This window comes from Bradyrhizobium sp. Kon37 (genome assembly GCF_055807535.1).
In genome coordinates this window covers 330,217-386,838 of the sequence record NZ_JBVVOY010000004.1, presented here as the reverse complement: position 1 = coordinate 386,838, position 56,622 = coordinate 330,217, and the positions used below count along the sequence as shown (strand labels likewise).

The 56,622-nt window shown below is 64.3% G+C and carries 50 protein-coding genes (2 of these 50 cut by a window edge); 24 read left to right on the top strand and 26 right to left on the bottom strand.

Going from position 1 to position 56,622, the window contains the following annotated elements; translation table 11 throughout:
* The 4 genes from AC0L3J_RS12635 to AC0L3J_RS12620 all read right to left on the bottom strand — a co-directional run.
* A protein-coding gene (locus tag AC0L3J_RS12635) for an ABC transporter substrate-binding protein (RefSeq protein WP_473347315.1) crosses the window boundary here: on the bottom strand, window positions 1-274 show its 5' portion. Its footprint begins 950 nt before the window's first position; only the first 274 of its 1,224 coding nucleotides appear in the window; its start codon is at window positions 272-274; its stop codon lies beyond the left edge, outside the window.
* Between the two features lie 279 nt (window positions 275-553).
* Window positions 554-1,483 (bottom strand): alpha/beta hydrolase, encoded by a 930-nt coding sequence (locus tag AC0L3J_RS12630; RefSeq protein ID WP_473347196.1) that lies wholly within the window; start codon window positions 1,481-1,483, stop codon window positions 554-556.
* 133 nt (window positions 1,484-1,616) lie between these two features.
* Entirely contained in the window at window positions 1,617-2,111 is a 495-nt protein-coding gene (locus AC0L3J_RS12625; RefSeq protein ID WP_473347195.1) for a hypothetical protein, read from the bottom strand.
* A 230-nt stretch (window positions 2,112-2,341) separates the two neighbouring features.
* On the bottom strand, window positions 2,342-2,911 hold the full coding sequence (locus AC0L3J_RS12620) for an alpha-ketoglutarate-dependent dioxygenase AlkB (protein ID WP_473347194.1): 570 nt from the start codon (window positions 2,909-2,911) through the stop codon (window positions 2,342-2,344).
* A gap of 79 nt (window positions 2,912-2,990) precedes the next feature.
* Between AC0L3J_RS12620 and AC0L3J_RS12615 the strand changes: the two genes are divergently transcribed.
* Window positions 2,991-3,131, top strand: coding sequence for a hypothetical protein (locus tag AC0L3J_RS12615; RefSeq protein ID WP_007597071.1), 141 nt, complete (start codon window positions 2,991-2,993; stop codon window positions 3,129-3,131).
* On the opposite strand, the gene AC0L3J_RS12610 is transcribed toward AC0L3J_RS12615, so the two are convergent.
* Genes AC0L3J_RS12610 through AC0L3J_RS12600 form a run of 3 tightly spaced genes read right to left on the bottom strand, consistent with a single transcriptional unit; the run spans window position 3,128 to window position 6,925 of the window.
* On the bottom strand, window positions 3,128-4,714 hold the full coding sequence (locus AC0L3J_RS12610) for an ATP-binding protein (protein WP_473347193.1): 1,587 nt from the start codon (window positions 4,712-4,714) through the stop codon (window positions 3,128-3,130). The two genes, AC0L3J_RS12615 and AC0L3J_RS12610, sit on opposite strands and share 4 nt — an antisense overlap.
* Window positions 4,711-5,415 (bottom strand): response regulator transcription factor, encoded by a 705-nt coding sequence (locus AC0L3J_RS12605; RefSeq protein ID WP_473347192.1) that lies wholly within the window; start codon window positions 5,413-5,415, stop codon window positions 4,711-4,713. Before AC0L3J_RS12605 ends, AC0L3J_RS12610 begins: the two co-directional genes overlap by 4 nt.
* 19 nt (window positions 5,416-5,434) lie before the next feature.
* On the bottom strand, window positions 5,435-6,925 hold the full coding sequence (locus tag AC0L3J_RS12600) for a DUF4153 domain-containing protein (protein ID WP_473347314.1): 1,491 nt from the start codon (window positions 6,923-6,925) through the stop codon (window positions 5,435-5,437).
* A 187-nt stretch (window positions 6,926-7,112) separates the two neighbouring features.
* Between AC0L3J_RS12600 and AC0L3J_RS12595 the strand changes: the two genes are divergently transcribed.
* The gene (locus AC0L3J_RS12595) at window positions 7,113-8,456 is read left to right on the top strand and encodes a glycoside hydrolase family 3 N-terminal domain-containing protein (RefSeq protein WP_473347191.1); all 1,344 of its coding nucleotides are present in this window, start codon (window positions 7,113-7,115) and stop codon (window positions 8,454-8,456) included.
* Here the strand turns inward: AC0L3J_RS12595 and AC0L3J_RS12590 are convergent.
* Together AC0L3J_RS12590 and AC0L3J_RS12585 are read right to left on the bottom strand one after the other, a co-directional pair.
* Window positions 8,453-10,075 (bottom strand): ABC transporter substrate-binding protein, encoded by a 1,623-nt coding sequence (locus AC0L3J_RS12590; protein WP_473347190.1) that lies wholly within the window; start codon window positions 10,073-10,075, stop codon window positions 8,453-8,455. The genes AC0L3J_RS12595 and AC0L3J_RS12590 overlap by 4 nt on opposite strands.
* A gap of 91 nt (window positions 10,076-10,166) precedes the next feature.
* Window positions 10,167-11,048: a LysR family transcriptional regulator gene (locus AC0L3J_RS12585; RefSeq protein WP_473347189.1), complete on the bottom strand. Its 882-nt coding sequence runs from the start codon at window positions 11,046-11,048 to the stop codon at window positions 10,167-10,169.
* A gap of 97 nt (window positions 11,049-11,145) precedes the next feature.
* Between AC0L3J_RS12585 and AC0L3J_RS12580 the strand changes: the two genes are divergently transcribed.
* Window positions 11,146-11,823, top strand: a complete 678-nt coding sequence (locus tag AC0L3J_RS12580) for a peroxiredoxin-like family protein (protein WP_473347188.1) — start codon at window positions 11,146-11,148, stop codon at window positions 11,821-11,823.
* A 3-nt stretch (window positions 11,824-11,826) separates the two neighbouring features.
* On the opposite strand, the gene hydA is transcribed toward AC0L3J_RS12580, so the two are convergent.
* Both hydA and AC0L3J_RS12570 read right to left on the bottom strand, forming a co-directional pair.
* Entirely contained in the window at window positions 11,827-13,281 is a 1,455-nt protein-coding gene (gene hydA / locus AC0L3J_RS12575; RefSeq protein ID WP_473347187.1) for a dihydropyrimidinase, read from the bottom strand.
* Between the two features lie 113 nt (window positions 13,282-13,394).
* Window positions 13,395-14,003 carry a TetR/AcrR family transcriptional regulator gene (locus AC0L3J_RS12570; RefSeq protein WP_473347186.1) on the bottom strand — a complete coding sequence of 203 codons (609 nt, stop codon included), beginning with the start codon at window positions 14,001-14,003 and terminating at the stop codon, window positions 13,395-13,397.
* Window positions 14,004-14,105: 102 nt separating this feature from the next.
* On the opposite strand from AC0L3J_RS12570, the gene AC0L3J_RS12565 reads away from it, so the two are divergent.
* From AC0L3J_RS12565 to AC0L3J_RS12540, 6 genes are all read left to right on the top strand, one after another.
* Entirely contained in the window at window positions 14,106-14,801 is a 696-nt protein-coding gene (locus AC0L3J_RS12565; RefSeq protein ID WP_473347185.1) for a PspA/IM30 family protein, read from the top strand.
* A 40-nt stretch (window positions 14,802-14,841) separates the two neighbouring features.
* A complete protein-coding gene (locus AC0L3J_RS12560; RefSeq protein WP_473347184.1) occupies window positions 14,842-15,117 on the top strand; it encodes a YiaA/YiaB family inner membrane protein in 276 nt (91 codons plus the stop codon).
* A gap of 227 nt (window positions 15,118-15,344) precedes the next feature.
* A complete protein-coding gene (locus AC0L3J_RS12555; RefSeq protein WP_473347183.1) occupies window positions 15,345-16,409 on the top strand; it encodes an amidohydrolase family protein in 1,065 nt (354 codons plus the stop codon).
* A 14-nt stretch (window positions 16,410-16,423) separates the two neighbouring features.
* A complete protein-coding gene (locus AC0L3J_RS12550) occupies window positions 16,424-17,536 on the top strand; it encodes an amidohydrolase family protein (protein WP_473347182.1) in 1,113 nt (370 codons plus the stop codon).
* A gap of 16 nt (window positions 17,537-17,552) precedes the next feature.
* Window positions 17,553-17,966: a Rieske (2Fe-2S) protein gene (locus tag AC0L3J_RS12545; protein WP_473347181.1), complete on the top strand. Its 414-nt coding sequence runs from the start codon at window positions 17,553-17,555 to the stop codon at window positions 17,964-17,966.
* Window positions 17,967-18,037: 71 nt separating this feature from the next.
* Window positions 18,038-18,244 carry a hypothetical protein gene (locus AC0L3J_RS12540; protein WP_007615092.1) on the top strand — a complete coding sequence of 69 codons (207 nt, stop codon included), beginning with the start codon at window positions 18,038-18,040 and terminating at the stop codon, window positions 18,242-18,244.
* 38 nt (window positions 18,245-18,282) lie between these two features.
* On the opposite strand, the gene AC0L3J_RS12535 is transcribed toward AC0L3J_RS12540, so the two are convergent.
* Window positions 18,283-19,128 carry an SDR family NAD(P)-dependent oxidoreductase gene (locus tag AC0L3J_RS12535; protein ID WP_473287894.1) on the bottom strand — a complete coding sequence of 282 codons (846 nt, stop codon included), beginning with the start codon at window positions 19,126-19,128 and terminating at the stop codon, window positions 18,283-18,285.
* A gap of 195 nt (window positions 19,129-19,323) precedes the next feature.
* Between AC0L3J_RS12535 and AC0L3J_RS12530 the strand changes: the two genes are divergently transcribed.
* From AC0L3J_RS12530 to AC0L3J_RS12510, 5 genes are all read left to right on the top strand, one after another.
* Entirely contained in the window at window positions 19,324-20,820 is a 1,497-nt protein-coding gene (locus tag AC0L3J_RS12530; protein ID WP_456767647.1) for an aldehyde dehydrogenase family protein, read from the top strand.
* Between the two features lie 204 nt (window positions 20,821-21,024).
* On the top strand, window positions 21,025-21,888 hold the full coding sequence (locus AC0L3J_RS12525; RefSeq protein ID WP_473347180.1) for an outer membrane protein: 864 nt from the start codon (window positions 21,025-21,027) through the stop codon (window positions 21,886-21,888).
* 156 nt (window positions 21,889-22,044) lie between these two features.
* Window positions 22,045-23,172: an alkene reductase gene (locus AC0L3J_RS12520; protein ID WP_473347179.1), complete on the top strand. Its 1,128-nt coding sequence runs from the start codon at window positions 22,045-22,047 to the stop codon at window positions 23,170-23,172.
* A 153-nt stretch (window positions 23,173-23,325) separates the two neighbouring features.
* Window positions 23,326-23,829: a GFA family protein gene (locus AC0L3J_RS12515; protein ID WP_063994009.1), complete on the top strand. Its 504-nt coding sequence runs from the start codon at window positions 23,326-23,328 to the stop codon at window positions 23,827-23,829.
* 106 nt (window positions 23,830-23,935) lie between these two features.
* Window positions 23,936-25,597 (top strand): thiamine pyrophosphate-binding protein, encoded by a 1,662-nt coding sequence (locus tag AC0L3J_RS12510; protein ID WP_473347178.1) that lies wholly within the window; start codon window positions 23,936-23,938, stop codon window positions 25,595-25,597.
* A 154-nt stretch (window positions 25,598-25,751) separates the two neighbouring features.
* Here the strand turns inward: AC0L3J_RS12510 and AC0L3J_RS12505 are convergent, their stop codons facing one another.
* The gene (locus AC0L3J_RS12505) at window positions 25,752-27,131 is read right to left on the bottom strand and encodes an LLM class flavin-dependent oxidoreductase (RefSeq protein ID WP_473347177.1); all 1,380 of its coding nucleotides are present in this window, start codon (window positions 27,129-27,131) and stop codon (window positions 25,752-25,754) included.
* A 241-nt stretch (window positions 27,132-27,372) separates the two neighbouring features.
* Here AC0L3J_RS12505 and AC0L3J_RS12500 point away from each other — a divergent pair, with 241 nt between their 5' ends.
* From AC0L3J_RS12500 to AC0L3J_RS12475, 6 genes are all read left to right on the top strand, one after another.
* Entirely contained in the window at window positions 27,373-28,782 is a 1,410-nt protein-coding gene (locus AC0L3J_RS12500) for a M20 family metallopeptidase (protein WP_473347176.1), read from the top strand.
* 99 nt (window positions 28,783-28,881) lie between these two features.
* Window positions 28,882-29,793 (top strand): amino acid ABC transporter substrate-binding protein, encoded by a 912-nt coding sequence (locus AC0L3J_RS12495; RefSeq protein ID WP_027565488.1) that lies wholly within the window; start codon window positions 28,882-28,884, stop codon window positions 29,791-29,793.
* Window positions 29,794-29,908: 115 nt separating this feature from the next.
* Entirely contained in the window at window positions 29,909-30,640 is a 732-nt protein-coding gene (locus tag AC0L3J_RS12490) for an amino acid ABC transporter permease (RefSeq protein WP_473347175.1), read from the top strand.
* Window positions 30,641-30,644: 4 nt separating this feature from the next.
* Window positions 30,645-31,337: an amino acid ABC transporter permease gene (locus AC0L3J_RS12485; RefSeq protein WP_007597029.1), complete on the top strand. Its 693-nt coding sequence runs from the start codon at window positions 30,645-30,647 to the stop codon at window positions 31,335-31,337.
* Window positions 31,338-31,345: 8 nt separating this feature from the next.
* Window positions 31,346-32,077 (top strand): amino acid ABC transporter ATP-binding protein, encoded by a 732-nt coding sequence (locus AC0L3J_RS12480; protein ID WP_007597027.1) that lies wholly within the window; start codon window positions 31,346-31,348, stop codon window positions 32,075-32,077.
* 203 nt (window positions 32,078-32,280) lie between these two features.
* Entirely contained in the window at window positions 32,281-33,141 is an 861-nt protein-coding gene (locus AC0L3J_RS12475) for a D-amino-acid transaminase (RefSeq protein ID WP_473347174.1), read from the top strand.
* Between the two features lie 126 nt (window positions 33,142-33,267).
* Here the strand turns inward: AC0L3J_RS12475 and AC0L3J_RS12470 are convergent, their stop codons facing one another.
* The 3 genes from AC0L3J_RS12470 to AC0L3J_RS12460 form a co-directional block, all read right to left on the bottom strand.
* Window positions 33,268-33,729: a carboxymuconolactone decarboxylase family protein gene (locus AC0L3J_RS12470; protein ID WP_007615070.1), complete on the bottom strand. Its 462-nt coding sequence runs from the start codon at window positions 33,727-33,729 to the stop codon at window positions 33,268-33,270.
* A gap of 29 nt (window positions 33,730-33,758) precedes the next feature.
* Entirely contained in the window at window positions 33,759-35,378 is a 1,620-nt protein-coding gene (locus tag AC0L3J_RS12465; RefSeq protein ID WP_473347173.1) for an MDR family MFS transporter, read from the bottom strand.
* Between the two features lie 117 nt (window positions 35,379-35,495).
* Entirely contained in the window at window positions 35,496-36,677 is a 1,182-nt protein-coding gene (locus AC0L3J_RS12460) for an HlyD family secretion protein (RefSeq protein ID WP_473347172.1), read from the bottom strand.
* A gap of 275 nt (window positions 36,678-36,952) precedes the next feature.
* On the opposite strand from AC0L3J_RS12460, the gene AC0L3J_RS12455 reads away from it, so the two are divergent.
* Complete coding sequence (locus AC0L3J_RS12455) at window positions 36,953-37,864, top strand: LysR family transcriptional regulator (protein ID WP_473347171.1); 912 nt, start codon at window positions 36,953-36,955, stop codon at window positions 37,862-37,864.
* Here AC0L3J_RS12455 and iaaH read toward each other — a convergent pair.
* Window positions 37,859-39,283, bottom strand: coding sequence for an indoleacetamide hydrolase (gene iaaH, locus AC0L3J_RS12450; RefSeq protein ID WP_473347170.1), 1,425 nt, complete (start codon window positions 39,281-39,283; stop codon window positions 37,859-37,861). The two genes, AC0L3J_RS12455 and iaaH, sit on opposite strands and share 6 nt — an antisense overlap.
* A 75-nt stretch (window positions 39,284-39,358) precedes the next feature.
* Window positions 39,359-42,808 (bottom strand): indolepyruvate ferredoxin oxidoreductase family protein, encoded by a 3,450-nt coding sequence (locus tag AC0L3J_RS12445; protein ID WP_473347169.1) that lies wholly within the window; start codon window positions 42,806-42,808, stop codon window positions 39,359-39,361.
* Window positions 42,809-42,960: 152 nt separating this feature from the next.
* Between AC0L3J_RS12445 and AC0L3J_RS12440 the strand changes: the two genes are divergently transcribed.
* On the top strand, window positions 42,961-43,416 hold the full coding sequence (locus tag AC0L3J_RS12440) for an Lrp/AsnC family transcriptional regulator (RefSeq protein ID WP_275171054.1): 456 nt from the start codon (window positions 42,961-42,963) through the stop codon (window positions 43,414-43,416).
* Window positions 43,417-43,543: 127 nt separating this feature from the next.
* Here AC0L3J_RS12440 and AC0L3J_RS12435 read toward each other — a convergent pair whose 3' ends face one another.
* The 4 genes from AC0L3J_RS12435 to AC0L3J_RS12420 form a co-directional block, all read right to left on the bottom strand.
* Complete coding sequence (locus tag AC0L3J_RS12435) at window positions 43,544-44,329, bottom strand: fumarylacetoacetate hydrolase family protein (protein WP_473347168.1); 786 nt, start codon at window positions 44,327-44,329, stop codon at window positions 43,544-43,546.
* A 15-nt stretch (window positions 44,330-44,344) separates the two neighbouring features.
* Window positions 44,345-45,712, bottom strand: a complete 1,368-nt coding sequence (locus AC0L3J_RS12430) for an LLM class flavin-dependent oxidoreductase (protein WP_473347167.1) — start codon at window positions 45,710-45,712, stop codon at window positions 44,345-44,347.
* A gap of 36 nt (window positions 45,713-45,748) precedes the next feature.
* Window positions 45,749-46,801, bottom strand: a complete 1,053-nt coding sequence (locus tag AC0L3J_RS12425) for an Ldh family oxidoreductase (RefSeq protein WP_473347166.1) — start codon at window positions 46,799-46,801, stop codon at window positions 45,749-45,751.
* Between the two features lie 71 nt (window positions 46,802-46,872).
* The gene (locus AC0L3J_RS12420) at window positions 46,873-47,049 is read right to left on the bottom strand and encodes a hypothetical protein (RefSeq protein WP_158091731.1); all 177 of its coding nucleotides are present in this window, start codon (window positions 47,047-47,049) and stop codon (window positions 46,873-46,875) included.
* Between the two features lie 46 nt (window positions 47,050-47,095).
* Here AC0L3J_RS12420 and AC0L3J_RS12415 point away from each other — a divergent pair, with 46 nt between their 5' ends.
* On the top strand, window positions 47,096-51,211 hold the full coding sequence (locus AC0L3J_RS12415; protein WP_473347165.1) for a sensor domain-containing phosphodiesterase: 4,116 nt from the start codon (window positions 47,096-47,098) through the stop codon (window positions 51,209-51,211).
* On the opposite strand, the gene AC0L3J_RS12410 is transcribed toward AC0L3J_RS12415, so the two are convergent.
* The 4 genes from AC0L3J_RS12410 to AC0L3J_RS12395 form a co-directional block, all read right to left on the bottom strand.
* Window positions 51,185-51,526 (bottom strand): hypothetical protein, encoded by a 342-nt coding sequence (locus tag AC0L3J_RS12410; protein WP_473347164.1) that lies wholly within the window; start codon window positions 51,524-51,526, stop codon window positions 51,185-51,187. The two genes, AC0L3J_RS12415 and AC0L3J_RS12410, sit on opposite strands and share 27 nt — an antisense overlap.
* 284 nt (window positions 51,527-51,810) lie before the next feature.
* Complete coding sequence (locus tag AC0L3J_RS12405) at window positions 51,811-52,617, bottom strand: WecB/TagA/CpsF family glycosyltransferase (RefSeq protein ID WP_473347163.1); 807 nt, start codon at window positions 52,615-52,617, stop codon at window positions 51,811-51,813.
* Entirely contained in the window at window positions 52,610-54,982 is a 2,373-nt protein-coding gene (locus tag AC0L3J_RS12400) for an exopolysaccharide transport family protein (RefSeq protein ID WP_473347162.1), read from the bottom strand. The genes AC0L3J_RS12405 and AC0L3J_RS12400 overlap by 8 nt, the downstream gene beginning before the upstream one ends.
* 291 nt (window positions 54,983-55,273) lie before the next feature.
* The gene (locus AC0L3J_RS12395) at window positions 55,274-56,074 is read right to left on the bottom strand and encodes a class I SAM-dependent methyltransferase (protein WP_473347161.1); all 801 of its coding nucleotides are present in this window, start codon (window positions 56,072-56,074) and stop codon (window positions 55,274-55,276) included.
* Window positions 56,075-56,470: 396 nt separating this feature from the next.
* Between AC0L3J_RS12395 and AC0L3J_RS12390 the strand changes: the two genes are divergently transcribed.
* Window positions 56,471-56,622: the start of a glycosyltransferase family 2 protein gene (locus AC0L3J_RS12390; protein WP_473347160.1), read on the top strand. It continues 877 nt past the right edge of the window; only the first 152 of its 1,029 coding nucleotides appear in the window; it begins with the start codon at window positions 56,471-56,473; its stop codon lies beyond the right edge, outside the window.

The following is a 56,622-nucleotide window of genomic DNA, read 5'->3' as shown; positions in this document are numbered from 1 at the left end:
GCTCCAGCGCGGTGGTCGGGTCGGAATTGTCGTCGCGGGTGATGAAGCGGATCTTGCGGCCGTTGATACCGCCGCGCGCGTTGACCATGTCGAAATAGGCCGCTTCCGCCTGACCGATGGCGCCGAACTCCGAGAGCGGTCCCGAATACGGCATGACATTGCCGATGCGGATTTCGTTGTCGGCGGTGGGTTGATCGGCGCGTTGCTCGGACATCGCACCGAGCGACGCGAACGCGATCATCGAAACGAACAGCATTCTGCCGGTGACGCCCATGCTCAACACCTTGTCGTTGGCCCCCAACGAGGTCGGCTCACTCCGCAGCAAGGCGAGTTGATCTACGTCAAGCGTTTGTCAAAGCTGTGGCCGGATGGCGCGCTTCGACGCGGCGCCTGTTGACTCCGGATGAATGCGGCAGGCGTGCTGACGCGCCGACAATCGAGAGAGTCTCCGTGTGGCACCCCTCTCCCTAACCCTCCCCTCTTGTGGGGGAGGGCGGGGGAGAGGGGTGGCCCAGCAAATGGTGTGCGTCGTTAGCGTATCGCTGGCAAACCGCTACGGCAGGCCGCGCGCCTCGAGCTGATGCACCAGCAGCAGCGTCGGCTCGGCGAGGCTGTCGCCGGAGCCGTCGAGGCCGAAGGCGCTCGCGATGCCGTCGCGGCTGCGCAGCAGCGCGCTACGCGGACAATGGCCGGCGCCGCAGAGCGTCTTCTTCAGGGTTTCGCCCTGCGCCGTGATGCCGGCGGAATCATCCGCGGCCCAGGCCAGCACGATCGGGACGTCGACATTGAGGATGCCAGGGAAGACCGAGCGCTTGTTGTACTGGCTGGCGTCGCTGCCGAGATAGGCCTTCTCGCTATCGCTCGCGTCCTTGCCGGCGCGGTAGACCCCGGACACCAGCACGACCGCCGCGACATCGGCGCGGTCGGTCTGGAGTTCGGGATGGGCCAGCAGGGTGGCGACATGAAAGGCGCCGGCGCCATAGCCGACCGCGACGATCTCGCGGGCATCGCCGTTGAACAGGTCGATATTGCCGTGGACCCAGGACAGCGCCGCCGCTACGTCGGTCGCACCCGCCGGCCACGTCGCCGAGGGCGCCAACCGGTAGTTGATGCGCACGCCGATCATGTCGTTGCGTGCGGCAAAGCACATCGCCTGGTCCTGAATCTGGCGCGCCAGCTCCGGCGCGGCGCGGTCGCCAGTGAAGGTGTCGCCGGTCACGAACAGCAGCACCGGCCGCGGCGTATCCGCCTTGGTCGTGGCGGTGGCGACATCAAGCACATTGGCTTCGCTCTCGCCGTAGCGCAGACCGCGCGAGAAGGTGACCTGCTCGCACAGCCGCGCGGTGCCGCCCGCGGTGGTGTCGTTGTCGGTGAGGCCGACCCGGACGAGATCGGACGGCGCGGCTGCCCGCATCGGTAGGGGACCGTGTGCCGAGGCTGCCGTCACGCCCAGAATCAGAAAAAATGCGAGAAAATTCTTCATGTCGGTGTTGGCCCTGCGTGCCCGATATGGGCTCGCGCGTTTGGCCCGTCTTTTCAATTCGCCTTATTAGTTAGTTGGCCATGAGGCGATTTCACGGCACCCATGGTTCTCTCGGCGCGTCCCCACGCGTGGGTCAATTTCCCGGCTGGAACGTGCACTCCGCCCCGCTGCCGTCCTTCCGGCGGATGGCGTTGGGGTCGATCGTGCAGCTCAGCTTGGTCAGGCTCTCGAAATTCGATCCCGCGGCGCCGTCGGGCGGAATGCCGGCCAGGGCTTCGGTGGCGAAGATCTCGCCGGCCGTGGAGCCATTCACCGTCCTGGTCTTCTTGCCGAAGGTGACCTCGCAGTTCCGCACGGTGATATCGACATTGCCGGCGCGACAGACGATTCGATCGGCGGTCACCACGATCGGCTTCTTGTAGGGAATGTCGCTGTTGGCGGCGAACAGCATCGCCATCGCCTTCTTCTCGGCGCCGGACAGCACCGACGACAGCGGAGCGATCACCCCCGCGAGCGCCAGCGCCGTCGAGCCCGAGACTTTTGCGGGCGTCGCGTCGGAGGCGGCGGCGACGCCGGAGGCGGTTGCGACGATGAGGGTGGAGGCGAGGATCAATCGACCGGGCTTCATCTTGCCTCCAGGGACCTGCCATCGCGGCTTCCCATCCGCGCGGCGCGTGGAACCAGTTTAGCATGTAAACGCGAATTGGAAGGCAAGTTCGCCGGGCCTTGCGCCTTTGCGCGGCGCGGCTGTTTTGCCCCGAGGTGTCAAACGGTTACGCCGCTGGGCCGAGCCTCGCGCCGACACGGCCGTTCTACTGTGCATGGGGTTGTTTTCGCGTTTTTTGTTTGGCCGGGCGGTCAGGCCTGCTTCATCGTCCGGAAGGTGATGGAATAGCGGCGCGCCTCGACCGGCGGGATGCTGTGCTCCCATTGCGACCGCGCCTCGCCGTCCATCATGTAAAGCGAGCGCGGCCGGGCTTCGAGGGTGTGGCGCTCCCATTTGTCGCCGCTACGGCGGCGGAAGCGGAATTTGCAGGACGAGCCGAGCGACAGGCCGAGGATTTTGTCGAAGTGCGGCTTGTCGCGGTGCCAGCCGATGCCGACGCCGGCGTCGTATTCGGTGCAGAGCACCTGCCGCACGCTGCCGCCGGCGAGACCCGCCCATGCCTCGACCTGCCGCGCGACGGGGACGACCCAGTCCGGGATCGGCTCGGCCTCGGCCAGCCGCTGCGCTGTGTAGTCATAGCGATAGCCAAAGGACGCCACCCGGCGGTTGCCCTCGAAGGCGCCGAACTGGAAGCGCTGGAGCGGCAATGCTGCGATGCGGCCGATGAGCGCCTGCTCGGCGGCGGTCTCGACGAAGTCATCCGTGTAGCGAAGGCCGGCTGGCCCTGCTTGCGGATCAGCGAACAAACCAAGCTGCGTCATCCCTCGCATTTCCGTGATGGAACCTAATGGTGGCCGATGCGACTTACATATGACGCGGAAAGTAACGTGCGAGGCTGTCATGGCAGAGAAGCATACCGCCGATCCGGCAGAGATCATGCGGGCGACCGGTCATCCTGAGCTGGAATACGCCGCCGGCTGGACCATCGCCGGTCTGGTCACCATCGGCACCATCGTCGCCGCCTGGGTGTTCGCGATCTAGCCCATTGGAAACTGGAGCTCGAACGCCGCGCCCTGATCGGTAGGCTTGAGCCTGATCGAGCCACCATGGCTCGCCATCACCGCGCGCGCGATCGCGAGCCCCATCCCGGTGCCGCCGTGGTCGCGGCGGGTGGTGAAGAACGCGTCGAAGATCCTGTCGCGGTTCGGCGCCGAGATCGGCTCGCCGTCATTGGTTACCGTCAGTCGCAGGGTTGTGCGCTCGTCGACCGCCTCAAGCCTGATTGTCCCAGCCTTGTGTCGCATCGCATTATCGGCGAGATGCGACAGTACGATCAGCGCCTTCTCAGCCGACATGCCGATCATCAGGTCGAGGCTGCCGCTGGCCTCGATTGAGCTCACGGGAAACCGGCTCCTGAGGTCGGCAATCACGGGCGCCAATTCCGTGCGCTCGTTTTGCGGCAGGCTTTCGGCACGCGCGAGTTCGCGCAGCCGCTGCGCCATCGCTTCCAGCCGCTTTGTGTCGGACAGGATGTTGGCGATGAACGTCTCCTGCTCGGCCGGCGTCAGGCTGCCCGCTTTGCCCTGAACCGAATCCTGCAACAGCTCGGCGGCGCCCTTGATCGAGGTCAGCGGCGATTTCAGCTCGTGGGTGAGGTGGGCCGAGAAGGTCGCGATATAGTCCGAGCGCCTTGCGAGCTGTTCGGCCATGCCGAGGAAGCTGTGCGAGAGCTGCGCAAACTCGCGCGTGCCGTAATGCCGGAGCGGCCTGAACGCCTCGCGGTCGCCGCGGCCTATTCTGGTGGCGCGATCGATCAGCTCGCGCATCGGCAGCGTGATGGTGCGCGAGAATACGAGGCCGATCGCGATCGTGCCGAGAACCACGGCGAGCCCCGCCAGCACGAACTTGGCCCGCTCCTGATAGAGATGGTCGAAGATGTTGCTCGGCGTCCGCGTGGTGTAGATCACCCCCGCGACGTGGTTGTTGACGATGACAGGCATTGCCGAAAACACGTGGACGCCGAGGCCGCGGCTGAAGGAATAGATCGACGGCGGCGGCTTGTCGGGCACGCGGTTGCGCAGGGTGGCGCGGTATTGCCCATGCAGCGCCTCCGCGACCTCCTCGATATGGGCGAGCGACTGCCCGACCTCCTGCCGCCCGGCGATCACCACGCCTTGGGGATCGAGGATGCGAAAGCCCGCCAGCGTCACCTTCTGGGTCTCGCGGATGATCGGCGTCAGCTTTGCGCCGATCTCGACATAGGCGGGTTGCGCCGGCCGGGCCGCCGCCAGCGCCTCGGGTCGCCGCCGCAGCAGGTCATTGGCGGTGAGGTCGAGCGCGGGGCGGATCGGGGTGACCTGGTCGCCGGGGTCAGGCAGCACATTCGGCGGCACCTCGCCGCCGAGCGTCAGGCCGCTGTCGAGGCGCGCCGTGACCTCCTGCGCGTAGATCGTCGCGAGCACGCGGCTCTGCGCGATCAGCTCGGCCTGGGTCTGGCGGATCAGCTGGTTGTCGTAGAGACGGAAGAAGAACAGGCCGACCAGCGGCAGCACGCCGACGGTCGCCAGCACTGTGAAGATCACCAGGGTGAGCGACGGCCGCCATTTGTCTGGCGCCGCGCTCATGCGTCCTTCTCGCAGCGGCCGAGCTTGAAGCCCACGCCGTGGATGGTCTCGATGACATTGTCGCAGGCCAGCGCCGCGAGCTTGGCGCGGATGTTGCGGATGTGGCTGTCGATGGTGCGGTCGGAGACCTGGATGTTGAGCTGGTAGGCGGCCCGCATCAGCTGCTCGCGATTGAACACCGAGGTCGGCCGGGTCAGGAACGCGCGCAAGATGCCGAACTCGATCGCGGTCAGCTTCAGCGGCGTGCCGGCGAACGACGCGATATGCTGCTCGGGATCGACCAGGAGGCCGCCTTGCGCGAGTGCCGACGGACCCGCCTTGGCCTCGCCATTGCGCGGGCCGAGCCGGCGCAGGATGACGTTGACCCGCGCCACCAGCTCGCGCGGGCTGAACGGCTTCGTCACGTAGTCGTCGCCGCCGATCTCGAGGCCGAGGATGCGGTCGATCTCCTCGTCCCGGGCCGACAGGAACAGGATCGGCACGTCGGAGGCTTTGCGCACCTCGCGGCAGACGTCGAGGCCGTCGAATTCGGGCATGCCGATGTCGAGCACGATCAGGTCAGGCCTGTCGGCGGCAAAGCGGGTCAGCGCCTCCTTGCCGTCGCGCGCCTCGATCACGTCCATGCCGGCTTTCTTCAAAGCGACGCGGATGACCTCGCGGATATGGCCTTCGTCGTCGACGATGAGAATGCGATGCGCCAAGAATCTCTCCGCTGCCCCGTCAGCCCGCCGGCTGAGCTTTCGCCAGGGCGTCCAGCCTGCGCTGGAGCCGCCAATTCCGGAAGCCCCAGCTCCGCCAGGCCAGATCCTGACGCTGGACTTCTACAAGCCGATCGCGCCGCGACACAAGGCAGTTGTCGCCCGGGCGATGAGCGATGACTTTGTCGAGGGCAGGCAGCGCCTGCGGCCCGAGTGTGAGGAGATAGTTGGCGTCGATGCTCAAGCCCTTACCCGACATTTCGTTGCTGTGGCTCAGATTATAGTCGGCGATGAACGCATCGAAGTTCACCAGCGAGCAGCCGTACAGAGCGATCGTTAACGCGATCAGATTGGCGCCGACGAGCCATTGGTTGGACCTGTCGAGCACGATACGGGCGACGATCAGGATCAGCCCTAGCGCCACCAGTCCCATCCAGATGAAGGCCGCGATGCGCCAGTAGGTCAGCATGTAGATGTCGACGTAAAGTTCGAGGCGAAGGATGGAGGAGGCGACGAGCAGGACGTTCTGTCCCACCCAGAGATACACCAGCGGCCGGATGATCTTCGATTTCTCCGCCGGACCGCCCGGGCGCATCGCCACCAGCACGAAGGCGGCGGCGAGTAGTGCGGTCGCGATCAGCGGGTAGGCGCCGCGATGGGCATAGGCCGCATAGGTCAAATTGGTCGGCAGCGCGACATGCCCCCAGAGATAGATGCCATCGAGGATCGATTGCGCCGCGAACAGCAGGTTGAACAGGATCAGCGAGCGCAGGATGGTGGAGGAGCCTAGGAACTCAGCTGAGACTTGCGACGGCAGCGGCGGCGGCACGGGGATATCGGCGATGGTCGTGGTGACAATCTTTCTGCGCCGCCAGCGCACATGGATGAACGGCCAGACCAGCGACAGCATCATGGTCCAGAACAGCACGCGCGGGATGCTGACATAGTCGAGGATGAGCTTTGGATTGAGCAGGAACACCCACTGCTCGATCAGCGGATTGGCTGCGGCGAACAGTGCGATGAAGACGGTGCTCAGCACAGCAGGCATCAACCAGAGTGCGATGCCCCGGGTGAACCCCGACATGTTGAAGATCTGCAGCGCGTCGAGGAAGAACCTGAAGGGCCCGAGCAGGAAGAGGTTGCGCAGCGCGCGGGCACGTTCAGTGAGCCCGGTCGTTTCCGGATTGGTCGCGAGCAGAAGCGCAATCGCCAGCGACGCGAGGAGGATCAGGAAGGACAGCGTGTTGACCTCCTCGACGGCCGGGACGAGGCCGGCGACGAGAATGCTCCCGCCGATCATGGCGCGCCGCGAATCCAGGGTCGCATGATTGAAGAGCACCGATGCCAAAGCCGTCGCGATCGCAAAGAGCGTCAGCGACAGCCCGATCCGCGGACCATAGAACAGCCAGTCGGCGAGCGCGGCGAGAATCAGCGCGAGGCCGACCTTGGCCGGAATCGAGGAATGCCTGATCGGCTGGATTTCCGCCGCGATTGTCGTAGCCAGGCTCGTCATGTCCAGAAGACCTTTCGTGATGGGTGGCATCACGAAGTCTGAACGTCGTTTGTGCAGAAGGCGGGATCGTCGTCTGCACGGTTTCAGGAGTCTTTTGCAGATTATGTGCAGGCGCGCTTTTGGTCCTTACGCGGCGCAAATCGCTTTGATAGGTGCGATGTGTTCATCACATTGGGCGTGACGCATCATGCAGCTCCTCAACCGCACCGGTCTCATCCTCCTCTGGCTGGCCGCCCCTCTCGTCGCATTTGCGGCCGCGAACAAGAACGATCCCTATCTGCTCGTGCTGCGCGGCGTTGGAAACATCGCACTTGTCGTCACAAGCATCGTGATCGTCATCGTGCTGCTGCGCCGCGGGCGCTGGCATAGCATCGCCGGCAAGCTGCTCGTCATGCTCTGGTGCGTTCCGCCGCTCCTGATGTCAGCGGCGCACCTGAAATTCGAACTGCGCAAGCACGATGTTCTTGCCGCCAGTGCGGCCGAGGCGCGTCAGCTCGGGTCTCACTTCATGGTCGGCTATACCTCCTTCCCGGAGGTCGCGCGCCTCGCCGAGCAAGGCTTGGTCGGCGGCATCTACGTCACCCGGCACAACATCCGGGGCCGGACCGTGGAGGCGCTGCGTGCCGAGATCGCGGCGCTCCAGGACAAGCGGCGAGCCGCCGGCCTGCCGCCGCTGGTCGTGGCCGCGGACCAGGAGGGCGGCATCGTCGGTCACCTTGCGCCGCCGCTGACGAAGCTGCCGGCGCTGGCGACGCTTGCCGGGCTTGCCCCCGATGACCAGCAGGCCAAAGCGGCAGAGTTCGGCCGCATCCACGGACGTGAACTCGCCGGGCTCGGTGTCAACCTCAATCTCGCGCCGGTGCTCGATCTCAAGCCGCCGGGCCGGCGCAATCGCCTCGACTTCCACACCCTGATCGGTCAGCGCGCGATTGCAACCGATCCCGCCGTCGTCGGCGCGATCGCGAGCGCCTATGTGCGCGGGCTGGAAGAATCCGGCGTCGGCGCCACGCTCAAGCATTTTCCCGGCATCGGGCGCGTGCCCACCGACACGCATCATTTCAGCGCCAATCTGGATGCGCCGGTGAAGGAGTTGGAGGCAACCGACTGGCTCCCGTTCCGCGAGGTGCTCTCGCATTCGCGCAGCGCGCTCATGGTCGGCCATGTCACGCTCACGGCCGTCGATCCTGATCGCGCCGCCTCGCATTCAAAGCGCGTCGTCGAGGGGATCATTCGCGACAAATGGGGCTACCAGGGCGTCGTCATGACCGACGATCTCGTGATGGGCGCCATCTACCAGCACGACGTCTGCCGGGCCGTGGTCGAGGCCATCAACGCGGGCGTGGATCTGCTGCTGGTCGCCTATGACGGCGCGCAATTCTACCGGATTTTCGCTTGCGCCCTGGATGGATCGCGGCACGGCAAGCTCGACACAGCGATGCTGCGCGCGAGCGAGGCGCGGCTGGAGCGGAGCTTTCCGACCGAGCAGGCGCGAGTCGCCTCACGCACTGTGACCGTCGCCCGCCAAAATTAGCCCTTCGCGAACTGCCGGTAGTCGGGCTCGCGATGAAACCAGAACTCGTAACCGGTGATGGCCTTCTGCATGGCGACATCGTGGATCGGCTGGTTGAGCGGGATGACGGGAACATCGCGCATGCAGAGCGCGATGAAATCCTTAACGGCCTTGTCGTACTCGGCGGCATCCGTGGTGAACCGTGCCTTGTCGATCAGCGCGTCCATTTCCTTGTTCTGGTAGGAGGAGATGTTGAAGATCGAGTTGTTGCCGTGGAAATTCCAGTAGAAGTAATATTCGGGATAATCGAGCCAGCCGCTGAAACGATTGAGCGCGAGCGGCAGCTCCTTCTTGTTCAGCGTGGTGCGCCAGTTCGCGCCGGGGATCTTCTCGATCGCCGCCTTGATTCCGATCTTGGCGAGGCTCTCCTGGATCAGGATCGCAGTCGGCTCGCCGACCGTGGCGGTGCCGGTATCGAGTGACAGCGTCGTCTCCAGCCCTGACTCGAAGCCCGCCTCCTTCATCAACGCCTTGGCCTTGTCGAGATCGGTGACGTAGGGAAACGGTTGCGGCCACACTGGCTTTGAGACGTCCGCCGCTCCGCCATACATGGGCACGGCGCGTCCGAAGAACGCGCTGTTCTGGATTTGCTCATAAGGCATCGCCCAGGCGACGGCTTGGCGCAGCTTCACATTGTCGAACGGCGGCTTTGCCGCGTTGAGCGCGACCGACCAGAGCGCATTCGGGATCGGCACGCCCGAGACCTTGATCTTGCCCTCCCGAATGATCTGCTCGAAGTCACGCGGCGCAAAGCCGCTGGAAATATCCGCATCGCCTCGTTCCAGCATGGCGCGACGAGTGCCGGCGGAGGGGACGTCGCGCGCGATCACGCGCTTGAGCTTCGGGAGAGGTCCGCTCTTCCAATCGTCGAAGCGCGCCAGCACCGTCTCGTTGCCCGGCTTCCAGCTTTCGATCCTGTAAGCGCCGCCGCCGGCCTCGTTGGTCCTGAGCCACGCCAGCGCCCACGGGTCTTCCGCCGTCGCGTTCTTTTTCGCGAGCTCCGAGTTGATGATGAAGGGCACGACCACCGCGACGTTGAACAGCAGCATTTTGTCCTTGCGCACATAGTCGATGCGGAAGGTGTGGTCGTCGATCGCGACGAACTGCTCGGGCTTTTCCAGAGACCCCGCCGACATCTGGAAGGTCGGAAAGCCGCCGACCTTCACCGCGCGGTCGAACGACCATTTGACGTCTTTCGCCGTGACCGGCGTACCGTCGTGGAATTTGGCGTCCTTCCGTAGCTTGAAAGTGCAGGACATGCCGTCGGCCGCAACCTCCCAGCTCTCGGCGAGTTCAGGCGCGAGCTTCTCGCGGTCATAAGACAGCGTGCCATCGGGGAGCGTCTTGGAGGCGTAGCTCAGCAGGCGATCGTAGCAATTCCAGGACAGCCCGTTCACGGTCTGGTTAGAGCCGACGCCCTGCATGTCGAGCGAATTCGGGCCCAGCTCCTGCACCACCAGCAGCGTCTCGGCCCGACCCTGCGCCTGGGCAAAGCGCGGAGCGAGGGCGGTCATTCCGGCGAGGCCTAGGCCGCCGAGCATCACGTTACGGCGGTTCATATCGAAAGATGATGCGCTCATCGCGGCCTCACTCCTCGGTGATTTGCACCGTAAAGAGGCAAGGCGCATGCCATCGGCGCGCTTCAAGGTGTCGCAAGCGGTACCCGGCGGCCTATCTCAGCACCTCGGCCAGGAAGTCGACCAGCGCGCGGACCTTGGTCGAGGGCCGCCGACCGGCCGGAAACACGGCGTACAGCTCGACCGGCGCGAGCTTGTAGCTCTTCAGCAGCGGCACCAGCGCACCGGACGCGATCTCGGGGCCGGCCATCACCGGCGACATCATCGCGATGCCGAGCCCGGCCAGCACGCTTGCAAACATTCCGGCGCCCGAGTCGGTGCTGATGCGGCCGCGCACATCGACCGACGTCTCCGCGCCATTGCGGGTGAACGACCAGGTGGTGCGGCCGAACAGGCCGGGACCGAAGATGCAGTCATGCGAGGCGAGATCGGTGGGCGTCTTCGGAGTGCCGCGTTCGGCAAGATAGGACGGCGCGGCGACGAGGAAACGCGGCAGCGTCGCAAGCTTGCGTGCACCAAAACCGGAGTCGTTGAGCGGGCCGAGGCGGATGGCGACGTCGGTGCCTTCCACGACGAGGTCTTGCCTCTCATCGGCGACCGACAGCTCGACGCGCAGCAAGGGGTGGGCACGAAGGAATTTCGGCAGGCGCGGGATGATGTTCCTTGTGCCGTACACGACTGGCATCGTGACCCGCAATGTCCCGCGCAGGGAGTCCACGCCGCGCGCGGCATCCTCGGCGTCCTCGATATCGGCCAACACTTCACGGGCGCGCGTGAGGAACAGCGCACCGGCGTCCGTCACCGTGATGCGGCGCGTGGTCCGCAACAACAGCTTGACGCCGAGCCGCGCCTCCAGCTCGCCGATGATGCGCGACACCGAGGGCTGCGACAGACCGAGTTCGCGGGCTGCTTTCGAAAAGCTGCCGCTCTCCGCCGCCCGGACGAAGACAGTCAGCTCCTGCAACCTGTCACTCATTTGTCTTTCAAATAAATGTTGTCCGTACCGGCCATATACCCCTTAATTTTCGAATGAGCCAGATGTTGCGGGCCAACAGCAATCGATGGAGATCTCCATGGCCCTGCAAGACAAACTCGATGCGTTCAAAGCCGACTTCGAAAGCGGCGGGTTTCCGGTCAAGCCCCCCAGGGAGGCGCTCGACACCATGCATCGCGCCACCGCCGAACTGATCGCAAGCGGCCAGGCGCAGCGTGCCAGGAAGGCCGGCGATGTCGCGCCGGAGTTCACGCTCACCGACCCCGACGGCAAGCCGGTGTCCTCGCGCGACCTGCTCGCGAAGGGACCGTTGGTCGTGTCGTTCTATCGCGGCGTCTGGTGCCCGTACTGCAATCTCGAGCTCCAGGCGCTCCAGGAGGCGCTGCCCGAGATTGCCGCGCGCGGAGCCAGCCTCGTTGCGATCTCGCCCCAGACCGCGCCGAACAGCCGCAAGTCGGAGCGTGACAACAACCTATCGTTCCCGATCCTGAGCGACGTCAGGAGCGAGGTCGCCGATGCCTTCGGCATCCGCTTCGCGCTCTCGGGCGAGCTGGTTGCGCTCTACAAGACGTTCAAGAACGACCTGCCAACGTTCAACGACGATCCATCGTGGGTCCTGCCGATGCCCGCGCGCTACGTCATCGGCCGCGACGGCATCATCGCCTATGCGGAGGTGAACCCGGACTACACGCATCGTCCCGATCCGTCCGAGCTGCTGCCGGTGCTGGACCGGCTGCGGACCGCCAAGGCGGCCTGAGCGCTACGGCGTCACCGCTCCGCGGCTCACGGCGCGCGGGGCGGTCAGCTCTTTCCAGGTGGAATTGGCGACATGCACGGGCGAGAACGCCGGGCGCTCGACATAATGGCCGTCGCCGGCGTCGGCGCGCAGATCGCCATCCTTCCAGACGATTCGGCCGCGCGACAGCGTCGCCGCCGCTCCGCCGGTGCAGGAAAAGCCCTCGAACACGTTGTAATCGATCCGGCTCATCTGCCGCTTCGCGCTGATGGTCCTGCTTGCGTTGGGATCCCAAACCACAATATCCGCGTCCGAGCCGACGGCGACCGCGCCTTTGCGCGGATAGATGTTGAGGATGCGGGCGATATTCGCCGAGGTCACTGCGACGAATTCTTCCTTCGTCAGCCGTCCCGTGGCGACACCCGCGGTCCATAGCAGCGCGAGGCGATCTTCGAGGCCGCCGGTGCCGTTCGGGATCTTTCTGAAATCGCCGAGCCCGGATCGCTTCTGCTCGGTGGTGAAGGCGCAGTGATCGGTCGCGACCACCTGCAGCGAGCCGGCTTGCAGACCGGCCCAAAGACTATCCTGATGCGACCTGTCGCGGAACGGCGGTGACATCACGCGCTGCGCGGAATGATCCCAATCCTTGTTCTGATATTCGCCGGCGTCCAGCAGCAAATGCTGGATCAACGGCTCGCCATAGACGCGCTTGCCCGCCGCACGTGCGCGCGCGATCGCCTCATGCGCTTCGCGGCAGCTCGTGTGCACGATGTAGACCGGCGTCCCCGTCATGTCGGCGATCATGATGGCGCGGTTGGTGGCTTCGCCCTCGACCTCCGGCGGCCGTGAATAAGCGTGCCCCTCGGGGCCGGTGACACCGCGCGCGATCAGTGCCTCCTGCATCAGGGCGACCACGTCGCCGTTCTCCGCATGCACGACCGGCATGGCGCCGAGATGGGCGCAGCGAGCGAACGAGTTGTAGAGCTCGTCGTCGTTCACCATCAGCGCGCCTTTGTAGGCCATGAAGTGCTTGAAGGTGTTGATGCCGTAGGTTTTGACCACGGTCTCCATCTCGTCATGGATCTGCTTCGACCAGGATGTTACGGCCATGTGGAAGCCGTAGTCGGAGGCCGCTTTCTCGGATTTGTGCCGCCACTCCTGATAGGCCGCGAGCATCGACTGGCCTGGATCGGGCAGACAGAAATCCACCACCATGGTGGTGCCGCCGGCCAGCGCCGCCTTGGTCCCCGATTCGAAATCATCGGCGGTGACCGTGCCCATGAACGGCATTTCGAGATGGGTGTGCGGATCGATGCCGCCCGGGATGACGTAAGCGCCGCCGGCATCGATGATCTCGCACCCCGTCGGCGCATCGAGCGATTGCCCGACCGCGACGACGGTCGCGCCGTCGATCAGCACGTCCGCGCGGCGCGAATGATCATGATTGACGACGGTGCCGCCGCGGATGAGGAGGGGCATTGGATGCTCCGGAGAGAGGCGTGAACCTCGCGAAGCTAGGCGCGCTGCATGCGCCGCGACAGGTGAAATTTTAGTCAGGCGTGGCCGACAGTTGAGCCGTGCTCTCTCGGCCTCTACGCCGCCCGCGCGATCAGTCCGTCAATCATCGCGCGTACCAGGCCCGCGATTTCCTTCCGGAGCGCCGGCAGCGGTACCGCGACCAGCTTCTGCTCCAGTCCCAGCGCCACCATGCCATGCACCGCCGAGAACAGGCTGCGCGCGGTGATCCCGAGCTCCTCCCGACTGCGTTGTGGAAACAGCGCGGCCAGCGGCTCGTAGACGTGGCGAAACAGCTGCAGCTGGTCGTCGATGGACCAGTCGGGGAGGGGCTTGTCGGGGTCCATGCGGTGCTGGAACAGCGCGCGCCACAGTTCGAGATTTTCCGCGGCGAAATCGCAATAGGCGAGGGCGATGCGGACCAGAGTCTCCGGTGGCGACGGCCCGCCCGCGCTTTCCGCCACGCTCAGGGCTTGGTCAAGCCGACGCAAAGTGCGCGAGCCCACACGCAAGATCAGCTCGTCCACATCGGCGACGAGATTGTAGACCGCGCCGTTGGCGCAGCCGATCTCGCAGGCGAGATCGCGGGTTTTCAGGCCCGCCAACCCCCTGTTGGCGATCATTCGTTCCGCCGCCAGGATCAAATCGGATCGAAGTTTCTCCCGACGTTGCAATGCCTTAGTCATCCGCGATCAAATTTCTGAGCGTTGCTCAAATATTTCTTGAACGAAGTTCAAGTTTCTTGCTACAAACCAACCGTGAGCAACGCTCATAACAGGGAGCCAACAATGTTCAAGACCGTAGTGACACTTTTCCGCGGCAGCGTGGCCGCCGCCGGCGAGGAGCTGGAAGACCGGACGGCCCTTCTGATCCTCGATCAACAGATGCGCGACGCGGCCGCCGCCGTCGAGCGCGGCAAACGGACCCTGGCGCTGGCGATCGCACAGGACCAGCAGGAAGGTCGCAAGCTCGAGGCGACCGTCGCCCGCATCGCCGATCTCGAGACGCGCGCGGTTGCTGCGCTCGATGGCGGCCGTGAGGATCTCGCCAAGGACGCCGCCGAGGCCATCGCGGGCCTGGAGGCCGATCGCGATGCGGCGCTGACGGCACGCGCATTGTTCGCAACCGAGATCATCAGGCTGAAGCGGCACGTCGCGAGCGCGCAGGCCCGCATCACCGAGCTCGACCGTGGCCGCCGCGTGGCCCGTGCCTCGGAAGCGGTGCGCTCGCTTCGCCGCAGCGGCATCGAGGCGGCGCGCCCCTACGAATCCACGCTGCCGGAGGCGGAGAGCACTTTGAGGCGTCTTCGTGAGCGGCAGATGGAAGCCCAGGCCGCCGACGACGTGCTGGTCGAGCTCGATGCGGCCACCGGTCCGCTCGCCACCGCCGAAAAACTCGCCGAGCAGGGTTTTGGCCCCCGGCTCAAGACGACCGCGGACGACGTGCTGGCGCGGTTGAAGTCCAAGCGCACGCCGACTGTCTGATCCCAATCCCCATCATCATTCGAACCAACAGGAGACCATCATGAACCAGAACGGCCAGCTCCACAGCGGCGCCTGGGTGACCTTCACTTACGTGTCTTTCGCAGCCTCCGCCTTCCTCGTCGCCATCGGCATCTTCTTCCTGCCGATCGATTTCTGGATGAAGGGCTATCTCACGATGGGCGTCGTGATGCTGATCCAGGCCTGCGTCACCCTGACCAAGACCATCCGCGACAATCACGAAAGCAGCCGGATGGTGAACCGCATCGAGGATGCCAAGGCGGAACGTCTGCTGATGGAAGTCTCCAAGGCTGCTTGACGGGCATAGACAATCCGCAAGGAAGCAGCGGAGCCATGCGCTCCGCGGCTTCGGCGCCGGAACGCATTTCGCCATACCTCATATCGCGCCTGCGAAATGCAACAGAGCCATGACGATCGCGCGGGCGTGCGCTCTTGCGCAACCGCACGGGCAGGGGCAGTCTTCACAGGCGGCGCACAAGAACGCCGCCAATAAGATGTGCTTGCAAGATCTCGGCGAGGAACCTCATGGCAGCGACGCGGATCGACTGCGACATCCACCCGGCAGTTGGTGGCACGCGCACGACGCTGCTGCCCTATCTCAGCGATCACTGGAAAGAGCAGGTGGTGAGCCGCGCCATCGACGGACTAGATCTCACCTCCTATCCACCGAGCATGCCGCTGGCGGGCCGTACCGACTGGCGTCCGGCGAACGGCGCAAAGCCTGGTTCCGATCTTGCGATGGTACAGAAGGGCGCATTCGAGCAGTTGGGTGCCAGCCACGCGATTCTCAACGTGCTCTACGGCGCTCAGGCCGTGTTCGATCCCTACATGGCGGCCGACTTCTGCAAAGCGATCAACGACTGGATCGCGACTGAGTGGCTGTCGCGCGATCCGCGCTTGCGTGCCTCGATCGTGGTGCCGATGCAGGACCCAGATCTGGCGGTCGAGGAGATCGAGCGCCGCGCCGGCGATCACCGCTTCGTCTCGATCCTCGTGCTGGCACAGGGCGAGACGCTCTTGGGACGGCGGCATTTCTGGCCGGTCTATCGGCTCGCGGAGAAATACAAGCTGCCGCTCGCGATCCACGCCGGCACGCAATATCGGCAGGCGCCGAGCTCGGCCGGCTGGCCGTCGCACCGCTACGAATATTACTTCGTCGAGGCGCAGGCGTTTCAGGCGCAGATCTTGAGCCTGATCTATGAGGGCGTGTTCGGCAAGTTTCCGGACCTCAAGGTCGTGCTGATGGAATCCGGCGTGAGCTGGCTGCCGGCCTTCATGTGGCGCGCCAACAAGACCTGGCGCGGGGTGCGCGTCGAGGTGCCCTGGGTCGAGCGCGAGCCGGCTGCGATCATTCGCGAGAATTTCCGCGTCACCATGCAGCCGTTCGATGCGCCGGGCGACGCCAGAAGCGTCGAGGAGATCATCGACCAGATCGGTTCTGAGAAGATGTTCCTGTTCGCGTCCGACTATCCGCACTGGCAGTTCGACGGCGACGATCCGATCCCGCCGAACCTGCCGAACAGCATCATCTCGAAGATGTGCGTCGACAACCCGCTGGAGACGTTTCCGCGGCTGTCGCTCGCCAATTGACTTTGGAGGTTCGCATGAGTGAGGTCATCGACCGCCCGCTGCGGGAAGATGAGAAGCCCGCCGCTTCGCGGCTGCGCATCGTCGATTGCGACGTCCATCCAAGCCTGCATTCGTCCGACGATCTCAACGAGTTCCTGCCAAAGCGGTGGCAGCAGCATCTGAAGGAATACGGCAGCCATTTGCGCACGCCCTATCTGTTCACCACGCCCTACCCGCGCTCCTCGCCGCTAATCGCGCGGCGCGATGCCTGGCCGCCGACCGGCGGTCCGCCCGGCTCGGATCTCGCCTTCATGCAGAAGCAGCATCTCGATCCGCTCGACGTCGAGTTCGGGATCTTGCAGGTGCTCGATCTCTTCATCTTCTCGCAGCAGAACCTTGAATTCGGCGCCGCGATCCAGCGCGCCATCAACGACTGGCAACTGGCGTTCTGGTCGCATCGCGACCCGCGCCTGAAGGCTTCGATCCTGGTCGGTCAGGACGGCGTCGATCTCGCCATTGCGGAGATCGAACGCTGCGCGAAAATCGGCGAATACGTCCAGATCAACGTCTCGCCGCGCGCCAACGAGCCGCTCGGCCGCCGCCGCTATTGGCCAATCTACGAGCGTGCCCAAGAACTAGGTCTGCCGCTCGGCATCCATGTCGGCGGCTATGGCGGGCATGCGCCGACCGGTGGCGGCTGGCCGTCCTATTATGTCGAGGAGCACCAGTCCAACGCGCACACGATTGCGGCGCAGCTTGCCAGCCTCGTGATCGAGGGCGTGCCGGAGCGCTTTCCAAAATTGAAGTTCGTCTTCATCGAGGGCGGCTTCGGCTGGATCCCATCCGCGGTGTGGCGGATGGACCAGCATTTCGAGCGCTTCCGCAGCGAGGTGCCGCATCTCAAGCGCAAGCCGTCGGAATATGTCCGCGAGCATTTCTGGTTCACGACGCAACCGATCGACGAGCCTGACGAAGCCCGGCACCTGCGCTCGCTGATCGAATGGGTCGGCATCGATCGTCTCTTGTTCTCGTCGGACTATCCGCACTGGGATTTCGACGATCCGCGCTTCGCCTTCAAGACTCCGCTGACGGAAGCCGAGCGGACCAAGATCTTCAGTACCAATGCCCGCGCGGTCTACAGGTTCTGAGAGGGGTCTGAGCGGTATGGCCCGTCACATCGTCGCGTCCACTTCGGAGATCCCACCCGGTGGCAACAAGGTCGTCGATGTCGACGGCCGCGACATTGTCGTGTTCCACGTCAATGGCGAGTTCTTCGCTTTGCTGAACCGTTGCCCGCACGAAGGCGCGCCGCTGGAGAAAGCGGCCTGTGTCGCGCGACTGACCTCGCCCGAGCCCGGCATCTATCGGCGCTCGCGCGTCGGCGAGATGCTGCGCTGTCCCTGGCATGGCTGGGAATTCGACATGCGCAACGGCCAATCCTGGTTCGACCCGAAGCGCGTCAAGATTAGGTCATATCCGGTCGCGGTGGAGCGCGGCGAGGAACTCCAGAAAGGCCCGTATGTTGCCGAGACCTTTCCGGTGCATGTCGAGGACAGCTATGTGATTGTGGAGGTCTGAGCAGCCGTTTCGGATTGTGATTTCGCCGCAGGTGGGATAAGCCTCGCCCGCATTTATGGCGGAGACGAGCTTTGTCGAAACAATCCCTGCGTGAGGAGGCCGAGCGCCTGATCCGCGAATCGATGGAAAAGAAAACCGTCGTCGTCAAGCAGGGTGATACCCGCATCGAGGCCGTCTGCGGTAAATGCGGCGCCCCGAACCGTGTGCAGGCGCCAAAGGGCCAGACCCGCATCAAGTTCGCCTGCAAGAATTGTGGGCATCAGCAAGAGACGCTGTAGGTTTCTTCACCCTATCCACAAGGGGAGAAGGAAAGCGCCTAATCCCCCTTCACAAACTTCGCGAATGCATCCGCATGGTCCGGATGCCAGCGTGACAGCGGCGGGCGGTTTTCCACGATGTCGCCGGCGGCCCACAGCATGCGCTTTTCGTCGAGCGCGCGCGGGACGTCGTTGTCGGGGCACAGGATGTAGAAATCGCCGGCCTCCAGCCGCGCCAGCATGAAATCCGCGGTCTGCTCGGCGGTCCAGGCGCCGGCCGGCTTCTCCGTCCGGCCCTTCGCGGTAAGGTTCGTGAAGACGAAACCGGGGATCAGCAGATGCGCGGTGATGCGGCAACCCGCAGTGTTGCGCAGCTCGTGCTGGAGCGCTTCCGTGAAAGCTTTCACGCCGGCCTTGGAGACGTTGTAGGCGGGATCGCCGGGCGGGGTGGTGATGCCCTGCTTCGAGCCGGTGTTGATGATGAGCCCCGCCCTGCCGCGCGCCATCATGTTGGGCGCGAAGATGCGCGAGCCATTGATGATGCCCCACATGTTGACGCCGATAATGCGCTGCCAGTTGTCGGGTTCGCCGAACAGCGTGCTGCCGGGCTGGATGCCCGCGTTGTTCATGAGGATGTCGGTGCCACCGAAGCGCTCGCGCACGGCGCGCTCCAGTTCCGTCACGCTCTCGGCCTTGCTGACGTCAATCGCGAAGGTCATCACGTGTGTGGCGGACGTCAGGGATGAGAGTCTTGTTGCGGCATCCGCCAGTCCCGCCTGATCCACATCGGCGATACACACCTTCATGCCGTCGCGCGCGAACGCTGCGGCGGCGGCGAATCCGATGCCGGACGCACCGCCGGTGATCACGGCAACATTGTCTTTGACGATGGCGGGGTGGGGCATGGATCGTCTCCGGGGAGGGGCTCGGTCGTGCCATAACATGGCACTCGCGCGACCCTGCACAAGTCGGCATGGGAGGTCTTCGTTCCGCGCCGACTTTACGCCTCTCCTTTACGCCTGTCCGGCATCGCAGTATTCTATCGACCAACGATCCCGCCCAGATCGAAACCAATCAATCATTTGACAGGGAGTTCAGCCATGGCTGTGTCGCAGGCTATTCCGATCACGCGCCATCCATTCGCCAACGGGTCCTACAAGCAGATGCTGATCGACGGGAAGTGGGTCGATGCGGCCTCCGGCAAGCGCTTCGAGACCCACAACCCCGCAACCGGCGAACTGCTCGCAACCGTGGCCGAGGGCGACAAGGAAGACATCGACCGTGCGGTCGCTGCCGCCCGCCGCGCCTTCGAAGGTCCCTGGAGCAAGGTCAAGCCGTTCGAGCGGCAGAACCTTCTCCTGAAGCTTGCCGACCTCGTCGAGAAGAATTTCGACGAATTGTCGCAGCTCGACACGCTCGACATGGGCGCGCCGCTCAGCCGTACCCGCGCCTACCGCCTGCGCGCCGTCGGAATGCTGCGCTATTATGCCGGCCAGACCACCGCGATCCATGGCGAGACCATCGAGAACTCGCTGCCCGGCGAAATCTTTTCCTACACGCTGAAGGAGCCGATCGGCGTCGTCGGCGCCATCATTCCCTGGAATGGTCCGCTGACTGCGACGATCTGGAAGATCGGTCCGGCGATCGCGACCGGCTGCACCGTCGTGCTCAAGCCCGCCGAGGAGGCGCCACTGACCTCGCTGCGCATCGCCGAGCTCGCGATGGAGGCGGGCGTTCCGGCCGGCGTCATCAATGTCGTGCCTGGCTTTGGCGAGACTGCGGGCGCGGCGCTTGCCGCGCATCACGACGTCGACAAGGTTGCCTTCACCGGCTCGCATGTCACGGGCCAGTCGATCATCCGAGCCTCGGCCGGCAACCTCAAGCGTGTCTCGCTCGAGCTCGGCGGCAAGTCGCCGGACATCGTGTTCGCGGACGCCGATCTCGATGCCGCCGTGCCGGGCGCTGCGATGGCGGTGTTTGCCAATTCGGGGCAAATCTGCAGCGCCGGCACCCGGCTGTTCGTCGAGCAGTCGATCTACGAGGAGTTCGTCGGCCGCGTTGCCGAGTTCGGCAAGAAGCTGCAGGTCGGCAACGGCCTCGATCCCAACACCCAGATCGGACCGCTGGTGTCGGAGCAGCAGCTCGAGCGCGTCACGAGCTATCTCGATATCGGCCAGAAGGAAGGCGCCAAGGCGCTCGCCGGCGGTGGCCGCGTCACCGAAGGCGCGCTTGCAAAAGGCTTCTTCGTCTCGCCGACGGTGTTCGCGGGCGTCCAGGACAATATGCGCATCGCGCAAGAGGAGATCTTTGGACCCGTCATCTCCGCGATCGCATTCAAGGACATGGACGAGCTGGTCAAGCGCGCCAACGCCACCACGTTCGGCCTCGGTTCAGGGCTGTGGACGCGGGACGTCAGCAAGGCGCATGCGGTTGCGAAGCGCCTGCGTGCCGGCTCGGTGTGGGTGAACTGCTACCAGGCGATGGACCCGGCCGTGCCCTTCGGCGGCTACAAGATGAGCGGCTACGGCCGCGAATCCGGCAAGCAGCACGTCGAGGAATATCTCAACGTGAAGGCCGTCTGGATCAAGACGGCCTGACGCGCCATCGCGTCCGGACTTCAGCGATAGGTCTTGCGTGCGGCGACGCGAGTCCGCTTGCGACGACCAAGGGTTGTTGCCCGGACGCTACATGCGATTTTGAAAGCGCGCGTCGTCCGCGCTTTTGCAAGACTTGCTATCCCATTCCGAATGTCGGCCGGTTAGTTCTGGTCACCGTCAATCTTCGGAATTGGAATATCAATAATGCTTCGCTTTGCTCCGATCGTGTTTGTGGCTTTGGGTGTCGCCTCGGCGCAGCCCGCACTCGCGGCCGATATGACCGCACGTGCGCCAGCGTACAAGGCGTCGCCACTGCCCGTTGCCTACAACTGGTCAGGCTTCTACGCCGGCGTGAATGTCGGGTATGGGTGGGGCGATGGTGCGAACAATCTCGCGCCCCATGATCCGGTCTTCACTGCGGGCGTGCTCGACGTCGCACTGGCGGGCGGCCTTGTCCCGGCTTCGCTGGCAACAAACGCGCGTGGTGTGCTGGGCGGCTTGCAGGCAGGCTACAATGTGCAGACGGGCTCGTTGGTGTGGGGCGTCGAAGCCGATATCGCGGCGGCCGACATCAAGGGTAGCTCAACGGTGACCCGAACCTTGCCGGTCTTCCCGACGATCATGACCATGCAAGATCAGAAGGTCGACTGGCTGGGGACCGTGCGCGGCCGGATCGGTGCCACCGTCGTGCCCGACTTGATGCTGTACGCGACCGGCGGTCTTGCCTATGGGCATGTCAAGGCGTCGACGTCGATCGTGGATCCCACGGGTGGGAGCGGCACGCCCTGCCTCAATGTGATCTGTAGCGCAGGCGCGGTGGAAAGCTGGCGCGTGGGCTGGACGGTCGGCGGCGGCGGCGAGTACCGCTTTGCGTCGAACTGGAGCGTCAAGCTCGAATATCTCTACTACGATCTCGGCAGCGAGAAATACACCATCTTCAATCCGCTGTTCCCGTTCACGCCCGGCCCGGCGCGCGGCTTTGACTCGACCGCCAATTTCACGGGCCACATCGCGCGTGTCGGCTTGAACTACAAGTTCGGCCCAGGCGCGGTCGTTGCGAAATACTGACCTGCCGTTCTGAGCAAGCAACGAGCCCCGGGACCACCCCGGGGCTCTTTGATTCCGCCACCTCTTTTGGCTGGCCAGCCATCCCCGCATGCAGCTTCCGAGCTGCGAGCCTTTCTCTTATGGTCCACGCCTCTCATCGACCATTTTGGGGCCAGCATGAAATTCGAGGCGTTGTTTCAACCGTTGCAGGTCGGTCCGTACAAGCTCGCGCACCGCGTTGCGATGGCGCCGTTGACGCGCATGCGGGCCGAGCGCGAGAGCTTTTCGCCGCGGCCGCTCAACGCCGAATATTACGGTCAGCGCGCCACACAAGGCGGCCTGCTCATCGCCGAGGCCTCGCCTGTGCTCTCGCATGGTCGCGGTAATCCGGCGACGCCCGGCATCTATTCGGAGACGCAGATCGCGGGCTGGCGCAAGGTTGTCGACGCCGTGCACGCCAAGGGCGGCATCATCTTTCTCCAGCTCTGGCATGTGGGCCGCGTCTCGCATTCCTCCTTCCACGGCGGGGAGCTGCCGGTCTCGGCCTCGGCGATCCCGATCAAGGCCGAAGGCATGAAGGCGATGACCGCCGACGGCAAGATCTCCGACTACGAGACGCCGCGCGCGCTGGAGACGGACGAAGTCAAGGGCATCGTCGAGGCCTTCAGACAGGGCGCGAAGAACGCGCTGGCCGCCGGCTTCGACGGCGTCGAGATCCACGGCGCCAACGGCTATCTGCTCGAGCAATTCCTGCAATCACGCAGCAACCAGCGCACTGATCAATATGGCGGCTCGATCGAGAACCGCGCGCGGCTTCTGCTCGAAGTGACCGAGGCCGCGATCGACGTCTGGGGCGCGGGCAGGGTCGGCGTGCGGCTGTCGCCCCACGGCATCGCCAATGATTCCGGCGAGCCCGATCCGATGCCGCTCTACACGCATGTGGTCAAGGCGCTCGACGAGCTCGGCCTTGCTTATTTGCATTTCATCGAACCGCGCTCCAGCGGCTCGGGGCGCGCCGAAGTCAACTGGCAGAACGTGCCGTCGGCAATGCTGCTGTTCCGCCCGCTCTACAGCGGCGTGCTGATGACGGCAGGCGGGTTTACGGGCGAGACGGCGAACGCCGCGATCGCAGAGGGACACGCCGACCTCATCGCCTTCGGCCGCATCTTCATCTCCAACCCCGATCTGCCGCGCCGCCTGCAGCACGACTACCCTCTCACGCCCTATAACCGTGCGACGTTCTACGGCGGCGAGGAGAAGGGCTATACGGACTATCCGGTGCATGACCAGCCGACGCCGGTCTGACACTGCCGTAGCCCGGATGAGCGAAGCGATATCCGGTGCTTCACCCAAGCTCTGGTCTTCCCGGATGTCGCTTCGCTCATCCGGGCTACGCCGTTATTGTGTTGCCGCGACGGACACCACGAATTCCGTCATTGCGAGCGTTGGGGAAACATCATGGCCAAAGCCGCAGCCGCCGCAGGAGTTGCCACCGGCCAATGCCTCTGCGGCAAGGTCACCTTCGAGATCGACGTCCCCGCACGCTGGGCCTGGCACGATCACTCCGCTGCCAGCCGTCGCGCCCACGGCGCCGCCTATGCAACCTATGTCGGAAGCTGGAAGAAGCGGTTTCGCATCACCGCAGGCAAGACGGCGCTGACCCGGTACGAGGACAAGGCAACGAAGACCGCGCGCAGCTTCTGCGCGCATTGCGGCACGCCGATCGCATATGAGCGCCCGCGCGGGCCGCACATGGTCAACATTCCCCGTGCGCTGTTTAGGGAACGCACCGGCCGCCAGCCGCTCTATCACATCGCGATCGAGGAGCTGCAGGAATGGACCTATACCGGTGAGCCGCTGGTACCGTTGAAAGGTTTTCCCGGTGTAGTCTGGCAGCGCTCGAAAAAGAAGAAGCGGGCGGGCGGCGAGGATCCGTTCGAGCTGGGGCGCGAGGAAATGTAACGCCTCGCGCACGCAACGCAGCCATGACCGCGCTTCCTTGCGCGCCTCCCGCGATTTCGGCCATCATGCTTCCTGCCTTGCGGCAACGTCCGCCTCTGGAGGAAACATGAAGAACAAGATCACCGGCCGCTCCGCCTTTCTCGCGCTGCTCAAGGACGAGGGCGTCACGCATCTGTTCGGCAATCCCGGCACCACCGAGCTGCCGATCATGCATGCGCTGAAGGACCATCCTGATCTCACCTATGTGATGGCGATGCAGGAGAGCCTGGTGGTGGCGATCGCGGATGGCTATAGCCGCGCCTCCGGAAAGCTCGTCGCCTGCAACGTCCATGTCGCGCCCGGCCTCGGCAACGCGATGGGCTCGCTCTACAACGCCCAGTTCACGGGCACGCCGATGATCGTGACCGCGGGCCAGCAGGAGCAGGGCCACGGGCTGATGGAGCCGGTGCTCTACGGCCCGCTGGTGCGCATGGCCGAGCCGCTGGTGAAATGGGCTGTCGAGGTGACGCGGCTCGAGGATCTGCCGCGCATCGTGCGCCGCGCCGCAAAAGTCGCGACCACGCCGCCGACCGGGCCGGTGTTCATTTCGTTGCCCGGCGACATCCTCAACAGCGAGGCCGGGATCGATCTCGGCCGCTCCACCCGCATCGACGCCCGCACAAGGCCATCGGATGAGGCACTCAAGGCGTTCTCCGCGCGGCTGCTGAGGGCCGAGCGTCCCGTGATCGTCACCATGGACGAGGTGGTGAAGAGCGACGCGCTGAAGGAGGCCGCCGAACTCGCCGAGCTTTTGGGCGCGGCCGCATACCAATCGTCGACGCCCTATGGCTCGCACTTCCTCTCCGAGAGCCCGAGCTTCGTCGGCACGTTGGCTCGTGTCCAGAAAGTCGCGCGCGACACGCTTGCGCCATACGACCTCTTGATCGCACTCGGCGGCGATCCGTTGCGGATGTCGGTCTACAGCGAGGTCGATGCGCTGCCGGAGGGCCTTGGCATCGTGCAGATCGGCCTCGGCGATTGGGAGATCGCCAAGAACTACGGCGCCGAGATCGCGCTGAAGGCGGATCTGAAGGAAACGCTGCGCGCGTTGATCCCGGTGTTGAAGGAGATGGGCGGCGCGGCCCTGGCGCATCGCGCGAGGCAACGTCTCGCCGAGCTCGCGCCGAAGAACTGGACCGCAAGGCGTACCGCGCTGGTCGAGCAGATCGGCAAGGCCGCGGACCGCAGCCCCATCGATCCAGACTGGCTGGTACTGCAAATGGTCGAGGCCATGCCCGCCAATGCCATCCTCGTCGACGAAGGCCTTACCTCGAGCCGCCAGATCACGGCGCTGCGTGCGCACCGCGATCGCTTCGGCTATCACGGCCTTGCCTCCGGCGGCATCGGCTGGGGCCTGCCGGCTTCCGTCGGCGCCAGCATCGCCAATCCCGATCGCCCCGTGGTCTGCTTCTCCGGCGACGGCAGCGCGATGTATTCGATCCAGTCGCTGTGGACGGCGGCGCATCACAAGCTGCCGCTCAATGTGGTCATTGCCAACAATGGCGGCTACCGCATCATCAAGCAGCGTCTGCTCGCCTTCCATGGCGACGACAATTACGTCGGCATGGATTTCGTCGATCCCCCGGTGGATTTCGCGGGCGTGGCGAAGGCGCTGGGATGCGAGGCTATCAAGGTCAGCGATCCCCGCGAGTTGAAGGCGACGCTGGCGTCGGCATTTGGCCGGCCCGGAACCAAGCTGATTGAGGTGATGGTGGACGGGAAGGTGTAGCCCTGCTGTCGTCCCGGCGAAGGCCGGGACCCATACCGCGTGATCTATCGGTCGCGCGTGCTACTAGTCCCCAACGACCAGTCTTCGCCAAATTGCTCCCTGGGGTTATGGGTCCCGGCCTGCGCCGGGACGACACCGAGGGGATGGTCGCAATTTACCCCTTCCTCCCCACCCTGAATCCCGCCGCCGGATGCGGCGCACCCAGCCTTGCACGCCCGTCACCGAACAGCTTCTCCCGCAGCGTGCCCTTTGCATATTCCGCCTTGTACCGCCCACGCCGCGTCAGCTCCGGCACCAGCATGTCGGCGATGTCCTCGAAATCGCCGGGTGAGATCGCGAAGGCGACGTTGAGGCCGTCGACATCGGTCGCCTCGAACCACGCCTCGATCTTGTCCGCGACCATCTCCGGCGTGCCGACCACGACAGGACCGGCGCCGCCGACGCCGACATGCTCGATGACGTCGCGCACGGTCCAGACGCGATCGGGATCGGCGCGGGTGACGTTATCGAGTGCGCTGCGACCGGCATCGTTCTGAACATGGCGCACCTGCTGATCGAGCTCGTAGCCGGAGAAGTCTATTCCGGTCCATCCCGACATCAGCGCCAGCGCGCCCTCCGGGCTGATGTGGCGGCGATAGTCGGCATATTTTTCGTTCGCCTCGGCCTCCGTCCGTCCGAGGATGATCGTCATCATCGAGAACATCAGGATTTCTGCCGGATTGCGGCCGAACGCGGCGGCCTCCTGACGGATCGCCGACACCCGCGGCGCGATCACCTTGGCCGACGGCCCCGACATGAACACGCATTCGGCATGCCGTGCCGCGAACTGCCGGCCGCGCGGCGAGGTGCCGGCCTGGTACAGCACGGGCGTCCGCTGCGGCGACGGCTCGCTCAGATGGATGGTGTTGTTGATGCGGTAGTTGGCGCCCTCGTGGTTGACGCGATGGACTTTTGTGGGATCGGTGAAGATGCCGCGCGTGCGGTCGCGCAGCACGGCGTCGTCCTCCCAGCTCCCTTCCCAGAGTTTGTAGACGACCTCCATATATTCGTCCGCGATCTCGTAGCGGTCGTCATGCCCGATCTGCTTGTCCTTGCCGGCGCCGCGCGCGGCGCTGTCGAGATAGCCGGTGACGACGTTCCAGCCGATTCGTCCCTCGGTGAGGTGATCGAGCGTCGACATCCGCCGCGCGAACGGATAGGGCGGCTCGAAGGAGAGATTGCTGGTGACGCCGAAGCCGAGATTCTGCGTCACCGCGGCCATTGCCGACAGCAGCAGCAGCGGATCGTTCGACGGCGACTGGGCTGCATTGCGCAAGGCTGCGTCAGGGCTGTTGCCGTAGACGTCATAGACGCCGAGCACGTCGGCCAGGAACAGTCCATCGAAACGGCCGCGCTCCAGCGTTTTGGCAAGATCGATCCAGTAGGGCAGGCGGTTATATTCGGCAGTGCGGTCGCGCGGATGGGTCCACAAGCCCGGTGATTGGTGCGCGACGCAATTCATCGCAAATGCATTGAGCCTGATCTGCTTGGCCATGATGGTCCCCCGGCGCCCTGTACCGGGCGCTCTTCGAATGATAGAGCTGCGCCCGAACTTGGCGAAGTTCTTGCATATAGCGCGACGTTGGCAAGGCCAAAATCAGCGGCGCTGCCGCGCTTGGCAAGCCAATCTCAAGAGAGCAAGAACGAAATCCCAAGACTATCGAAGTCCCCGCCACTTTCGGAGGCCTGCCCGCATCGGGTATGCTCCTTCGTCTCGCAACCTAAAAAAGAAAATAATGACCAGAGCCGATGCCATCGCCCGCGCCCGTGACGATTTCAAATCCGGCGCGTTCCTCGCCGAACTCGACCGCCGTGTCGCCTACCGGACCGAGAGCCAGAATCCGAACCGGAGCGTCGAGCTGCGCGCCTATCTGGAACAGGAGATGGTGCCCGCTTTCGCCGCGCTCGATTTCGAAAGCCGGATGGTCGAATCTCCCAGCGGCAAGGCGCCGTTCCTGTTCGCCGAACACCACGAGAGCGAGACTGCGCCGACCGTGCTGATCTACGGACATGGCGACGTCGTCGACGGCATGGAAGGCGAGTGGCGCGACGGCCGCGATCCCTGGCGCACCACGGTTTCGGGCACGCGTCTTTACGGTCGCGGCACGGCCGACAACAAGGGCCAGCACAGCATCAACATGGCCGCACTCCGCGCTGTGCGTGAGGCCCGCGGCGGCAAGCTCGGCTTCAACGCCAAGTTCATCGTCGAGATGGGCGAGGAGATCGGTTCGCCGGATCTCGGCAAGGTCTGCGATCTCAATCGCGATGCGCTCAAGGCCGATCTGTTCATGGCCTCCGACGGGCCGCGCCTGTCCGCCGACCGTCCCACCCTGTTCCTCGGCTGCCGCGGCGGCATCCGCATTCATCTCGATGTGACCCTTCGTGACGGCGGCCATCACTCCGGCAATTGGGGCGGCGTGCTCGCCAACCCCGCGACCATTCTGGTCAACGCGATCTCGACGCTGGTCGACGGCCACGGTCGCCTTGAGCTGGATGCGCTGAAGCCGCCGCGCCTCACCAACCAGATCCGCAGTTATCTTGCCGACGTGCAGGTGGTGCCGACCGAGGACGAGCCGGCGTTGGCCGAGGACTGGGGCGAGGAGGGTCTTTCGGCGGCCGAGCGGCTCTATGCCTGGAACACGCTCGAAGTGCTGGCGATGTCGTCGGGCAATATCGAGAAGCCGGCCAACGCCATTCCCGGCCACGCCAATGCCGTGCTGCAACTGCGTTTCGTGGTCGGCACCAGGATCGATGGGCTGATCGAGGCGATCCGCGCGCATCTGGCGCAGAAGGGCTTTCCGATGGTCGAGGTGCGGGCGGCGCAGAGCTTTGCCGCCTCGCGCACGGATTTCGACAGCCCCTGGATCACATGGGCAGCGGATTCGGTGCGCCAGACCACCGGCAAGGTCCCGGCGGTGCTGCCCAATTTCGGCGGCTCGTTGCCCAACGACGTGTTCTCCGAGATCCTGGGCCTGCCGACGATCTGGGTGCCGCACTCCTATCCCGGCTGCTCCCAGCATGCGCCCAATGAGCACATCCTGCTGCCATTGACCGAAGAGGCCTTGACGGTGATGGCCGGCCTGTTCTGGGATCTCGGGGAATTGCCAGGACCGCTCACAAGCCCGCTAACGCGCCCGCCGGCCTGAGCCGTTAACCGGAGCCGCGATCCAGCCAAAAGTCACATTCTATTCCAATCCAATTTGTGCTTGCATCCCGCCGGCATCATCCTGAAAGGGGACCCAAAAGTGAAACATTTCCGTAGCATCGGCCTCGCGCTCGCCGCGACCTTCGCTGTCAGCCAGGCCGGGGCCGAGGAGCTGACCGGCACGCTGAAGAACATCAAGGACACCGGCGCCATTACGCTCGGCTTCCGCGACTCCTCGATCCCGTTCTCCTATCTCGACGACAACCAGAAGCCCATCGGGTTCGCGATGGACATCTGCTACAAGATCGTCGACGCCGTGAAGAAGGAGCTCAAGCTCGACAAGCTCGAGGTCAAGCTCAACCCGGTGACCTCGGCGACGCGTATTCCGCTGATGGCGAACGGCACCATCGACCTCGAATGCGGCTCGACCACCAACAATGCCGAGCGCCAGAAGCAGGTCGCCTTCACCAACACCCATTACCTGACTGCCAGCCGCTACGTCTTCAAGAAGTCGAGCGGCCTGAAGTCGATCGACGATCTCAAGGGCAAGACGGTGGTCTCGACCGCCGGCACCACCAACATCAAGCAGCTCACCGAAGCCAATGTTGCGAAAAGCCTCGGCGCCAACATCATCCCGGCCAAGGACCACGCCGAATCCTTCCTGATGGTCGAGACCGACCGCGCCGTCGCCTTCGTGATGGACGACATCCTGCTCGCGAGCCTCGTTGCCGGCTCGAAGTCGCCCGACGACTACGTCATCTCCAAGGACGCGTTCTCCAAGCCTGAGCCCTACGGCATCATGCTGCGCAAGGACGACGCGGCGTTCAAGAAGGTGGTCGATGCGGCGACCGCAGCGCTCTATACTTCCGGGGAAGGCCAGAAGATCTACGAGAAGTGGTTCACCCAGAAGATCCCGCCGAAGGGTCTGAACCTCAACACCCCGATCTCGGCCGAGCTGAAGAACGAGTTCGCCAAGCCAACCGACTCGCCGAACCCGGACGATTATAAGTAAGCTATAACCGCGATCTTTCGATCCGGATCGTGTCCGGCCATCTTGACTCCAAGGTGGCCGGACATTTGCATAGGCGCCGGGACATCCATGACTGGCGCGTTCGCGCGGGGGACACGTGAACTACCACTGGAACTGGGGAATTTTCTTCGAGCCCAACCCGATGGGGACCGGCACCTATCTCGACATGCTGTTGTCGGGCCTGGTGCTGACCCTCAAGACGGGTGCGTTCGCCTGGATCATCGCGCTGATCATGGGCGCGATCGTCGGCGTGATGCGCACGCTGCCATCGAAGGGGGCGTATTGGTTCGGCTTTGCCTATGTCGAATTCTTCCGCAACATGCCGCTGCTGGTGCAGCTCTTCCTGTGGTTCTTCGTGCTGCCGGAACTGTTGCCGAAATCTGCCGGCCTCTGGCTGAAGCAGCTGCCGAATGCGCCGTTCTGGACGGCGGCGATCGGCATCGGGTTCTTCATGTCGGCGCGCGTCGCCGTGCAGTTGCAGGCGGGCATCGGATCGCTCCCACGCGGGCAGAAGATGGCGGCGACCGCGCTCGGCCTGACGACCTTGCAGGCTTATCGCTACATCTTGCTGCCGATGGCGTTCCGCATCATCCTGCCGCCGCTGACGTCCGAGTTTCTCAACACCATCAAGAACACGGCTGTGGCCATCACCATCGGTTTGCTTGAGCTGACCGGACAGGCGCGCTCCATGCAGGAATTCTCGTTCCAGGTGTTCGAGGCCTTCACCGCCGCGACCCTTCTCTATCTCCTCGTCAACGCCGTCGTCGTGACCGCAATGCGCTTCCTCGAGCGCTACGTCGCGATCCCCGGCTACATCACGGGGAAATAGCACCATGTTCAGCAATTTCGATTTCGAGGTCATCCGTCGCGCACTGCCCTATCTGTTTTACGAGGGCATGACGTTCACGCTGATGCTCACGGGGCTTGCGGCGCTCGGCGGCCTGATCTTCGGCACGGCCATCGCGCTGATGCGGCTGTCAGGCTTCAAGATCCTGGGCCGCATCGCCGGGGTCTATGTCGACTTCATGCGATCGCTGCCGCTCGTGCTGGTGATCTTCTGGTTCTACTTCCTGGTGCCCTATATCGGGCAGTGGGTGACCGGCGCGTCGCGCCCGATCAGCGTCGGCGCGTTCGCGTCCTCGCTCATCACCTTCATCATGTTCGAGGCCGCGTACTTCTCAGAGATCATGCGCGCCGGCATCCAGTCGATCTCGCGCGGCCAGCCGGCCGCTGCCAACGCGCTTGGCCTGACCTACGCGCAAACCATGCGCTACGTCGTGCTGCCGCAGGCCTTCCGTAACATGCTGCCGGTCCTGATCACGCAGACCATCGTGCTGTTCCAGGACACCTCACTGGTCTACGTGCTGTCGATCACCGATTTCCTCGGTGCGGCCAGCAAGGTCGCGCAGCGCGACGGCCGTCTGGTCGAAATGTATCTGTTCGCAGCAATCGTCTACTTCACCATTTCCTGTGTTGCGTCCTTCGGCGTTCGCCGCCTGCAGGCGCGCATCGCCATCATTCGATAGAGTCTGTCATGATCGAGATCAGCCACGTCGACAAATGGTACAGCCCGAGCTTCCAGGTGCTGACCGACTGCACCACGAGCGTCACCAAGGGCGAGGTGGTCGTGGTCTGCGGCCCGTCGGGATCAGGCAAGTCGACGCTGATCAAATGCGTCAACGCGCTGGAGCCGTTCCAGAAAGGTGACATCAGTGTCGATGGCACCAAGGTCAACGATCCCAAGACCAATCTGCCCAAGCTGCGTTCGCGAGTCGGCATGGTGTTTCAGCACTTCGAGCTGTTTCCGCATCTGAAAATCATCGATAATCTCTGCCTCGCACAGCAGAAGGTGCTCGACCGGTCGCGCGACAAGGCGATGGCGAAAGGCATGCAGCTGCTGGAGCGCGTCGGCCTGAAGGAGCAGGCGCAAAAGTATCCCGCGAACCTGTCCGGTGGCCAGCAGCAGCGGGTGGCGATCGCTCGCGCGCTCGCAATGGATCCCATTGTCATGCTGTTCGACGAGCCGACCTCGGCGCTCGACCCCGAAATGGTGAGCGAGGTGCTCGACGTCATGGTAGACCTTGCCCATGAGGGCATGACCATGATGGTCGTCACCCACGAGATGGGCTTTGCCCGCAAGGTTGCCAACCGCGTGATCTTCATGGACCGCGGCGAGATCGTTGAGGACGCCCCGAAGGACGATTTTTTCGGCAAGCCCCGCAGCGACCGCGCGCAGAAGTTCTTGTCGAAGATCCTGTCGCATTAACCCTGTCGTCATTCCGGGACGCGCCTATTGGCGCGGGCCCGGAATCCATATCCCCGACCGGTGGCTATGGATTCTCAGATGCGCAATTGCGCATCAAAGCTCGTCGCTTCGCGCCGTCCCGGAAATGACGAATAGAGGGGTGATCGGCCGCGGCAACTGGCGTATAACCGCACCAAATCTCTCTTCCCGCCAGGAGACCTGCCTTGGATCCGATCGCCTATGTCAACGGCTCATTCGTCCCGCTCTCGGACGCCAAAATTTCGGTGCTCGATCGCGGCTTCCTGTTTGCCGACGGCATCTATGAGGTCTCGGCCGTGCTCGACGGCAAGCTGGTCGACAACGCCTCGCATCTGGCGCGGCTGGAGCGCTCGGTCGGCGAGATCCAGCTGAAGCTGCCCGAGACGGTCGAGCGCATCACTGAACTCCAGAAGGAGCTGATCGCGCGCAACAAGGTCGCGAACGGCCTCGTCTATGTCCAGGTCACCCGCGGTGCCGACAAGGGCCGCGACTTCGCCTTCCCCAAGGGCGACGTCAAGTCGAGCCTGGTGATGTTCACGTCGGAGAAGGACATCATCAACGCCGCCTCGGCCAAGACCGGCATCAACGTGATCACCGTGCCCGACATCCGCTGGGAGCGGCGCGACATCAAGAGCGTGGCACTGCTCGCGCAAGTGCTGGCAAAGCAGGCCGCGGCCGAAGCCGGTGCGGGCGAGGCCTGGATGCTGCAAGACGGCTACGTCACCGAAGGCGGCTCGTCCTCGGCGTTCATCCTGACCCAGGACGACGTCATCGTGACCCGCAAGAACTCCAACGCGATCCTGCCGGGCTGCACCCGCAAGGCGGTGGTGGCGCTGGCGGAAGAGCGTCAGCTCCGCCTCGAGGAGCGTTCCTTCACGGTCGCCGAGGCGCTCGCCGCCAAGGAAGCCTTTGCCACCTCAGCCTCGCTGTTCGTCCAGCCGGTGGTTGCGATCGACGGCAAGAAGGTCGGCGACGGCAAGCCCGGCCCGCTTGCCGCGCGGCTGCGCGAGATCTACGTGGAGTTCGCCAAGGCGACGGCGGTTTAAGCGGCGCACTCGGTGTCATCGCCGCGAAGGCGGGCGATCCAGTACGCCGCGCGGGCGATGATTGAACCGAGAAGCTGTGGCGTACTGGATGCCCCGCCTGCGCGGGGCATGACAGTTGAGATCACCTCACGCTACCGATGCCTTCACCTTCACCGGGTGAACCGCACGGAACGCGATCGCGATTCTGTTCCAGGCATTGATGGCGCCGATCAGCATGGTCAGGTTCACCGTCTCCGCATCAGAGAATTGCGCGCGGACCTGCTCGTAGACGTCATCCGGTGCGTGCGTCTCGGAGATCAGCGTCACTGATTCGGTCCAGGCCAGCGCCGCGCGCTCGCGGTCCGTGTAGAGCGGGGATTCGCGCCAGGCATTGAGCAGATAGATGCGCTGCTCGGTCTCGCCACGCTTGCGGGCGTCCTCGGTGTGCATGTTGATGCAGAAGGCACAGCCGTTGATCTGCGACGCGCGGATCTTGACGAGCTCGATCAGCGATTTCTCCAGGCCGGTCGACTGGATCTGCTCTTCCAGTGCCATCAGTGCCTTCATCGTATCGGGTGCGGCCTGGTAGAAATTCATGCGGGGTTTCATGGTCGTTCTCCTTGCTTGCTGGGTTGATCTCAGTGGGCGCCGCCGGCCGAGGCGTGGCCGGCCTTCTTCAGGAAGAGGGTGGCGATCAGCGCGACGATCAGTGCCACGCCGAGCAGATAGAAAGTGTCGCTGAAGGCGAGGATATAGGCCTGCTTCTGCACGATATGGCCGATCGCAACATAGGCGCGATGCGATGCGTCCGCACGGTCGAGAATGCCGTGATTGACGAAGTATTGGGTGAGCTGTTCCAGCCGCGTCCGCGTCGCCTGCTCGAACAGCGAGACCGACTGCATCAGCACGTTGGAATGATACTGCTCGCGCTTGGTCAACAGGGTCTGCAACAGCGCGATGCCGACGGCGCCGCCGAGATTGCGCATCATGTTGAACAGGCCGGAGGCTGAGCCGGCGTTCTCCGGTTCGATGCCCGAGGTCGCCACCGCAGACAGCGGCGCCATCACCAACGCCTGGCCGATTGCACGAACCACATTGGGCCAGAGCAATTGATCGGCGGCATAGTTGCCGGTCATGGTGATGTTCATGAAGTTGGAGGCCGCGAACAGGACGAAGCCGACGCCGATGATGAGCCGCGCATCGAGCTTCTGCATCAGCCGCGGCACCAGCGGGATCAGCAGGAGCTGCGGCAGGCCGGTCCAGGCCAGCACCATGCCGATCTGCTCGGCATTGTAGCCCTGGATGCGGGCCAGATATTGCGGCAGGATGAACACCGAGCCGTAGAGCGCGATTCCCAGCAGGAAATTCGCGAGCATGCCGAAGCCGAAATTGCGGCGGACCAGCAGACGCAGGTTGAGGAGCGGCTTCTTCACGGTCAGCTCGATGATCAGGAAGGCAGTCAGCGCGACGGCCGCGATGACGGACAGCTTGACGATGAAGGGCGAGCCGAACCAGTCGTCCTTGTTGCCTTCCTCGAGCACGGTCTGCAGCGCCGACAGTCCGATCGCCATGGTGATGATGCCGGCCCAGTCGCCGTCGCGCAGCAACGACAGCTTCATGGGCTTTGCATCGAGGGCGTACCAGAGCATGCCGACCATGATCGCGCCGGGGACGACATTGACGTAGAAGATGTACTGCCAGCCAAAATTCTCGGTGAGATAGCCGCCGATAGTCGGGCCGATCGCGGGCGCGAACGTCGCTGACAGTGCGAACAGCGCAAGGCCCACGGGTTGCTTGGCGCGCGGCAAGAGCGTGATGATCAGCGTGAACGCCATCGGAATCAGCACGCCGCCGGTAAAACCTTGCACTGCCCGCAGCACGATCATCTGCGGTAGGTCCTGCGCCAGCGCACAGGCGGCCGACAGGATCAGGAACAGGACCGCGTTGGTGAGCAGATAGATGCGGATCGAGAACACCTGCGCCAGCCAGCCGGACAAGGGGATCACCACGATCTCGGCGATCAGATAGGAGGTCGAGATCCAGCCGCCGTCATCGATGCCGGCGCCGATCGCGCCCTGGATATCGGCGAGCGACGCATTGACGATCTGGATGTTCAGCACCGCCATGAAGGCGCCAAGCGTCGCGCCGATCACGGCGATCCAGGTCTTGGCCGAGACGGCGGGCGTTGCGGGGGCCGCGACTGGAGCGGGGATATTGGCGGGGGAGGCGGTATTGACGGTCGGTTGGAGCGTGCTCATGGAAGCCTCGTCTCGGTTACGGAGACAGGATGGATCAGGCAGTTCGTTTCGATAATCGACGAAGTTTGGGAAGGATCATCCGGCTGGGCTTGATAGTCCTTCCGGACCTTTCCGGCTTCAACCGCCGTTCGGACGGGCCGCGTTGTCGGCGAGATGCTTCGCCGTCTCGCGCTCGGCCATGACGGCCTGTTTGGTGTCGATACTCGGCGCCGCGGACATGCCGGGGCGCAGCAGCCCGGTCAGGCTGTGGTCGTCGAGCACGATCTTCACCGGCACCCGCTGCACGATCTTGGTGAAATTGCCCGTGGCGTTGTCGGGCGGCAGCAGCGCGAACTCAAGGCCGCTCGCCGGCGACAGGCTGTCGACATGGCCGCGCAGGGTCTGGTTACGGAAGCTATCGACGTGCAGCTCGACCGGCTGGCCGGCACGGACATGGGTGAGCTGCGTCTCCTTGAAATTCGCCACGACATAGACCGCATCGAGCGGCACCACCGCCATCAATTGCGTGCCGGCTTGCACGAACTGTCCCACGCGCAGTGAGCGGGCGCCGACCGTGCCGTCGACCGGCGCGGTAATCTCGGTGTAGGAGAGATTCAGGGTCGCCTGCTCCGCGACCGCGCGCGCGTGCTCGAGCTGGGCCGTGGCCTGCGCGCGCTGGGTGGTGAGCACGTCGATCTTGCGTTCCGCGGCCACGAGGCCCGACCTGGCATGTTGCAGTTGCGCGTTGCTGGCGCGCAACGCGGCGTCAGTCTGTTGTGCGCGCTGAATCGTGCCTGAGCCCGATTTCATCAGGTCGTCGTAGCGGGCGCGCTCCTCCTGCGCAAATTTCAGATTCGCGTCCGCAGCAGCGACATCGGCCGTGCTCTGCTCGATGATCGGCTGCTGGAGTTCGAGCTGGGCGTCGAGGTTGCGCACCGACGCTTCCGCCGCAGCGACATCGGCGCGGGCCTGGTCGAGCGCCGCCTTGAAGTCGCGGTCGTCGATCTTCGCCAGCAGCTGGCCCGCTTTGACCTTTTCGTTGTCGCTGACCAGCACCTTGGCGATGTAGCCCGAGACTTTTGGCGCGACGATCGTGGAGTCGGCCTTCACATAGGCGTCGTCGGTTGTCTCGAGATAACGGCCGTTGACCCAGTAGTCGTGTCCGTAATGGACAATCGCTGCTGTGCCCGCGAGGAACGCGAGCGCCAACGCCGCCCGCCGGACCATATTCCGGGTCGGACCACGCACCGGCACCGGAGGAGAAGCTTGCAGTATCTCAGTCGCTTGCTCGAAGTTTTCGGTGCGGGGCATCTCGGACATGGCAGTCTCCTGTCGGGTGGCTCAGACTATCGGTCTTATTCGCTCGATCGATAATCGGCGAAATACCGGAAGGATTATCCGCTGAGAGTGGATAGTCCGGAAATCCCGTCTTCGCGTAAGGTCTACCGAGCCGGAGGTGCGACTGCCCCAGAGCGATTGCCGCCTCTGTCGAGGGATTGCGGCTAACCCATCCGCCATCCGCGCGCGAGCTGATCTGACGGATAATCGGACAGAATTCCTTGCGATTATCGACCAAGAGTGGATAATCAGTCGGCATGGACCGATTGACGAGCCTCGAAGTCTTTAGCCGGGTGGTCGAGACCGGCGGCTTCTCTGCAGCAGCCCGCAAGCTCAACATGTCGACCACCATGGTGAGCAATCACGTTCAGGCGCTGGAAGACCGGCTCGGGGTGAGGCTGCTTCAGCGCACGACGCGTAAGGTCAATCTCACCGACATCGGCAAGGCCTACTACGATCGCTGCATCCAGATCCTCGCCGATATCGAACAGGCCGACGATATCGCGAGCGAATTGCAGTCGGTGCCGCGCGGGACGCTGCGGATCCACGTCGCCACGCACATGGTGCCGTTCGTCGCGCCCGTGGTGGCGAAGCTCCTGTCGGCCTATCCAGAGCTCAAGATCGATCTGCGCATGGGCGAAGCCGACATCGACCTCATCGAAGAAGGCTACGACATTGCCCTGCGCATGACCGCGCCGCCGGATTCGAGCCTGATCGTCCGCAGCCTCGCCACCTGGCGCCACGTGCTGTGCTGCTCGCATGATTATCTCGAAAGGCACGGTCGCGTGCAGAAGCTCGATGAGCTCACCACGCACAATTGCGGGCGCCATTTGAACTATCCGTTCGGCGACGATTGGCGCTTTTTCGATCGCAAGGGCGCGCCGGCATCGGTACGGATTTCCGGCAGCTTCGTCACCAACAGCGGTGAGGCCCTGCGGAAGGTGGCGCTGGAAGGCGCTGCCGTCTGCCTGATGGCCGGCTTTCTCGTTCGGGACGATCTCGAAGCCGGTCGGCTCGTTCGCCTGCTGCCCGAGTACCGGCCGGTCGAGATGTCGATGAACGCCGTCTATCCGCACCGGCATCATCTGTCGGCCAAGGTCAGGACCTTCATCGACATGCTCGTGCATCACAGCGCCGAGCAGCAGAAGCTAATCAATCCGTATTCATGAGGGGCGCGGCGGCGGCAGTCGTCCGAACACGGCGTCGAGCGCCAAGCCGATCGCAAGCAGGCCGCGATCGCTGCCCGCGGGCCCGTCCAATTCAAGCCCGATCGGCAGTTTGCTCCGGGCGCCGAGCGCGATCGGAATCTGGATGCCGGGAATGCCGGCATTGCTGCCGGGATCGGTGTTCTGGATGAACAGGGCGAAATTCTCCAGGCTGCTGGAATCGGGATTGGAGGCAATGGCGACACGCGGCGTGGTCGGGAAGGCGATGGCATCGAGCCGGCTGTCGGCGAAGGTCCTGCTGTAGAGCGCCTGAAGCTTGGGGCGTGCGGTATTGATCGCGGCATCATAGACCGGCTTGGGGTCAACCAGCGTGCCATCAGGGGCGGGAAGTTTGCGCGGGATCACCAGGCCATCATAGGTGCCCTTGACGTCGGCGCTGGAGACGTCCTTTGCCAGCGCCTCGATGGTGATGCCGGTGCCGGTATGCGCGAGATAGGCCACCATGTCGTCATAGGCCTCGTACAGTACGACTGGAAAGCTGACCTGGCCATTGAGTTCGGCCAGTTGCGGCATCTCGATCTCAACGATCGTGATGCCCTGCGTCTTCATTTTCGTGAGGGCTGCCTGGAATGCGGCGTCGGTGTCGGCGTCGAGATTGCTCAGCATCGTCTTTACGATGCCGATCCGCACCAGCCTCAGATCGGCCGGCGCGATGGCATCGCCGCCCGTAATGACGCGGTCGAGCAGCGCGACATCCGCCATGGTCGCGGCCATGGGACCCGCGGTGTCGCGGGTGTGCGAGAGCGGCGCGATGCCATCTTGCGGATAGCGGCCGACCGTCGGGCGCAGCGAGGCACATCCATTCAGTGCGGCGGGGACCCTGACCGATCCGCCAGTGTCGGTGCCGAGCCCGCCCGCGACTATCCGCGCGCCGATCGCGGCGCCCGTTCCGGAGGAGGAGCCGCCCGCGATCAGGGCGCGGTCATAGGCGTTGCGCACGCCGAACTCCGCGCCGGTCTTGAATGCGGTGTTGTAGCCGGAGATGCCGAAGGCGAGCTCGTGCATGCTGGTCTTGCCGATGATGACCGCGCCCGCCGCACGCAGCTTTGCGACCACCGGCGCGTCGGCCCTCGGAACGTAATGTTTCAGCGCTGGCGTTCCCGCGCTGCACGGGAGCCCCGCGACCTCGATATTGTCCTTGATCACGATGGGAACGCCGCCGAGCGGCTTGTCCTTATTGTCGTTCGCGTCGAATGCGGCCGCAGCCTTCAGGGCGCCGGCCTCGTCCAGGGTGACGAAGGCATTCAGATCGGCATTCGCCGTGGCGCGGGCGAGAGCTTCCGTCGTGAGCGCGGTGCTCGTGATTTTTCCGGCGCGGAGGTCGGCCACAGCCTGGGTCAGGGTCAACTGATCGAAATCCATGAGGCGTCACCCCGTTGCAGGAGCGCCATCAGGGCGCGCCTCGGCTCCAGAGGCTGAAGCTTCGTCGGCGCCCCGTCAACCGTAGGCGCGCATCTTTGCAGGTGATGGGGCGTCGAGCTCGGCGAACAGCCGCTCGACCTCGGCCTTCACCTTCCCGATCGCGGCGTCCTTAACCGGCCCGTAGCCCCGGATATCCATCGGCGCTTTTGCAATGGCAACCAGACTTGGCAGATGCGCCGCGTCGAGCCCGCCGAGCAGCCGTTTGATGATGCCCTCGTACCAGGTGATCAGTTCCCGCTCCGCGCGCCGTTCCGCCGTGTAGCCGAACGGGTCGAACGGCGTCCCACGCAATCCTTTCAATCGCGCCAGCATGGCCAGCGGCATCTGGATCCACTGTCCGAAGGCGCGCTTGCGCGGACGTCCGCGGGCGTCGCGCTTCGACGGCAGGAACGGCGGGGCGAAGTGATATTGGATGCTGAAGTCGCCGTCGAATTCGCCTTTCAACTCGTCGAGGAAGCCGCTCTGCATGTGCAGCCGCGCCACCTCGTACTCGTCCTTGTAGGCCATCAGCTTGAACAGGGCGCGCGCAACCGCCTCGGTCAGCGCCTCGCTGCTCAGCGGAGCCTCAGCGCGCCGGACTTTCTCGATCGCCGAGCGATAGCGCGCCGCATGGGCCTCATTCTGATAGGCGGTGAGGAAGTCGGCGCGGCGGGTGATGATCTGGTCGAGCGTCTCGGCTTTCGGCGCCTCGTCCACCTTCGGCAAGAAGTCCGGATCGGCGGCCGCGATCCGGCCCCAGGCAAAGGCCTGCTTGTTGCTTTCGACCGCGACGCCGTTGAGCTCGATCGCGCGCAACAGCGCCGACAGCGAGACCGGCAGCAGCCCGTGCTGCCAGGCAAAGCCCAGCATGACGATGTTGGCATAGACGGCATCGCCGAGCAGGCGCTCGGCCAGCGCGTTGGCGTCGATGGTGTCGAGATTGCCGTCGCCGATCACCTGGCCGATCGCCCGCAGGCGGGCGGGTGAGGCGAGATCGGCGTCGCGGAAGCGGACGACGTCGCCGGTCGGCATCTCTGCGATGTTGACCGCGGCGCGCGTGCCTTTCCGATAGGTGCCGGACGCCTTTGGCGAGGAGCTGACGACGAGGTCGCAGCCGATCAGCGCATCGGCCGCGCCCTGATCGACCCGGACCTGATGCAACGCGTCGGGGGATGCAGCCAACCGGATGTAGCTCAGCACCGGCCCGAATTTTTGCGCAAAGCCGGTAAAATCCAGTACCGAGACGCCGTTTCGCTCGAGATGCGCCGCCATGCCGATCAGCGCGCCGACCGTGATCACGCCGGTGCCGCCGACGCCGGTGACGAGCAGATCATAGGGGCGGTCGAGCGTCGCGGGCGCGGGCAGAGGGAGCGTGGCCGCGTGGCCGACCGCGTCGATCCGGCTCGCGCCCTTCTTCCGGCGCGTCGCGCCCTCGACGGTGACGAAGCTCGGGCAGAACCCGTTGAGGCAGGAGAAGTCCTTGTTGCAGGATGAGAGGTTGATCCGGCGCTTCCGGCCAAAGGGCGTCTCCTTGGGCTCGACGCTGAGGCAGTTGGATTCGACCGAGCAGTCGCCGCAGCCCTCGCAGACGAGATCGTTGATATAGGCGAAGCGTTTGGGATCGGCCATCTGTCCGCGCTTGCGGCGGCGCCGCTTTTCGGTGGCGCAGGTCTGCTGATAGATCAGCACCGAGACGCCCGAGATTTCGCGCAGCTCGCGCTGCACGGCGTCCATCTCCTCGCGGGGATGGATACTGACGCCGATCGGCAGGTCCGCCGGCGAAAACTGTGCGGGATCGTCCGACACCAGCGCGATGCGCGCAACGCCCTCGGCGCGGACGCTGTGCGCGATGGCGTGGACGCTGATCGGGCCGTCGACGGGTTGGCCGCCGGTCATCGCGACGGCATCGTTGAACAGGATCTTGTAGGTGATGTTGGCTTTGGCCGCGATCGCCTGCCGGATCGCCATCGAACCGGAGTGATAGTAGGTGCCTTCGCCGAGATTCTGGAAGACGTGCTTGCTTCCGGTGAATCGTGACGAGGCGGCCCAGTTCACGCCTTCGCCGCCCATCTGGATCAGCGACGAGGTCTCGCGGTCCATCCAGCTCGCCATGAAATGGCAGCCGATGCCGGCCAGCGCCTTCGATCCCTCGGGCACCTTTGTCGATGTATTGTGCGGGCATCCCGAGCAGAAATAGGGCGTGCGCGTCGCACCGCTGACGTTGATCGTGCGCGCGGCCTCAGGCATCAAGCCGGCTGCGCGCGCGGCGAGATTGAGGCCTGAGAAGATCGGATCGAGACGGCGTGCGAGCACCCCAGCGAGCGCTCGCGGCGACAATTCGCCGATCCAGGAGATCAGCCGAGCGCCGGTCTCGTCGTGCTTTCCGACCATGCGCTCGGGTTTTTCGCCCGGATAATCGTAAAAATATTCTTTGAACTGGCTTTCGATGATGCCGCGCTTCTCCTCGACGACGAGGATCTCGCGCTTGCCCTTCACGAACGCCATCGCGTCATGCAGCGCCAGCGGCCAGACCATGCCGACCTTGTAGATGTCGATGCCGATGCTGCGGCAGGCTGCTTCGTCCAGGCCCATCAGCCGCAAGGCTTCCATCAAATCGAGATGCGCCTTGCCTGTGGTGACGATGCCGTAGGTGGCGCCGGGGATGTCGTAGATGTGACGGTCGATCGGATTGGCCTTTGCGAAGGCGTAGACCGCGTGCTTCTTTGCCTCCAGCCGCTCCTCGATCTGCGGGCCGGGCAGGTCGGGCCAGCGATAGTGCAAGCCGCCGGGCGGCGGCGTGAAGTCCGGCGTGTGGAAGGCGCGCGACGGGCGCAGCGCGACGGAAGCGCCGGATTCCACGATCTCCGAGATCGCCTTGAAACCGACCCACATGCCGGTGAAGCGGCTCAGCGCGTAGCCATATTCGCCGAATTCGAGATACTCGCTGACGCTTGCGGGGTGGAGCGTCGGCATGAACCAGCTCATGAAGGCGACGTCGGACTGGTGCGGCATCGAGGACGAGACGCAGCCATGGTCGTCGCCGGCAACCACCAGCACGCCGCCATGCGGCGAGGAGCCGTAGGCGTTGCCGTGTTTCAGCGCATCGCCGGAGCGATCGACGCCGGGACCCTTGCCATACCAGAGCCCGAACACGCCATCGACCTCGCGGTCGGCTTGCGTCTCGACCTGTTGCGAGCCGAGCACCGCAGTCGCGGCAAGATCTTCGTTCACTGCGGGGAGGAATTCGATGCGGTCCCGCTTCAGCCGTTCCTGGATGCGCCACAGTTCGAGGTCGATGCCGCCGAGCGGCGAGCCGCGATAGCCCGAGATGAAGCCCGCCGTGTTCAGCCCCGCGGCACGATCGCGCCGCACTTGGTCGAGCGCAATGCGGACGATGGCCTGCGTGCCCGTGAGGAAGACGCGGCCCACTTCGCGATCGTAGCGGTCGGAAAGCTCGTAGGCGTCGAGTGACGAAATGGCGTCCATCCGGACCTCCCGCGGCATCCTTGCCCGATGGGAGAAGGGTAGGCCTGGGCGACTGGTAGGTCTTACCTTTCTTTCCGAACATCACGCCTATTGTGGTAGAGTTATCCAAAATGATCTATACGAAGGTAGATTAATCCAATTTGGCGGTATCCATGATTGAAGACCAGGACGCGCGGATTCTCGCCTTCCTTCAGAAGGACGGCCGCGCCACCAACCAGCAGCTCGCCGACGCCGTTGGCATGTCGACGTCGGCGTGCTGGCGCCGGGTGCGCGCGCTGGAGGAGAGCGGTGCCATCCAGGGCTATGCGGCCCTGGTTGCGCGCGAGCAGGCCGGTTTTGCGATGTCCGCGATCCTCCACGTCTCGCTGGAACGGCACGACGCAAAATTCGTCGACGAGTTCGTCGCGCGGGTAACCACGCGGCGTGAGGTGCTGGAGTGCTTTGCGACCACGGGCGATGCCGATTACCATTTGCGCGTCGTCGTGCAGGACATGGCCGCCTACAACCGATTCCTCGACGACTTCATGTTCCGCATTCCCGGCATTCGCTATGTGAGAAGCAACGTGGTGCTGAAAGAGATCAAGACCGGCGTCGCGCTGCCGTTTTGAGCTTGCGGCGTATGCAATCTGTCGCTTCACCCTGAGGAGGCCGCGTAGCGGCCGTCTCGAAGGGCGAGGCCACAACCGGGCCTTCATCCTTCGAGACGCTTGCTTCGCAAGCTCCTCAGGATGAGGATCACTGCTCCTCCCGCACGAACCTGTTCCGCAGCGTGCCGATGCCGGTGATGTCGATCTCCACGACGTCGCCGTGCTTGACATCAGGCGAGGCTCCGTCCGTGCCCATCCAGATCACGTCGCCGGGCCATAAGGTAAAGTATTTGGTCAGCTCGACCAGGAACGGCACCACGCCAAAGATCATGTCGTTGGTGTGGAAGCGGTTGGTCTCCTTGCCGTTGACCCGGACGATCGTTTCCATCTTGTCGAGGTCGGCTTCGGTCTCGATCCACGGGCCCATCGGCTTGAACGTGTCGGCGTTCTTCGAGCGCCACAGGCTGCGGTCGGCCTTCTGCCAGCTGCGCTCGCTGACGTCGTTGCCGATGGTGTAGCCGAACACGCAATCCATCGCATTCTGTTTGGTCAGGTGCTTGACCTTCTTGCCGATGACGACGACGAGCTCGCCTTCGTAGTGAATCTTGTCCGTCGCGAAGGACGGGATCATGACCTCCTCGTCATGTGCGATCAGCGCATTCTGGGCGCGATAGCCGATCTCGGGTCTGTCCGGCACCGCTGGCACCTCGCCGCGCTTGTCGGCGGCCTCTTTCAGATGCTTCAGATAGTTCAAGCCGACGCAGTAGAAAGTGCGCGGAATCAGCGGCAGCTCGAATTTAACCTGCGACAGCGGATGCGTGCGCGAGGTGCGTTGCCATTCGCCGAAGGGATCGCCCTCGATCGCGATGACCTGGTCACCCTCGACGATTCCCCAGGACGTCTTGTCCGCGGCGGTGAATTTCAGCCAGCGCATGCCGTGTCTCCGTTGTTATTCCGCGGCATCGCGCGCCTGTACTTTCCAGTCGCCGGCAGCCGGCCGCTTGAGCCCGAGATTTTCCCGCAGCGTCTTGCCGCGATATTCCTTCTGGAACAATCCGCGCCGCTGCAATTCTGGGACGATATGCTGCACGAAATCGGCATAGGAGCCGGGCACATAGGTCGCGGCGATGACGAACCCGTCGCAGCCGCGCTCGACGAACATTTCTTCGAGCTTGTCCGCGATCTCCTTGGGGCCGCCAACCATGGCATCCTGGACCTGACCGCGGCCGGAGAAGGTGACGAAGTCGCGCGCGGTCGGATTGCTCTTGCCGGAGTTCTTGAGCACGCCGTCGCGGATGCCCAGAATACCCTGCATGCTCTTCAACTCCTCAGTCGTCAGCGGCTCGTCGAGATCCTTGGAGGCGAAATCGTAGTTGAGCGCTTCGGCCAGCAGCGACAGCGCGTCGATCTGCAGCGGCAGCTTGTTGATCAGCGCCATCTTGTCTTCGGCCTCGGCCTTGGTCGCGGCGCAGACCGGTGTCGTCAGGTTGCAGAGGAACATCGCCTCCGGATCGCGGCCGGCTTTCGCGGCCTCGTTACGCACCGACGCATAGCCTTCCTTGGCGGCGGCGAGATTGCGTGCAGCGGTGAAGATCACCTCGCCCCACCGTCCTGCAAAGCGCTGACCGCGGCCGGACGCGCCGGCCTGGATGATCACGGGATGGCCCTGATCAGAGCGCGGCACGGTGAAGGGACCGCGCGACTTGTAGAATGGGCCCTTGTGATCGAGCCGCTTCACCTTGGCTGGATCGGCGAAGCGGCCGCTCGTCTTGTCCATGATGAGCGCGCCGTCTTCCCAGGTGTCCCAATGGCCGAGAACGATCTCCATGAATTCGTCGGCACGGTCATAGCGGGCGTCGTGCTCGGGATGAGAATCCCGGCCCATGTTGAAGGCCTCGCCGTCATTGAGCGAGGTCACGACGTTCCACCCGGCGCGTCCGCCGGACATCAGGTCGAGCGTTGCGAAGCGCCGGGCGATGTCGAAGGGCTCGAAATAAGTCGTCGAGCCGGTCGCGCCCAACCCGAGCTTCTCCGTCACCATGCCCATCGTCGTCAGCACGATCACGGGATCCATCTTCACGCAGCGGATGCCGTATTCGACGGTGTGGGCGTGATCGTTGCCGTAGCGGTCCGGCATCGCCAGCCGGTCGTCGAAGAAGGCCATGTGGAACTTGCCGGCTTCGAGGATTTTGGCGATCTCCTGATAATAGTCCGCCGACATCGAATCGTCGCGCGAGTCCGGATGTCGCCACGAGCTCGGCAAATTCGTGCAGTTCTGGGCCTGAAGGAAGCCGACCAGTACCATCTGCCGCGTCATGCTGCTGTTCTCCGAATTGCGTCAGGCCGAAATCCGTCAGGCCAGATCGAGGACCGTATCGAGCCTGTACTCGCGCGCCAGCGCGCGCAGCTTTTCCCAGGTCGCATCCTCGATCTCGATGCCGTCGCGCAGGCGCTGCTGCTCGCGCACGCCCTCGATCTCACCGGGATAGAAAACGCCCTTGCTGCCCTCGGAGGGCGGGGTCGATTTGAGATAGTGTGCGAACTCGGCGACCTCGCGCTTGAAATCCTGCAGCGGGCGAAACGCGGCGACGTTGAACACGGCCATGAAGCAGCCGTCATTGTGCCGGCCCGTGGGCTCAACGCCGAAGCCGAGGCCGGTGAGCAGGCCGCACAGGACCTCGACCATGGCGGCGAGGCCGCTGCCCTTGTAGCCCTCGGTGCCGCCGAGCGGCAGCAGCGCGCCGCCCTTGCGATACTGGGTTGGATCGGTTGTGTGCCGTCCCTCGGCATCGATGATCCACCCCGGCGGGATCTCCTCGCCGCGGGCGACCGCGAGCTGGATCTTGCCGGCCGCGACCGCAGAGGTCGCCATGTCCAGATAGAACGGCGCATCGAGATCGGACGGCACCGCGATCGAGATCGGATTGGTGCCAAGCCGTGCCTCCTTGCCGCCGAACGGCGCCACATGCTTCGGCGAACGGCCGGAATCCGCCGTTGCGATCGCGATCATGCCTTCGCGCATCGCCATCAGCGGATAGGCGGCGAGGCGGCCGACATGGCTTTGCCGGAAGACGGTGCAGGCGGCGACATTCGCCGTCTTCGCTTTCTCGATCGTCAGCGCCATCGCCTTGGCGTTGACGTGGAAACCAAAACCCCACTGGCCGTCGATTACGGTCGTCGTCGGCGATTCCTGTACGATGGTCCATCTGGCGCCGGGCACGATGTGGCCGGCCTTGATCCGGTCGACATAGGTGGGAATGGCGATCACGCCGTGGGAATCGTGGCCGGCGAGATTGGCGTTGACGCAGCCGCTTGCGACCGTGCCGGCCTCTTCCTCGGAAGCCCCGGCGGCACGAAGCAGCGCGGCGCTGATGCGCGTGAGGCGGTCGGCCTGGACGATCGGCATGGCGTTTCCTCAGGTCTCGCCCTTCGGGCTCTGGTTCTTGAGGGCCATCGTCTCAAAGCACAGATGCGATATCAATCTCCCGTAAACCAATACAGGGCTGCAAATTCGCAGCGAGCAGGGCCGTCGGGCGAAGATTCGTCCCGCGCGGTGGCATTTTCGACAGATTGGCGCAGGTCGTTCGCAGCTCGTTCACTTTGATCGACGGTTTGCAGCGCGCAATAACGACCACTTAGGCGATCGCCGGTCATAACGTCATCCGGGAAAAAAAGGCAGAAATGCCCGGGAGCTGAGATCGTGCCGACGACACTCGCGCGCACCTTTGCGGCGTTGAGCGCCATCAACGAAGCGATCCTCTACGCGAAATCGCCGGATGAGCTGTACCAGAAGGTCTGCGACGCCGGGTTTGCGAGTGGAGACTTCATGGCCGTGGCCGTGTTCCTTGTGGAGCCGGATGGCCATAAGCTTCGCTTTGCCGCTGGTCGCGGCGATGACGTGGCGCGGCTGAGCGCGATCGAGATCACCACGCAGGCTGGCACGCCGGAAGGCCTGGGCGTGGGCGGCGAGGCGTTCCGCAGCCAGAAGCTCTGCATCAGCAACGATTTCCTGAACGATCCGCGTTCGCTGGCATGGCGCAACGGCGCGGTGGCGGCGGGTGTCGGCGCGGCCGCGGCGCTACCCCTGATCTGCATGGGACGCAGTATTGGGGTGTTGTATGTTACGCGGTCGGGCGCCGGCTCGCTCGACGAGGCGATGGTCTCGTTGTTCGAGCGGATGTCGGCCAATATCTCTCACGCGCTGGAGAGCTTCGCGACCGAGGGAGCCCGCCTGGATGGCGAGCGGGCAGTGCGGCGGCTCAACCGCATGTTCGGCGCGCTCAGTGCGACGAACGAAGCAATTCTGCAAGCCAGCACTGAGCTGGACTTGTACCAGCGGGTCTGCGACGCCGCTGTTTATAGCGGCAAATCGCTTGCCACTTTCGTTCTGCTGCACGAGCCGGATTCCGAATGGCTGACGCCGGTGGCAGCGACCGGACATAATCTGGATCTGATCAGACAGTCGCGCTACTCGATTGATCCGGAGAGTCCCTACGGCAAGGGCATCTCCGGCGAGGTGTTCCGGACCCAGCAAGCGATCGTCGAGGACGACCTCGTCAATCGTACCAAGGGGACCACCTGGGAGCAGGCCAACGTCAATGCCGGCGCCGTCGCCTGCGTGGCTGCTCCCTTGATCAAGCGTGGCACCAGCATCGGCGTGCTGTTTTTCTTCGTGAGCAAAGCCTGGGCGAAAGACGAAGGCATCGTCGCATTGTTGCTGCGCATGACCGAAAACGTGTGCTTTGCGCTCGAGAACTTCGACCGCGACAAGGAGAAGGCCCAGATCGCCTTGGAGGAGGATCGGCTGGCGCGCATGTACGCGGCGCTAAGCGCGACCAACGAAGCCATTCTGCGGGCAAGGTCGCGCAGCGAACTGTTGGATCTGGTTTGCGAAGCCACGGTGCACGGCGCCAAGTTCGCCTCGACCTCCATTGCATTGCTTGACCGCGATGCGGGACTGCTTCGTGTTGTCGCGTCCTTCGGACCGAATGCCGAGGAAGTGCGATCCTTCAGACTGTCGGTCAGCGACAAGGAGCCGGAAGGACGCGGGCTGACCGGCACCGCGTTCCGGACGCGGCGGCCCTGTATCAGCAACGACGTCCTGGCAGACGCCCGCCTCAAGCCTTGGCACGCCAGCGCGCATCGCAATGGCATTAGGTCCTCAACCGCGATGCCGCTGTTCAACGGCGACAGCGTCGAAGGCGTATTCCTGTTCAATTCGCCCGAGTGCGGCACTTTCACGGACGAATTCGTCGAGCTGTTGCGCAAGCTCCAGGCCAATGTCGCCTTCGCGTTGGAGAACTTCGACCGTGCCGACGAGAAGGCGAAGGCCGACAGGCAGCGTGACAGGTTGAGCGGCATGTTCGAGGCGCTGAGCGCGACGAACGAGGCAATCATGCGCGCCAAGACGCGCGAGGAGCTGTTCGAAGGGGCGTGCCAGGCAGCCGTGCTCGGCGGCGTATTCGCCTCGGCGACAATCGGCATTATGGACGACCAGCGTGAACTCGTTCGCGTGGTTGCCGTGAAGGGGCGCCTCCAGGAGCGGATGGTGGGACGCACCTGTTTTGTTTCCGCCGACCATCCTGAGGGTCGCGGAATCATAGGGATGTCGCTGCGGACCCGCGGGCCCAGCGTGATCAACGACTATCTCCACGACCCCCGAGCGGCGCATTGGCACTCTAAGGCGATCGAAGATGGAACGCGAGCAGCTGCCAGCTTCCCGCTGCTGCGCGCCGGCCAGGAGCCGATCGGCATTCTGCTTTTCCTCGCGCCGGAAGAGAATACGTTCACACCCGATATGGTCGAGTTGCTCGGGCGCCTCGCCGAGAACGTGTCATTTGCACTCGATAATTTCGATCGCGCCGAGGAAAAGTCCCGCAACGAGGCGCGGACGGAGCGTTTGGCTCGCATGTTCGCGGCGCTGAGCGCGACCAACGAGGCGATCATGCGGGCGAAGTCGCGCGCCGAACTGTTCGACCTCGTCTGTCTCGCCGCATCGAACGGCGCCAAGTTCACCTCGACCACCATTGCGCTGGCGAGGGTCGATAGCGATCAGCTGGAGATCGTGTCGAGCGCCGGACCATCGTCTGACACCACGCGCAATGTCCGCCTGTCAATCGACCCCGAGCGCCCCGAGGGGCGCGGAATGAGCGGCACGGCGTTCCGCACCCGCCAGCCCTGCATCAGCAACGACTATCTCAACGACGATCGCGTTCGCGCCTTTCATTCCATTGTCCGCAACGACGGCGCGCGGTCGGGCGCGGCTTTTCCCCTCGTCGCACACGATCGAGCCGTCGGCGTCATGATCTACATGTCGACCGAGCCCGGCACCTTCACGGCCGAGTTCGTCGAGCTGTTGCAGCGCCTCGCCGACAACGTCTCCTTCGCGATGGAGAATTTCGACCGGGCCGACGAGAAAAACCAGGCCGACGAGCGGATCGAATACCTCGCTTCGCACGACAGCCTGACCGACCTGCCGAACCGAGAGACCTTCAACGCGCTGCTGCATGAGGCGATCGACGAAGCGCAGCGCCACGATCATCGCTTTGCGGTGCTGTTCATCGACCTCGATCGTTTCAAGGTCATCAATGATTCGCTGGGCCACGAGGCCGGCGATCTGCTCCTGCTCGAAGTGGCCAACCGGCTGCGTGGCGCGCTGCGCGCAAGCGACGTGGTGGCGCGGCTCGGCGGCGACGAGTTCGTGGTGATCCTCGATCGATGTGGCGAGATCGACGACGTCCAGCGCATCGCGAACGAGCTGTTGACGGCGCTTGCCGAACCCATGCAGCTAGCGGGGCACGAGTGCCACACCACGGCCTCGATCGGCATCGCGATGTATCCGACCAACGGCTCCGACGTACAGACGCTAACCAAGAACGCCGACATGGCGATGTATCTCGCCAAGGAAGACGGCAAGAACGGCTATCGCTTCTTCTCCAAGGAAGTGAAGACGCAGTCGATCGAGCGGCTGTCGTTGGAGAGTGCGCTGCGCCGGGCGCTGGAGCGGGATCAGTTCACTTTGAACTACCAGCCCAAGGTGGACATGGAGACCGGCCAGATCACGGGCGTGGAAGCCCTGCTGCGCTGGATGCACCCGGATCTCGGCAGCATCTCGCCGGCGCAGTTCATCCCGCTGGCGGAGGAAACCGGACTGATCGTGCCGATCGGCCGCTGGGTGGTGAAGGAGGCCTGCGCGCAGGCCATGGCCTGGCAGCGACGCGGCCTGTTGCCGGTATCGATGGCGGTGAACCTGTCGCCGCGCCAGTTCGTCGACGAGCATCTGTTGCAGGACGTCGACGAGGCGCTGGCCGCAAGCGGCATGTCGCCGGTGCTGCTTCAGCTCGAAGTCACCGAGAGCATGATGATGCGCAACGTCGGGCGTGCGCTCAAGGTGCTCGACGCCATTCAGAGCCGCGGCATTCGCCTGGCCATCGACGACTTCGGCACCGGCTATTCGTCGATGTCGCTGATGAAGCATTTTCCGATCGACACCATCAAGATCGACCGCTCTTTCGTGCGCGACCTGCCGCAGGATGCGGAGGATCAGGCAATCGCGCAGGCGATCATCAGCATGGGCAAGGCGCTCGGCATGACCGTGGTGGCGGAAGGCGTCGAAAACGCCGAACAGGAGGCGTTCCTGCGCGCCCATGGCTGCGACGAGATGCAGGGCTTCCTGATCTCCAAGCCGGTGCCGGCGCGGCAGATGGCCGAGCTGCTGCGGCCGATGGAGCTGCCCGGCGCGCCGCCGCTCCAGCCGGAGCCGGACCATGCCGCCACCGCGGCCGCGGCGCTACGGTTGAAAAGCGCTGTCGTCTGATGGCTGCGGGTGGAGCTCGCGGACGTCCTCGTCCCTGATCTCCGCCTTGCGTGGAAAATCATCCGGCCACGGAAGCGAGGTTTGTTCAGCGAAGAGCGCAATAATGACATGCGCTCCTTCGGCAAAGCTCGAGCCGTCGTCGAGGCCGAGCTCACGACACCACGCCTGCCGCATCGGCTCGTGCGTGTCGAGCACGGCCATCGCCGGACCCCACCACCAGGCAGGCGCCGGCGATCGTTCGTCCTCCGGCACGGCATGCCAGAGGACGAGCTCGTCCATCATGCGCTCGAATTGCAGGCTTGCGGCCTGATGCATTCGTTCCGTGCTCCCTTGGGTCGCGCCTGAAAGCAGGCCGATGCGCGGACTCGATCGTGGCCTTCGCTGTGAAAAGCTGGCTCGCACTATTGGCTGAGCCGATTGTGCCGCTCGTGTCGGCGGCCATACAAAAACATGCGGCGGCCGGGAAAGTTGCCGACGCCGACTGTGACAGTCTCTTTAGCCGCTTATGAGCCCGACCCGCAAGCCGCAATACCGGCGCCGCCGGCGCTGAAATAGCGCAGGCGGGGCTGATAACCGGCGGCGGTCATGTCGTTGTCAACTCAGCGATTAAAGGGTCGATTGCGGCTGAACAGCAGATAGATCGCGCGAGGATTGGTGGTCAAATAGCGCCAGAACAGGCGGCGGGGCTCGAGCAAGGTGCGCCAGGCCCATTCCAGCCCGATCTTCTGCATCCATCGCGGCGCGCGGGCGCGCCTTCCCGACAAGAAGTTGAACAGGCCGCCGGAGGTCTTGATGACGCCGACATTGGTGAGATGCGGGGTGAATTCCTCGACGAACGCCTGCTCGTTTGGCACGCCCAGCGCAACCCAGAGATAATCCGGCGCGAGCGCGTTGATCTCGTCGACCTTCGCGCGCAGTGCATCGCCACGGAGATACCCGTGGCTGTAGCCGACGATCTTGAGGTTTGGATACATCTTCCGGACGTTCGCGACCGCCGCGGCGTTCTCGTCCTCGCTCGCGCCGAACATGTAAAAGGTGCGGCCGACCGCTTCGGCCTTGCGCGCGACGACGTGAAACAGGTCCGTCGTGGCGACGCGCTCGGGCAGCGGAAACCAGGATTGCAGCCTGGACGCGGCCACCAGCGGCTGGCCATCGGCGTTGATGAGGTCGGCGCCGCGGAACAGGCGCTCGGTCTCCGGTTCGGTCGAGCACCGCGCCAGCACCTCGCCATTGGCCGAGGTCAGGTGCAGCGGACGGCCGATGCGATGGCGCGGATCGGTCGCCTCGATCATGAAATCTGCGGTCGCTTCCAGGTCGAGCGCGGCCATGCGAAGGCCGCCGATGGTGATCCGCGGCACGTCGGCGGTTGCGGCCCGGCCATCGAGATTGATGCGGCGCTCAAGCATATTGTCTGCCTCGTTGGCGAGCTTGGGCCATAGGGGTGAGTTCGTCGAGCACGACGCCGACGAGCTTGCGCTCGGCGCGGCCGAGCGTGCTCAATATCTCTTCCAGGCCGTCGTTGATGTCGAGGCTGGTCGGCAGCACCGCCACCAGCGCGTCGGCATCATCGAGCAGCTTACGGCTGCCGGCCGTGAGTGGCGCCGCGGGGCCGTCGAGGATCACGAGGTCATAGCCGCCGGCGGAGCGCGCCTGCTCGATCGCCTTGCGGATGGCGTCAGTGGCCTTGGTTGCGTCGCCTTCGACGGCCGGCAATACCGAGATGCCGTTGAGTGTCTTGATCTCGCGTGCGGCCTTGCTGCCGATCGAAAGCCATCCGACCTTGCTCGGCTCGCTCTTGCCGGGACGGTTGACCTTGTTCGAGAGCGAGTGCGCCTGATGGTCGGCATCGATCATCAGCACCCGGGCGCCGTCGCGCGCGGCCGCGAGCGCGAAATTCAGCGCCGTCACGCTGCGCCCGGTGGTCTCGCTGGCACCGACGAGCGCGATAACAGGCATTGTCTTTCCGCCGGCGCGCCGGGCCGCCGTAGCGCGCATGTCGCGCCAGGCGTTGAGCAGCGTCGTCAGTGGAAAGCCGGGGCGCAGCGTCGGCCAGCCCAGCCGGGTGAGGTCGATGCCGCCGCCGGTGGCGAGAATGGCACCGAGCGTGTGGATGACGTCGGCCTCCTGTAGGCGCGCGATCAGCGGCTTTTCGATCAGGGGCTTCTCGACCATCGAAGGTTGCAGCGGCGGGGCGGCGAGTTCCGGCAGTGCCTCCGCGACTTCCGGGGCTCGCGAGACCGGCTGGGGCCGGGCAGTCTGCGGCGCCCGCGAAGGCTCTGGAGCTCGCGGAGCTTGCGGCAACGGAGTACGATTGGGACGGGCCGGCGCCGGTGCCGGCACGAACGCACCGGCGAACAGCAGTTCGGCCGCGACAAACCAGCTCGATGCAGCGATTGCGCCGAAGATGAAACCGATCATGGCGAACAGGCTCATCGCCGGCGGGAACGAGCGCCGCTGCGGCACCGTCGCTTCGCCGATGATACGGGCCGCCGAGGTGTTCAGCGTCTCCTGCTCCTCGGTCTCGCGCGAGCGCTTGAGGAAGGATTGATAGACGTCACGGCTGGCATCGGCCTCGCGCTCGAGCTCGCGCAGGCGCACGGCGGCCTGGCTGAGCTGGACGCTCTGCCGCTTCTGCGCCTCCAGCGCCCGGCTGAGCGAGGCTTCGAAGTCGCGGGCGCGCGTCAGATCGTTCTTGGCGGATTGGGCGAAGCGGTCGATCTCTTCGTTGATGGTGCGCTTGAGATCCTCGACCTGCTTCTCGGTCTGGCGCAGCGCCGGATGACGCGGGCCGAGCTCGCCGGCTTGCTCCGCATATTTCTTGCGTGCATCGGCATATTGCGCGCGCAGGTTCGCGATGGTCGGCGATTGCAGCGCCTCGGAGTTTGCGCCTGCATCTGCCGTGGTGCGTCGGCTCGCCTCGATCTGGTCGAGGCGCGCCTGCGCGTCCATCGTCGCGGCGCGGGCGGCGGAAAGCCGCTGGTTGCTGGCGGAAAGCTGCTGGTCGCTGATCAGCGCGTCCTGGGTGCCGACGAAATTGTTCTGAGCCTTGTAGGTCGCAAGCACGGTCTCGGCGTTGCGCAGCCGCTCGCGCAGCTCCTTCAGGCGGCCGGAGAGATCGTTGGTGGCCCGCCGTGCGGCCGAGGCCTGCGAGTTGCGGGATTCCGCGAGGTAGGCGCTGGTCAGCGTGTTGGCGAGCATCGCCGCTTTCGCCGGATCGGTCGACCAGACCTCGATGTCGACAATGAAGCTCTTTTCGGTCTTGCGGATCGTGATGTGCCGGTTCAGCGCCTCGAGGGCGGCGAGCTGCACTTCCTTCTTCTCCGTGGCGGAGGGCGCGTGGGTCTGAAGGCCAATCAGGCCGAGCAGCGACGACATCACGCCTTTAGCATCTGCCCCGCCGAATTCGGGGTCCTTGTCCAGATCAGCCTGCTGGATCACATGGAGCAGCACGCTGTTGGAGGTGATCAGGCGCGCCTGGCTCTCGACCACCATCGACATGCCGGAGACGTCCTGCGCGCGAGGCGTTAGCTCGCGATCGACGAGCTGAAGCTCGCGCGGGTCGACATAGAGCTGGGCGGTGGCGGTGTAGCGGGGCGCCAGGCTCTTGCCCACGGTGACGGCAAGCGTCGCACCGAGCAGCGCGGCAACGGCAATGGCGACCTTCCGCCGCCAGAGCAGATTGACCAGCTCCAGCACGTTGAAGCCGGCGTGAGGCCGTTGCTGCGGAGCCTCCGGTCTGGCCCGGTCTATCGGCTGGTTGTAGTCAAGCATGATCCCCAGCTTTCATTCCAAGTGCCGCGTGCTGAGGGGGTACTCTTCGCTCTACGCCACGCACCTCAGATATAGGTGCCCACTCAACGCAACAGGGAAAATTAACCATACTCATTGAGGGACTATTCACCGAAATGGCAAACAAAGCGTTTAAGCGCATGCCACTCTTCGACGCGTCGTCGTGACGCGTGCGATGGCGCGGTCCTTCAGAGATTAACGGTTCGTTACCGCGTGCGTCGTGGCCGCGAGGGTTCGCTGGTCTTGCGATCGGCCGCGCGCGCACCATGGCCGTCAGCTTTTCCGCAGGATGACGTGATAATCGCCGCGGCGGACGTCGGTCCCGCGCGGGAGCACGGCGTTGAGCACGGCGGCGCCGGCGTCGACCAGGGCTGCGAACAGCGGCTTGCGCCGGCGCATCTCGGGATAGCGCGGGCTCTCGACCTCACGGCGGTAGATCATCTCGAGGCCGTTGGCGGCGGCGAACGCTTGGAGCCTCGGCAACGACACCAAGGGATGGAAGAAGGTCGGGAACGGCGGCTCGCCTGGCAAGCCGGCATCCTTGATCCCTCGAATGTGCCGGTAGAACCAGACGTGGAACCAGTGCGGCGAGTATTTGGTGACGACTCCGGACAACGAGCGCGGATTTGGCGCGCCGATCAGGATCATCCCGCCGCGCTTGAGCGCGTCGCGGAAATTCAGGAGTGCGGCGTCGACGTTGGGAAGATGTTCGATCACGTTGTAGCAGATCACCAGATCGAAAGTCTCGCGCCCGAAGCGGTAAGTCTGGATGTCGCCGAGTATCGCTTCGTCCGCGTAGCTGTTGTTGCGAACCTGGTCCTCGTCGATGTCGACGACGGTGACCTTGCTTCGGCTCAGCAATTCCGGTGGCAGTACGCTGCACGAGCCGCCTCCGGCTTCGTAGGTGGCGAGCTGGCCCTGCGGCAGTTCGCGGCGCAGCACGTCGTGAACGGCGAGCAGACTGTCGCGGGCTTCACCGGGGACGAGATCGTGCAGCGCCTGAGTGTGGGCGATGGCCGCGGGAATCTGGACCGCCGTGGCTGTCGCGAAATCGATCGTGGCTGGCTTGTTCATATTTTTTTCTGACCGCGCTTGTTCGACTTAAATTTACAGGAAAAATCTCGCGTAGCCGTAGAGCAAATCCGATGCCGCGACGCTTCACCCGTCGCGGTACTTACGATCGGGTTAATGAGCATGTGCGTTAACTACGGTATCGTCCGCGCCAGACGCCATCGGCTCGGTGGACCGCGAATTGCAGTATCACGCGCGCAAGGTTTCGCGGCAGAAACACCCGAAAGCAGTTAAGTGCATGGATGGCGGAAAATCGGCGGCGTGGCGCCGTCGCGAGGCTCCAACCGGTCATTCATTTTGGGACGGATTCGTCCCGCAGCGATGTGCCGTCGTGGGACGGCGCTGATCCCCGGGATCGAAGCAGGGCTTTTTCAATCTATCTCGGACATTTAGAACGTCATGACATTGATCCCGACAGACCTGTCCGCCACGCGTATCGCGGATGCCGTGCGCGATCCCAACCGGGAGATCGCGGCCAGTTCCCGGATTATCGACCTGTCGGTTGGTATCGTCGTCTGCATCCCCTGCTTCCGCCGCCCGCAGCATCTGCG

What these genes read in the sequence shown, in the direction of transcription:
- AC0L3J_RS12600 (WP_473347314.1), bottom strand. Translation starts at nt 6,925, where the DNA reads ATGACGAGCCTGGCTACGACAATCGCGGCGGAAATCCAGCCGATCAGG.
- AC0L3J_RS12405 (WP_473347163.1), bottom strand. Translation starts at nt 52,617, where the DNA reads ATGCTTGAGCGCCGCATCAATCTCGATGGCCGGGCCGCAACCGCCGAC.
- AC0L3J_RS12470 (WP_007615070.1), bottom strand. Translation starts at nt 33,729, where the DNA reads ATGAAACCCCGCATGAATTTCTACCAGGCCGCACCCGATACGATGAAG.
- AC0L3J_RS12435 (WP_473347168.1), bottom strand. Translation starts at nt 44,329, where the DNA reads ATGCGCTGGCTGAAATTCACCGCCGCGGACAAGACGTCCTGGGGAATC.
- AC0L3J_RS12445 (WP_473347169.1), bottom strand. Translation starts at nt 42,808, where the DNA reads ATGGACGCCATTTCGTCACTCGACGCCTACGAGCTTTCCGACCGCTAC.
- AC0L3J_RS12590 (WP_473347190.1), bottom strand. Translation starts at nt 10,075, where the DNA reads ATGAGCGCATCATCTTTCGATATGAACCGCCGTAACGTGATGCTCGGC.
- AC0L3J_RS12580 (WP_473347188.1), top strand. Translation starts at nt 11,146, where the DNA reads ATGGCCCTGCAAGACAAACTCGATGCGTTCAAAGCCGACTTCGAAAGC.
- AC0L3J_RS12395 (WP_473347161.1), bottom strand. Translation starts at nt 56,074, where the DNA reads ATGAACAAGCCAGCCACGATCGATTTCGCGACAGCCACGGCGGTCCAG.
- AC0L3J_RS12465 (WP_473347173.1), bottom strand. Translation starts at nt 35,378, where the DNA reads ATGAGCACGCTCCAACCGACCGTCAATACCGCCTCCCCCGCCAATATC.
- AC0L3J_RS12505 (WP_473347177.1), bottom strand. Translation starts at nt 27,131, where the DNA reads ATGGCCAAGCAGATCAGGCTCAATGCATTTGCGATGAATTGCGTCGCG.
- AC0L3J_RS12625 (WP_473347195.1), bottom strand. Translation starts at nt 2,111, where the DNA reads ATGAAGCCCGGTCGATTGATCCTCGCCTCCACCCTCATCGTCGCAACC.
- AC0L3J_RS12615 (WP_007597071.1), top strand. Translation starts at nt 2,991, where the DNA reads ATGGCAGAGAAGCATACCGCCGATCCGGCAGAGATCATGCGGGCGACC.
- AC0L3J_RS12400 (WP_473347162.1), bottom strand. Translation starts at nt 54,982, where the DNA reads ATGCTTGACTACAACCAGCCGATAGACCGGGCCAGACCGGAGGCTCCG.
- AC0L3J_RS12425 (WP_473347166.1), bottom strand. Translation starts at nt 46,801, where the DNA reads ATGCCGATCGTCCAGGCCGACCGCCTCACGCGCATCAGCGCCGCGCTG.
- AC0L3J_RS12485 (WP_007597029.1), top strand. Translation starts at nt 30,645, where the DNA reads ATGTTCAGCAATTTCGATTTCGAGGTCATCCGTCGCGCACTGCCCTAT.
- AC0L3J_RS12515 (WP_063994009.1), top strand. Translation starts at nt 23,326, where the DNA reads ATGGCCAAAGCCGCAGCCGCCGCAGGAGTTGCCACCGGCCAATGCCTC.
- AC0L3J_RS12620 (WP_473347194.1), bottom strand. Translation starts at nt 2,911, where the DNA reads ATGACGCAGCTTGGTTTGTTCGCTGATCCGCAAGCAGGGCCAGCCGGC.
- AC0L3J_RS12560 (WP_473347184.1), top strand. Translation starts at nt 14,842, where the DNA reads ATGAACCAGAACGGCCAGCTCCACAGCGGCGCCTGGGTGACCTTCACT.
- AC0L3J_RS12630 (WP_473347196.1), bottom strand. Translation starts at nt 1,483, where the DNA reads ATGAAGAATTTTCTCGCATTTTTTCTGATTCTGGGCGTGACGGCAGCC.
- AC0L3J_RS12585 (WP_473347189.1), bottom strand. Translation starts at nt 11,048, where the DNA reads ATGAGTGACAGGTTGCAGGAGCTGACTGTCTTCGTCCGGGCGGCGGAG.
- AC0L3J_RS12535 (WP_473287894.1), bottom strand. Translation starts at nt 19,128, where the DNA reads ATGCCCCACCCCGCCATCGTCAAAGACAATGTTGCCGTGATCACCGGC.
- AC0L3J_RS12530 (WP_456767647.1), top strand. Translation starts at nt 19,324, where the DNA reads ATGGCTGTGTCGCAGGCTATTCCGATCACGCGCCATCCATTCGCCAAC.
- AC0L3J_RS12570 (WP_473347186.1), bottom strand. Translation starts at nt 14,003, where the DNA reads ATGACTAAGGCATTGCAACGTCGGGAGAAACTTCGATCCGATTTGATC.
- AC0L3J_RS12455 (WP_473347171.1), top strand. Translation starts at nt 36,953, where the DNA reads ATGGACCGATTGACGAGCCTCGAAGTCTTTAGCCGGGTGGTCGAGACC.
- AC0L3J_RS12480 (WP_007597027.1), top strand. Translation starts at nt 31,346, where the DNA reads ATGATCGAGATCAGCCACGTCGACAAATGGTACAGCCCGAGCTTCCAG.
- AC0L3J_RS12550 (WP_473347182.1), top strand. Translation starts at nt 16,424, where the DNA reads ATGAGTGAGGTCATCGACCGCCCGCTGCGGGAAGATGAGAAGCCCGCC.
- AC0L3J_RS12565 (WP_473347185.1), top strand. Translation starts at nt 14,106, where the DNA reads ATGTTCAAGACCGTAGTGACACTTTTCCGCGGCAGCGTGGCCGCCGCC.
- AC0L3J_RS12460 (WP_473347172.1), bottom strand. Translation starts at nt 36,677, where the DNA reads ATGTCCGAGATGCCCCGCACCGAAAACTTCGAGCAAGCGACTGAGATA.
- AC0L3J_RS12430 (WP_473347167.1), bottom strand. Translation starts at nt 45,712, where the DNA reads ATGACGCGGCAGATGGTACTGGTCGGCTTCCTTCAGGCCCAGAACTGC.
- AC0L3J_RS12520 (WP_473347179.1), top strand. Translation starts at nt 22,045, where the DNA reads ATGAAATTCGAGGCGTTGTTTCAACCGTTGCAGGTCGGTCCGTACAAG.
- AC0L3J_RS12525 (WP_473347180.1), top strand. Translation starts at nt 21,025, where the DNA reads ATGCTTCGCTTTGCTCCGATCGTGTTTGTGGCTTTGGGTGTCGCCTCG.
- AC0L3J_RS12510 (WP_473347178.1), top strand. Translation starts at nt 23,936, where the DNA reads ATGAAGAACAAGATCACCGGCCGCTCCGCCTTTCTCGCGCTGCTCAAG.
- AC0L3J_RS12595 (WP_473347191.1), top strand. Translation starts at nt 7,113, where the DNA reads ATGCAGCTCCTCAACCGCACCGGTCTCATCCTCCTCTGGCTGGCCGCC.
- iaaH (WP_473347170.1), bottom strand. Translation starts at nt 39,283, where the DNA reads ATGGATTTCGATCAGTTGACCCTGACCCAGGCTGTGGCCGACCTCCGC.
- AC0L3J_RS12555 (WP_473347183.1), top strand. Translation starts at nt 15,345, where the DNA reads ATGGCAGCGACGCGGATCGACTGCGACATCCACCCGGCAGTTGGTGGC.
- AC0L3J_RS12410 (WP_473347164.1), bottom strand. Translation starts at nt 51,526, where the DNA reads ATGCATCAGGCCGCAAGCCTGCAATTCGAGCGCATGATGGACGAGCTC.
- AC0L3J_RS12545 (WP_473347181.1), top strand. Translation starts at nt 17,553, where the DNA reads ATGGCCCGTCACATCGTCGCGTCCACTTCGGAGATCCCACCCGGTGGC.
- AC0L3J_RS12610 (WP_473347193.1), bottom strand. Translation starts at nt 4,714, where the DNA reads ATGAGCGCGGCGCCAGACAAATGGCGGCCGTCGCTCACCCTGGTGATC.
- hydA (WP_473347187.1), bottom strand. Translation starts at nt 13,281, where the DNA reads ATGCCCCTCCTCATCCGCGGCGGCACCGTCGTCAATCATGATCATTCG.
- AC0L3J_RS12440 (WP_275171054.1), top strand. Translation starts at nt 42,961, where the DNA reads ATGATTGAAGACCAGGACGCGCGGATTCTCGCCTTCCTTCAGAAGGAC.
- AC0L3J_RS12500 (WP_473347176.1), top strand. Translation starts at nt 27,373, where the DNA reads ATGACCAGAGCCGATGCCATCGCCCGCGCCCGTGACGATTTCAAATCC.
- AC0L3J_RS12420 (WP_158091731.1), bottom strand. Translation starts at nt 47,049, where the DNA reads ATGACCGGCGATCGCCTAAGTGGTCGTTATTGCGCGCTGCAAACCGTC.